Origin of the sequence: Lentibacillus sp., from assembly GCF_035301675.1 — a bacterium.
GTDB lineage: Bacteria > Bacillota > Bacilli > Bacillales > Amphibacillaceae > Lentibacillus.
Genome location: NZ_DATGTT010000010.1, coordinates 1 through 57671, shown reverse-complemented (window position 1 = coordinate 57671; position 57671 = coordinate 1). Strand labels below are relative to the sequence as shown.

The following is a 57671-nucleotide window of genomic DNA, read 5'->3' as shown; positions in this document are numbered from 1 at the left end:
TGTTTAATGCCAACCCAAAGCAGCTCAGGTATATCATTTATTAATCGCTGCTGAATATCACTTGGTGAATCTAAAGAGAATGCCCATGTCCCCTGGTGTATTCCATATTCCTCCAATTTATCACTGATTTTCTCCTCAATATCCTTTGGGACGCCAGTTATCTTGACTTCCCAAATAATATTGGATAAGAAAAAAATGAGCAATATACTTAGCAAAAGACCAATAAGCAGCTCTTTTTTCCGGGAAAAATGCTTGATCAAAAATGGGACACCGCGTTTATTTGTAAAGGTCAACTTATAATCAGTCCCGCGCCTCGCTTGCTTTAACGCGGTAAGATCCCTTAATTTTATATTTCCGGCACAAGACGTTTCAGACTTTTTTTCCACGTTCCAAACGACAATATCCCGTTCAATACATTTCTGGAAGAACAGCTCCGGATCTTTGCCCTCAACCAGGACTGTTATAAACCCCGTCATTGAAGAACCTTGTATATGTTTCATTTCCTCCTCCTAAAATCGATTTACTAAGATATAAAGTGAAACTTCATGCAGTGGGGCGCTTTTCCCCACCTGAATGTTAGTTGAACAGAATCGGACATGTACGGGCAGCTGGCCTACCATTGATTACTCCTGATTTCCTTGGCAAATTGAAGTGGGGGGTCTGGCTCCCCGTTAAGGGGGGATAAATTTCACTTCTTCTATGGTACCTTCAAGTAAAATCTCTTCAGGCAGCATCATTTTCAATACAAATTGACTTCCGGTTATTTGTATATAGCCTTTATGCGACTTAAGTCTCAATTCCGTATCAGAATAAACGGTTAGCCCCTTATGATTTTCAATATAGATATGAAGCTGGCCAATCATTGTAATCCTGGGCAGCTCCATCATGACATCTGAAGGAAGTGAAAAATATTTTGATAGCCATGGCCTGATCTTCTGTTGCCATTTCTTCACTGATGAGGCCCCCCTCTCACCATATGTTTATGAATTGAACGGCCGGATAAGAACAAAAAAGAACCAATACCGGACAGTTTTTCAGCCTGTCTGATATTGGTTCTTATTGGTTCTATTGGGTTTTCCTTACTTTTTCCGTTGAGCAACAATACTCCGATACGGTTTCACTGCTCTTGGCTGTCCCAAAACCTCCGACATGATAACACCATTGATTAAACCTGTACGCGTTAAGTTGTTATTCATGGTTTTCCTTAGTTTTTGGTGTTCATTTGATAAATCAGTATCCGGTGTCCGGCTTTTATCGCTGATTATCGCATGATGTTCTCGTTCTGTATCCTGGTGTTCTTTTGTGCTCATCCGATCAGCCAATTGCTTGCGCTGTTCATTCTGCTGCTCTTCAATTGAAGGAGCAGAAACAGTCGTCTGTGTCCCGGTTTCATTCTCCGTGCTGCTGTGGCTTTGTCCACCGCCAGAGGGAGCAGGTGCAGGGCCTGGCGGGTTGTTTTTTCGCTTCGGAATCGGTGTATCTGTATCTGCTTTATCCTTGAATAAACCCGAAGCTGTTGCAATAATTGCAAGGATGATCAGAATGACTTCCATCTTAACCCTCCTTGTGCTTGAGCAGTGAAATTACTCGTTATGATTGTCATCATTTTCCTCATTATCCTGAGTTAATTTCCCGATTGTACCACGCATATCGGTATCAGCATCAATGTTCTTATAATTCATATAATCCATGACGCCCATATTTCCGGAACGTAATGCTTCTGCAAGTGCACGTGGCACATCTGCTTCTGCTTCAACAACTTTTGCACGCATTTCTTCAATCCGGGCCACCATTTCCTGTTCTTGTGCGACAGCCATAGCGCGTCTTTCTTCCGCTTTTGCCTGGGCAATATTTTTGTCAGCTTCAGCCTGATCTGTCTGAAGAATCGCACCGATATTTTTCCCAATATCCACGTCGGCGATGTCAATCGACAGAATTTCAAATGCTGTACCTGCATCCAATCCTCTGCCTAAAATATTATGCGAGATGGCATCTGGATTTTCCAGTACCTTTGTATGTGCCTCTGAACTGCCAATGGTACTTACAACACCTTCACCGACACGAGCAATTACTGTATCTTCCCCGGCACCACCGACAAGCCGGTCAATATTCGCCCGAACAGTGATACGTGCTTTTGCTTTGACTTCGATGCCATCAATTGCAATACCGGCAATAAAAGGTGTTTCGATAACTTTCGGGTTAACACTCATCTGCACGGCATCCAATACATCACGGCCCGCCAGATCAATAGCTGCCGCTCGCTCAAATGACAATTGGATATTGGCACGATGCGCGGCGATAAGAGCATTTACCACACGATCAACGTTCCCGCCAGCCAAATAGTGGCTTTCCAGCTGATTCGTCGAAACATCAAGTCCCGCTTTATGTGATTTGATCAGCGGGTTAATGACCCTTGACGGTACAACCCGGCGCAAACGCATCCCGATAAGTGTAAAAATACCTACTTTTACCCCTGCAGCCAAAGCACTGATCCAGAGCATAACTGGAATAAAAGTAAACAGCACTGCCAGAGCAATTATAATGATCGCGATGACAATAATTGGCATCAGTTGTTCAATACTCATGCAAATTCCTCCTGTTTTTCTATGTTTTTACCTCACGTACTACAACTCGAACGCCTTCCACTTTAACAACTTTGACCATCTGTTCTTTTTCAATAAATCCTCCCTCTGTCACGACATCCAATCGTTCGTCTCCAAACAGGGCAGTCCCTGATGGGCGAAGCTGCGTTAAAGTTATGCCCTCCAGACCAATTAATTCAAGACGGTTCTCAGAAGATACATAACCCAGTTCTGTTGATGTCTGATCGGTTAATATCATACGACGGAAGAATCCTTTATTTCCTCCCATCGTTTTAAATAAGATAATGGAAGCAATAATCGTAACAATAAAAGCAATACTGATACTCATCGCCATATGTCCTATATCCTGACCTGACATGATGAGTGAGGCGATAATCGCTCCAATACCAATCAAACCAGCAATTCCTCCCGGCAAAAATAACTCTGCGACAACTAAACCAACACCCAGAATCAATAATACCAGCGCTTCCATGCCGGCCAAACCCGCAACCATATGTCCGTAAAAAAATAGGATTAATGCCAGTGCCCCCATGATACCGGGGATTCCAAACCCGGGGGAAAACAATTCTGCTACCAGACCAAGACTGGCAATTGACAGCAGAATTGGCACTACAACAGGATTTGTGATAAACCGTGCTATCTGTTCAGATATGGTCATCTCTTGTTCAGCAACAGTCGCATTACTAAGACCTAATGCTTCAAGAAGCTCTGTGCGATCTTCAACGGTACCATTTGAATAGCCGACTTCTGCAGCTGATTCGGGACCGAGTGTCAGGTATTTGCCTTCTTCAGCAGCATACTCCGGAAGATCAATGCTTGGATCCGCCATAGCTGCAGCGTAAAGCGGATCGCGGCCTTTCGACTCTGCTGCACTCTTCATGGCTGAGAGCCACGCCGATTGGGCTTTTTTATCTGCAGCTGTTCCATCCTGGTTGATGACGCCGCTTGCTCCCATAGTGGCATGAGGCTTCATGTAAATATTATCCGTATTTAATGCAATATAAGAGCCTGCAGATAATGCCCTGTTTACAATAAAAGATGTTGTTTCAAGCTCCAAATTTTGCATTAGTTCACCGATTTGTTCAGCAGCCGCGACAGCGCCACCCGGGGTATCAATTTCAAAAATAATATGATCGGCACCTTCTTGTTCAGCATCTTCCGTTGCCCGTGTCAGGAACGCTTCAAGTCCTTTCTCAACTTCATTTTCTATCGGGATAACATAAACCAGTTTCCCGCCGCCCTTGTCCTCAGCATGGGAAACTGAAAACAAACCTAACGCGGAACATACTACAATAAGTATAAGTGTAAGCACTTTAAGCGATCTGCGTCTGCCATCATACAAACTACCCCCCCTCTCTATTGAGCCCCGCAAAAATTCCTACGTTTTGCATGTGTAAATGGTTTCAATTATGTATATTACATAAATAGTAACATAACCACAGGTCAAGTTGATAGTTCTCTGTTAAAAAGTTGATGCCATAAAAAGCCTCAACATGGGAAAAGGTCTTGCCATTTATGACAAGACCTTTGGACATTCAATTTAAATGTTTTTGAACAAGTCTATTAATCTGTGCACCATCTGCCTGACCTTTGACTTTAGGCATGATAGCACTCATTACTTTACCCATGTCTTTCTTGGAAGCAGCATTAACTTCCTTAATCGTGGCTTTCACTATCTCCTCCAGCTCTTCTTCTGTCAGCTGCTGGGGCATGTATGCCTGGATTACATCAATTTCAGCTTCAAGTTTGTCAACAAGGTCATCGCGTCCAGCTGATTTAAATTCTTGGAGGGAATCCTTCCTTTGCTTCAGCTCTCTTGAAAGTACTGTCAGTTCCTCGCCTTCGGAAAGATTTTTATTACCAAGTTTAATTGACTCATTTTGCAATGAGGCTTTTAACATGCGTATGACCGCAAGTCTGTCTTTTTCCTTGCTTTTCATCGCCTGTTTCATATCCTGGTTCAGCTGTTCAGCTAATGTCATGGGCCCTGCACCTTCTTTACTATCTGCGTTTTCTGGCAGCTTCAGACTTTTTCTTGCGTCGTTCGCTTGGTTTTTCATAATGTTCACGCTTACGATATTCCTGCAATGTACCGCTTTTGGATACGTTGCGTTTAAAGCGACGAAGAGCATCTTCAAGAGACTCGTTTTTACGAACGCGAGTGTGATTTGACATGCTTATTTCCCTCCCTCCGAAGCACAAAACAAAAATAAAAGCAAAAACATGTATAATATTTCACATGTCTTCGTTTATTATAATATAATAGAACAGCTCAGGTCAACTTAAATATTGTTGAATAACAACATTCAAACATCAACTAATAGTCAGTTGAACCTGTTTCACCAGCTGTGATTTCAACACCCGCACTTGCGCCAATACGTGTTGCACCGGCATCAATCATGGCTTTTGTTGTCTTCAGGTCACGGACGCCTCCTGAAGCCTTAACCCCCATTTCACTGCCGACTGTTTCACGCATTAACTTAACATCTTCTACAGTGGCCCCGCCGCCGGAAAAACCTGTCGATGTTTTAACAAAGTTTGCGCCTGCTTCTTTTGCAGCCTCACATGCACGCACCTTCTCATCATCTGTGAGCAGGGATGTTTCTATGATCACTTTGGTTAAGGCACTCCCTTTTGCTGCGTCAACAACAACCTCGATATCCCGCTGTACGGCTTCATCATTTTTTGACTTCAATTCGCCGATATTAATGACCATATCTACTTCTTCAGCGCCTTCCTGAATAGCTTGCTTTGTCTCAAACTCTTTGGCAGCTGTTGATGTGGCACCTAGCGGAAATCCTATGACAGTGCACACTTTCACGTCAGTGTCTTTCAGATTATCATAGCAGAATGGCACCCAATATGGATTGACACAAACAGAGGCAAAACCATGTTCACGCGCTTCTTTAACAATTTGATCAATCTTTTCTTTCGTTGTATCAGGTTTTAACTGTGTATGATCAATGTATTTGGCAAGGTTTTTATTCATATATTGCTTCCTCCCAGCATTAGTTGTTCGTACCACTTATTCTATCATAGCAGGCTAACGGCAAAATTTCATTGAAAAAATAAGATGAACTTCATACAGCGGGATGTTGTTCCCGCAGAATGTTTGTTGAAGAGAAACAGATCTTTACGGGCAGTTGAGCCCCTCCTAATATTTTTCCGTTCCGTGAAATCTTGAAGTGGTAATCTTAAGGCCGTTAATGCAGGGAAAAATTCCGGGCAGTTCCCGAGAATTAAGAGGATATCTCTGCCCTTCCATTTTGAGCATTATCCATAACCCTTACAAATGTACCTTTATTGTAAGGATAACCTGACTGTGTGATTTTCACACGTACAATTCGTCCGATTAAATCCTTTGTTCCGTTAAATCGGACTTTCATATAATTGTCGGTGTAACCTTCAAGCATACTTCCTTCAGTTTCATTCACGTGTTCTTCCGGAATGACCTCAAGCACTTCGTCTTCATAACAAGATGCGTATTCTTTTGCAAGTTGATTCGATAGTTCAATCATTCGATTAACCCGCTCATTTTTGACATCAGCATCAACCTGATCATTCATACGGGCAGCGGGCGTACCTGTTCTTCTTGAGAATGGAAAAACATGCAGTTCCGAGTATCCGATTTCTTTAACAAAATTATACGTCTCCAAAAATTCTTCTTCTGTCTCACCTGGAAAGCCGACAATTACGTCAGATGTAATTGCCAGTCCCGGCAGAGCCTTCCGGATTTTATCCACTTTCTGCTTATAATATCCGGTTGAATATTTTCTCCGCATACGATGCAGCACCGTGTCAGATCCTGCCTGCAGCGGAATATGCAAATGACGGACAATTTTTTCTGATTTATCCAAGACATCGATGACTTCATCCGTAATCTGGCTTGCTTCAATGGAGGAAATACGGATTCGTTTAAGGCCTTTAACTTCTGATTCAAGTTCTTGAAGCAGTTTGGCGAAATTGTAATCATTCATGTCTTCACCATAGCCCGCAGTATGGATTCCGGTCAGTACGATCTCTTTATATCCTGCATCAACGAGACTTTGCGCCTGTTGAATGACATTTTCAGGTTCCCGTGACCGCAGCAGACCTCTTGACCATGGAATAATACAAAAAGTACAGAAGTTATTGCACCCTTCCTGAATCTTTAGCGATGCACGTGTTCTATCAGTAAAGTCAGGCACGTCCATTTCTTCAAAAACACGATTTTTCATGATATTTGTAACACCATTTACCGGTTCGCGTGTTTGTTGGTGTTCTTCAATATAGTCAATCATTTTCTTTCTGTTCTGCGTTCCGACAATCACATCGACGCCGGGAATCTCCATAATTTCGCCGGGAGATGTCTGTGCATAACATCCTGTCACACATATGACAGCATCCGGATTTTTGCGCACTGCCCGTCTGATGACTTGTCTGCTTTTCTTATCGCCGGTATTTGTTACGGTACATGTGTTAATAACATACACATCCGACTGACGGTCAAAGTCAACGCGTTCGTAGCCGCTGTCTTTAAACATATTCCAGATACCTTCAGTTTCATAATGGTTCACTTTACACCCTAATGTATGAAAAGCTACTGTTGGCATTATGTCCACCTCAATTCTTCAAAATGATATGAAATACTTGCCAATGCATATAAAGCTGCTGTTTCAGTACGTAAAATACGCGGACCTAACCTGACTGGAATGAATTCATTTTGTTTCAGCACATCCGCTTCCCGACTGGAAAAGCCGCCTTCCGGACCAATAACGAGCAGGACCCGGTCACCCGGACTCATTTTGCTTACGGCTCTGCCAAAGGATTGAAACACTTCAATCTTTGCTTCTTCCTCATAGGCGAATAATTTTACCTGATAGTCATTGCTGTTCATTGCCAAATCAGTTGTCGACGTTACCGTTCCAATCGAGGGGATTTTATTGCGATGACTTTGCTCACTTGCCTCTTTTATAATTTTTGAGTAACGCTGCAATTTTTTTTCAGCCTTTTTCTGATCCCAGACAGACACTGACCGGTCAGCCTGGACTGGAATAAACGAAGCGGCGCCCAGCTCAGTTCCTTTCTGAAGCACAAATTCCAATTTATCGCTTTTGGGCAATCCTTGTGCAATCGTCATCTCAATGGGTGATTCAGCTGACTCCTCAAGCCATTCGCTGACTATTGCATACACCATGTTTTTTACAATGTCTGTAATCCGGCAGACCGCAGCTTTTCCATCAGGGTGGCTGCAGATGATTTCATCCCCTGTACGGGACCGCATCACACGTATGATGTGGTGTGCGTCATCGTCAGTAATAGTGACCTTGTTATCTTTCCAATTTTCCGTTGGTATAAAATAACGCTGCAAATCAGGCACCACTCTTCTTTTAAAATGTGTGTTCAGGGCTAAGAAGTTCTGGGCGGGGTCGTTTTGAGCATCGGATATTCGATGTGTCATTTTCACCGGACTCTTTAAACAACATTTTCTGTCTTTTTAGCGACAATCACTGCCCAGTCCTCCATTTCATTTAGCATGACAATGTCGAATCCTGCTTTTTCCAGTTCATCCTTTACCATTTGTTTTTTTGCCTGAATAATACCGGAAGTTATGAACAGTCCATTCGGTTTCAGATTATTCCATGCATCCGCAGCGAACCTTACAATGATTTCAGCAAGAATATTCGAAACAATGATATCCGACTGCATGTCAACATGGTCCAGCAGGTTATTCTGTTTCAGCGTAACTTTGCTTTCCATTTTATTCAATTCAGTATTGACTTTTGTACTTTTAACGGCAACGTCATCAAGGTCAAAAGCATAAACTTCTTTTGCCCCGAGCAAGGCAGAAGCAATGCTCAAAACACCGGAACCGCATCCTACATCAATGACAACATCATTTTTGTTTATGTATTGCTCAATAGCTTGGATGCTCAGCACTGTTGTCGGGTGCGCTCCCGTCCCAAATGCCATACCCGGGTCAAGTTCGATAATCACTTCATCAGTGGATACGGGCTCATAGTTTTCCCACGTCGGAATGATGGTAATCTTTTCGGAGATTTTAAGGGGCTTATAATATTTTTTCCACGCTGTGGCCCATTCTTCTTCATCTATTTCACTTAAGGTTATCTCATTTCGCCCCAAATCAATATCATAAAGCATCAGGTTATTAATCGCCCGCTTTATTCTGTCAACCGTTTCTCCCAGAAAGCTGTTCACAGGCAAATAAGCCTTGATGTAAACACCTTCTTCGGGATATTCATCAGGGTTTAATTCATAAACTTCGCCAAAGAACGTATCGCGTTCTTTAACCAAATCGGCAGGATCTTCAATGACAACACCACTTGCACCTGTTTCATGCATAATGTTGGTAATTGGTTCAACTGCCTCATTTGTTGTATGAACACGTATTTCAGACCAGTTCACATTAACCCACCCGTTTCCTGAAAAAATGATCAGATTGTTTTATGTAAAAGGTGCCGGGGACAGCACCTTGTTTAGCTTTTGAATGCATTTTTAAAACGCTGGAACAATGAACCCTGTTCGTCAGTTGCCTCATTTCCGCCAATTTCGTTAAATTCGCGTAGCAATTCTTTTTGCCGTTCCGAAAGACTGCTTGGTGTTACAACTCTTATTTGGACATGCTGATCCCCATGACCGTAGCCGCGAACATTCGGAGCACCCTTTCCTTTCAGCCGGAAAATCTTCCCGGTTTGAGTACTTGCAGGTATTGTCAGCATAACTTTTCCATGCACTGTTGGGACTTCCACTTCGTCACCAAGAGCAGCCTGGACAAATGTTACTGGCAGCTCACAATAGATATGGTCTCCTTCACGTTCGAAAAATTCGTGTGAACGCACTTGAATAACGACAAATAAGTCGCCTGGCGGGCCACCGTTTACACCGGGCTCACCCTTGCCTGCAACCCTGATTTGCTGTCCTTCATCAATACCTTTAGGGATTGAGATGTGAATGTTCCTATGCTTTTTCACTTTGCCTAAACCACCGCAGGTATTGCATTTCTCCGGAATGATTTTACCGGTTCCGTTACAATGATGGCACACACGGCGATTAACAACTCGGCCAAATGGTGTGTTTTGCTCCATATTTAATTGACCAGAACCTTGACAGTGCGAACATGTTTCGGTTTTCGTGCCTGGTTTTGCACCGGAGCCGCTGCACGTGTCACATTCCTCTTCTTTTGGAATATTGATATCTGCTTCTTTTCCAAAAATGGCCTCTTCAAAGTCCAGCGTCATGGTATATTGTAAATCAGCACCTTGCTGCGGGGCGTTTGGATCACGACGGCGGCCGCCGCCAAAGAACATATCGAATATATCGCCAAAACCGCCGAAGTCACCAAAGTCCTGTGCACCGCCGAATCCGCCTTGACCTTGTGCACCTGCATGGCCAAACTGATCATATTGGGCTCGTTTTTGCTCGTCGCTCAATACTTCATAGGCTTCTTTTGCTTCTTTAAATTTGTCAGCTGCATTTTCCTCTTCGCTGACGTCCGGATGGTATTTTCTTGCCAGTTTACGATAAGCTTTCTTTATTTCATCTTTAGAAGCGCCTTCTTCAACGCCAAGCACTTCATAATAGTCGCGCTTACTCACTTGTGAATCACTCTCCCGACACTATTGCATACAGTTTATCATATCATCATTTATATTATGATAGCAAACAAGAAACTGACTCCACTAAACCTTTGTAGAGGAAGTACAAAGCTTAACATTGTTTTTCATATACCGTTTACCGCAATTTATACTTCCTGAGGCCAGAAAAAAAGTCAAAGTCAAGAGGGTCCTGACTTTGACTTTTTTGTTTGGTGACATAATAATTATTTTTTGTCTTCTTCGTCGTCTACTTCTTTGTAATCAGCGTCTACAACATCTTCTTCTTCTGAACCTTGGCCTTCTTCCTGCCCTTCCTGATTAGCCTGTTGTTCTTGTGCCATTTGTTCGTACATTTTAACGGAAAGCTGCTGTACTTGTTCCTGCAGCGCATCTTTCTTTTCCCTGATTTGATCAAGGTCATCAGATTCGATGGCTTTTTGCAGTTCTTCTTTTGCTTCTTCCGCTTTTTGTTTCTCTTCATCAGTTATATTATCACCGAGATCTTTAATGGTCTTATCTGTTGTGAATACAAGCTGATCAGCCTCGTTGCGCAGATCTGCTTCTTCACGGCGTTTTTGATCTTCTTCGGCGTTTTCTTCAGCTTCTTTGACCATTTGATCTACTTCTTCATCTGACAGGCCGGAAGAAGATTTAATGGTAATTGACTGTTCTTTATTCGTGCCCTTATCTTTTGCACTAACGTTAACGATACCGTTGGCGTCAATATCAAATGTCACTTCAATTTGCGGTATGCCACGCGGTGCTGGCGGAATGTCCGTCAGCTGGAAACGTCCAAGTGTTTTGTTATCTGCGGCCATTTCACGTTCACCCTGCAGAACATGAATATCAACTGCTGTCTGATTGTCTGCTGCGGTTGAGAACACTTGTGAATGACTTGTCGGGATTGTTGTATTTCGCTCAATCAATTTAGTTGTCACACTTCCCATTGTTTCGATACCCAAAGAAAGTGGTGTAACGTCCAGTAATACAACATCTTTTACGTCGCCTTGCAATACGCCGCCTTGGATAGCTGCGCCCAGAGCAACTACTTCATCAGGGTTAACGCCTTTTGAAGGATCTTTGCCTGTTTCACGTTTGATGGCTTCCTGTACAGCAGGAATGCGTGTTGATCCGCCGACCAGAATAACTTTATGAATATCTTTCGCAGAGAATCCAGCATCTTTCAATGCTTTGCGGGTTGGCTCCATCGTGCGCTCAACCAGATCCGATGAAAGTTCCTCAAATTTAGCACGTGTCAGATTCATTTCCAAATGCAATGGTCCGCTTTCACCAGCTGTAATAAATGGCAGTGAAATTTGCGTTTGCGTTACACCTGAAAGATCTTTCTTGGCTTTTTCAGCTGCATCTTTTAACCGTTGCTTAGCCATTTTATCCTGGGAAAGATCGATGCCGTATTCTTTTTTGAATTCCTGAACCATGTGGTCCATGATGACCTCATCGAAATCGTCACCGCCAAGACGGTTATCACCGGCTGTTGAAACAACTTCAAATGTGCCGTCACCGATATCAAGGATCGATACGTCAAATGTACCGCCACCCAAGTCGTATACGAGAATCGTCTGATCCTGGTCATCTTTATCGATACCATATGCCAATGATGCTGCAGTTGGTTCGTTGATGATACGCTCAACTTCCAGACCGGCAATTTTTCCGGCATCCTTGGTAGCTTGACGTTCGGCGTCATTGAAGTAAGCCGGAACTGTGATAACCGCTTTTTCTACAGTATCACCCAAGTAATCTTCAGCATACGATTTTAGATACTGCAGAATTATCGCAGAGATTTCCTGGGGTGTATATTCCTTATCATCGATTTTAACTTTGTAGTCTGTACCCATATGACGTTTTATTGATTGAACTGTGTTCGGGTTGGTGATTGCCTGACGTTTTGCCACTTCACCCACTTGGCGTTCACCATTTTTAAACGCTACAACAGATGGTGCTGTCCGGTTCCCTTCCGGATTGGGAATGACAACCGATTCGCCACCTTCCATTACGGCCACACATGAATTTGTCGTACCTAAGTCAATTCCGATTATTTTGCCCATAATCAATTCCTCCTTCACTGCTCTTACAATTACTTATTAACTTTAACCATTGCTGGTCGAATAACGCGGTCTTTAAGAATATAGCCTTTCTGCAATTCTTCCACAATTGTGTCTGATTCGGCTTCTTCATCCTCTACTTGCATCACGGCATGATGAACGTTTGGATCAAATGGTTTTCCGACAGATTCAATCTCTTCAACACCCTGTGATTTAAGTGCTTCCTTAATTTGGTTGTAAACCATTGAAACACCATCAGCAAAGCCCTTTGTTTCCTCAGTAACTTCAACTTGCATTGCCCGTTCAAAATTATCGATTGCCGGCAATAATTCTTTTGCCAGATCTTCTGACTTGTACTTACTGACGGCTTCCTTTTCTTTTTGGGAACGCTTCTTGAAATTATCAAATTCTGCCTGATTGCGCAACAAGCGCTGCTGCAGGTCATCATTCTCCTGTTTCAGCTGACTGAGTTCAGCCTGAAGCGAATCTGCTTCTTTATCAGATGACTCTGTTTGTTCTGTGTCTTGTTCATCTGCATCGATGACTTCTGTGAAGACTTCTTCCTTTTCATGATCTTTTTGATCCTGTTCCTCATCTTTTGAGTCATTTTTGTTCATCGTTTCTTGATGTTGTTCAGTCATTCCCGCCACCTCCTAACTATGAAATTGCCACGATAGAATATAACATGATAAGCGCATGAAATAAAGTGAAACTTCATTCAGTGGAGTGTTTTTTCGCCACTGAATGTTAGTTGAACAGAATCGGGCATTTAGGGAAAGTTGACCTTTGTATCTTGGCGGGTTACTGTCCACTACCTGCCGGATAAACATTTACACATTAGAAAACTTGGCTCGTGCCAAGTCCGGATTGCACTTATGCAGACAGGAAAATTTCACCTTCCCCGCCTGTCAAAAAAGGACTGGAATCAGCCCCGCCATTCCGATATACCCTATAGGGACCTCATTTATTCATTATCTTGATACCACTTATACAGAACTTCTGACATTTCAGTTGATAGAGTGTCCAAAAGCTTAATCACTTTTTTATATTCCATTCGTGTCGGACCGAGCAATGCAATTGTACCCATCTGTTCTTCATTCAATTCATAAGTGGCTGTGATAAGACTGCAATCTTTTATTGCATCAACTTTATTCTCATGTCCGATTGTAACTTTTACGCCATCAGATGCACCTTTAAGCAAATTGGCGATTTCATCCTCTTCCTCAATCATGGAATAAAATGACCGGACCTTATCAATGTCATTGAATTCAGGCTGCATTAACAGATTTGTTTTGCCGCCGAAGTATAACTTCACCGGGTTTTCGCTGAAAAACACAGCTTTCAGATAATCATAGGATGTCTCAAAATCCGTCACATATTTATTCATCAGATTCATAATCTCAGTATTGAGTTTATCATGCAGCTTAAAAATCGGCACCCCATATAATCGATCATTTAAGATGTTTACCATTTTTTCCAAATCTGATGCATTAATGGCTTCAGGGACGGAAAATGACCGATGTTCCACATGGCCAGTGTTCGTAACCAAAATAGCAACGGATGTATTCTCTGACAGTGAGATGATTTGCAGCTGTTTTAATTTCGTCTCAAAAACTTCCGGACCCAGGATAATGGATGTATAGTTTGTTATCCGGGACAGTATTTCCGCAGAACTTTGGACGATTTGTTCAAACTCGAACAGACCATCCTGCATAATGTTATGGATGATTTGAACATTGCCTGCTGTTTGTTCAGGCGAAACCAGATGATCGACATAATACCGGTACCCTCTCTCTGAAGGTATTCGGCCGGAAGAAGAGTGTGTCTTCTCAAGGTAACCCATATCCTCCAAATCAGCCATTTCATTTCGTATGGTAGCCGAACTGTAATTAACGTCACCTTTCTTGGCAATCGAACGAGAGCCCACCGGTTGTGCCGTTTCGATGAAATCATCAACAATGACTTGCAGAATCAGCAATTGTCGTTCTGTTAACATGATGACCACCTCTGTTAGCACTCCTGGTTACCGAGTGCTAATGCTAAATATAAATTATCAAATCCTATTTTTTTTGTCAACGAACAACACTCAGGTCATCTTCCTCCAACAAAAATTGCGCAAATACTTCGTTTCCGAACAGGATTCCCTGATCGGTCAAACGCAGGTATTCGCCATCTGTCATAACCCAGCCCTTATCCTTTAAATAGGAAATTGCATCTTTATATAACAGTTCATATGGAATACCAAACTTCTCAATAAATTGCTGATTGCTGATGCCTTCCATCTTTCGTAAACCAAGGAACATCTCTTCTTCAATCATTTCCTTCATGCTGATTTCTTCTGTATTCAGAACCGGATAGCCATTTTCCAGAGCTTGTTTGATGTAAGCCGGCAGCGGCCGTATATTGCCGGTACGCTTTCCTGGTAAATAGCCATGTGCCCCGGCGCCAAATCCGTAATAATGTTCATTTTTCCAATAAACAAGATTATGAAGACTTTCATAACCGGGTTTTGCAAAATTGCTGATTTCATACTGCTGCAGTCCATTGTTCTTCATCGATTCTTTTAAAATGTCATACATACGAACTTCCTCTTCCTGAGGCGGACGGTGCAATTTACCTTTATGATAACGCTGGTAAAAAACCGTTTTCGGTTCAATCTGCAAAGCATATGCAGAATAATGCGGCAGATTAAAAGAAAGTGCTTCATCCAATGTTTGCCTAAAATGCTCAACTGTCTGATTCGGCAGTGCATAAATCATGTCAAGACTGACATTATCAAAGCCGTTTTGCTGCAATAATGCAACTGTACTGTAAACATCTTTTATTTTATGCAAGCGGCCGAGTTCTTCAAGCATTGCGTCATCAAACACTTGCACACCTAATGAAACCCGATTCACGCCAAAGCTTTTGAGTAATTTTGCTTTTTCTTCATCGAAATCACCGGGGTTTGCTTCAATACTGAATTCAGAAGCGCCGGCTACATCAAATTTAGCATCAATCAATTGCATAAGGGAGCGCAATTGTTCCAGATTCAATGCTGTCGGAGTGCCGCCGCCGATAAAAATAGTATTGACTTGGTTCTTTGTACCGTCAATTTGTGTATTAATTTCATTCGAAAGTGCTTCAATGTATTCCGTTGCCAGTTTTTCATTATAAAAAAACTTGGTGAAATCACAGTAATGACAAATTTGCTGGCAGAATGGGATATGGATATATACAGATTGTGCTTTCATAAGTTTCTCTCCTAAACGCAGAAAAGGGATAACTTCTGTCAGCCGGCAAAAGTTTTCCCTGCTCCATCAAAATTAGTTAATCTTCATTCATTTCCAGTACAGCCATAAACGCTTCCTGAGGGACCTCGACAGACCCTACCATTTTCATGCGCTTTTTACCTTCTTTTTGTTTCTCCAGAAGTTTACGCTTGCGGGAAATATCGCCGCCGTAACATTTGGATAAAACATTCTTTTTCATGGCCTTAATTGTCGATCGTGCAATGATTTTATTCCCGATCGCTGCCTGAACAGGCACCTCGAATTGCTGTCTTGGAATAAGATCCTTAAGCTTATCAACAATATGTTTCCCGCGTTCGAATGCAAAATCGCGGTGGACAATAAATGACAGTGCATCAATCGTATCACCGTTCAGCAAAATGTCCATTTTAACGAGATTTGACGGCCTGTAGCCGATTAGATCATAATCAAATGATGCATACCCTTTCGTTTGTGACTTCAGTTGATTAAAGAAATCATAAACAATTTCAGACAGAGGAATATGATAGACAATGTTGACGCGGATTTCGTCGAGATACTTCATATCAACAAATTGACCGCGTTTTTTCTGGGCGATTTCCATCACCGGTCCGACATAATCATTCGGCACCATAATGGTTGCTTCAACAAAAGGTTCCCGTACTTCATTAACAAGTTGGGAATCCGGCATAGTAGAAGGATTATCCACTTCAACGATTTCACCGTCTGTTTTCTCCACTTCATAAATGACAGAAGGTGCTGTTGTAATCAAATTAATATTGAATTCCCGCTCGATTCGTTCCTGGATAATTTCCATGTGCAATAAGCCCAAAAATCCGCAGCGGAAACCAAAGCCCAATGCCTGCGAACTTTCAGCCTCATATTGCAGGGAAGAATCGTTAAGTTCCAGACGTTCCAGCGCTTCACGAAGGTCATTATATTGGTTGGAATCAACCGGGAACAACCCGCAAAAAACCATCGGGTTCAGCCGTCTGTAACCGGGCAATGCTGTTTCTGCCGGTTGATTGGAAAGGGTAATCGTATCGCCAACCCTGGTATCGCCGACATTTTTGATTGAAGCCGTCAGAAAACCGACATCACCGACAGACAATTCTTGTTTTGGTACGGGATTTGGTCTGAAGACACCAATCTCAGTAACCTCAAATTCTTTTCCGTTTGCCATTAATTTGATTTTATCCCCGACTTTGACAGAACCTTCTTTAATACAAATATAAGTAATGACGCCGCGATAAGGATCATACACTGAATCAAAAATAAGTGCTTTCAGCGGCTTTTCAGGTTCACCGGATGGTGCAGGAATATCAGATACAATGCGCTCCATAATCTCATCAACGCCGATATCATCTTTTGCCGATGCTAAAATGACTTCATCTTTATCAATCCCGATGATATCTTCCAGCTCCCGGGCCACACGGTCAGGATCAGCATTCGGCAAATCGATTTTGTTGATGACAGGGATGAGTTCAAGATCGTTGTCCAACGCAAGATAAACATTGGCAAGTGTCTGTGCCTCAATACCCTGGGCAGCATCCACTATTAGAACAGCACCCTCGCATGCCGCAAGACTTCTGGATACCTCATATGTAAAATCGACATGTCCGGGCGTATCAATTAAATGAAATAAATACTCTTCCTCATTCTTGTTTTTATAATTTAACTGTACAGCATTCAGCTTGATGGTAATCCCGCGCTCGCGCTCGAGCTCCATCCCATCAAGAAATTGCTCTTTCATTTCACGCTGTGTCAATGCTTTTGTCTTTTCAAGTATACGATCTGCAAGCGTTGATTTCCCGTGATCGATATGAGCAATGATGGAAAAATTTCGTACATTCTCTTGTTTGATCATAAATGCAGTCCACTCCTACTTTGTCTCTCGCCATTTTTTACAGCCAAAGGCAAGGCTTAACTAGGATTGATTATAGCAATTGCACTGCATACATTCAAGAATAGCAGCAGATGCAGCGGCACTCGCTGTCAGCTGCTGCGTCAGAAAAATACTTGAACAAGCTGGTATGCCGCACCGACAACAAGCTCGTAAAATCCTTTAACACTCGATTCCAAAAATGATGCAGCCTTATATGTGAAATGCTCGGAGTTTTTCGTGCTCTCCAGCATTTTGTCGGACGAATCACTCTCGGTAACATTCCTTTCCACTATAATCTTTTCTTGATCCTGCACAACGGCCTCATTAATATCCTTAGAGCCACCACTCTCCTGATGAGTTCGATCCATTCCGATGGTCAGTCCTGTCAGAAAAAACACGACCAATGATAAAAGTATGACAAGTGAACGCATGATTTCCCCCTCCTATTGGCTGGCATTTACTTTTTCGGCATCCCAGTAATATTCACTGAACACGTCTGCAACGGCATCTGCAGTCCGAAATAATTCATCAAGGTTATTACCGACTCCCCCAAACTCTATTAACATGGCATTCGGTGATAAATCCTGGTTATAAATTCCATTACTGCCTGCTCCTTTTTTGGTAATAACGCCCCGGCTGAGACCTGGATATTTCTTCTCGATCAAATTGTGCAGGTTATTGGCAATTTCCAGATTTTTATCATAGCCATCATATTTTGCACCAACCACAAACATGACCCGGGCGTAATCTTTGCCGTTAATTTCTGTTGTTGTTTCATTTTTTGGACTTCCATCACGATGTAAGTCAAACGCATATTGTAAATCATCATTATCGGCAAATGCATCCTGGACGACATTTCTTGAGGCTTGGTACGATTGGTGATATTCCCAGTTTTTCTCATTTAAAATATTCATAATATCAGTGTGATCAACTTTTGAGCCAATCCCATTTGTTTCAAGTGCTTTGGCAAATCTTTCACTGACTTTTCCGATATTTACCTCCCCGTGCTGTGCTTCATCCGGGTTATCTGTATTCGGCAAATGCGGTAAAAATGACTCCCGGCTATGGGTGTTATAAATGAATACAACATCACGTTCCCCCGTACTCGGCTGCACTTCATTCCCCTGTTCATTTTTGCCATCCTCCTGTTGCTCCGGCTCGTCAATGACCGCTTCCCTGTCTTCCAAAATATCTTCAAGCGGAGGTGCTGATTCGACTGGAAGATTCGTGTAATCGGTTCCTTCACCTGCTATAATTATTTCATTCTGAAACGTTAGGAATCCCGGCAGTTCCTGTCCCAGCAAGCTTCTCGTGTCACTGGGTCTTACACTGGTAGTCATCTCAAATAACAGATTGCTTATATCAGGCAGCTCTCTGTCGTCCGGATAAGCTTCCCGGAAAGCCCGGTTTTCCATCGCCATCAGATACAAAAAAGTTGAACTGTTCAAGTCACTTGTCCAATTTGTAATCGTATTGGATGAAACCCGGTAAGCCGGGGACACTGCTGTCAAAAATCCTGCCAGAATGATTATGGCAGCGGCACAGATGATATAAATGGTGCTTCTGCTGTGAAAATGTCTTAAAAGCTTATTTTTTTTTGGTCTGCGATGACCTTTAAGGCACATGGTTCCACTCCCCTGAACTATTTCCGGATACTAAAATCTATGAAATAGTTTTAGAAGATAGAACCAACTCTTTTAAATCATTAAGACATGATAGAACATCTCTGTTGATGTTTTAAGAGGCTATACAAAAAGGTCCGGTTATTCTCCTTTTTGAACACGCACTTTAACGGGTGTATGATGTGAAGTTTTCAACTGTTACTTTATCGTGCAGGGCAGCATTTAAACCATTTGCAATCACTGTGGCCATATCCTTCATGAAGCCATCAACTTCTTTTGGGGTTACCATTAAGTTATGACCAATCGGTGTCAGGACTTCCTGAATCAATGATTTTTTCTCTTCCTCCGATAAATTTCCGACGATTCCGAGGAAAGTTTTGCGCTTCTCTTCATCCGGCAGATCTTCTTCCGTAAATGCTTTATCACCAAAAGACAGCCCGGCAGGTGTTAAGGATTTGGACGGTTTATCCTTTTCACGCATCTCCCGCCCAAAATGTTTCAGCATGAAATCGATCGTATCGCTTGTGATCGTCACAGCATCAACAACCGTGGGACATCCGACAGCGAATACAGGCACTCCAATTGTCTCTTCGCTCAGTTCCTTCCGTTTATTCCCCACACCGGAGCCCGGATGAATCCCCGCGTCCGAAATCTGGATGGTTTCATTGACACGTTCGACCGATCTGGATGCAAGTGCATCAATGGCAATCACGAAATCAGGATTGAACTTTTCTACTATCCCAAAAATAATATTGCTCGTTTCCATCCCGGTGACACCCATGACACCCGGCGAGACTGCCGCTACCGGACGATATCCTTCTGACACGGATTCATGTTCCAGCTGAAATAGATGGCTTGTCACAAGCACTTTCTCTACGGACAACGGTCCCAGCGCATCCGGGGTGACATTCCAATTACCAAGCCCGACAATTAGCCCAGTGCCGCCAGAAGGAACATTATTTTTCCCCAATAATTGTTCCAATTCCTTTCCAAATACCCTAGCAGCATTCTCTTGCTTGCCTGTATCCTGTTCTTTGACCCCATCAGCATAAATCGTGATATATGAGCCCTGTTTTTTTCCCAGACGTTGTTCGCCTTCATTATCTATATCAACATAGGTTACTGCTATATCTCCCTCGTTTTTTTCTTTGATTGTGACACCTTTTATGTCTTTCGTTTGCTCTTCTTCTTTCTCAACGTACATATCCCTGGCTTCGACGGCCAAATCTGTTCTGACGTTATAGCGATGTTCGTTTTCCTCCATTGCTGACCCTCTCTTTCATACTCTTACTTGATATCATTAATATGTTTAACGATTTTCATTCAAATCATACAGGCCCGGTGTTAAGCTGTTGAAAAGCACGCTTTCGTTTGGTAAAATGTCCTTTGCTGGACTAGAAACAATAGAAATAATGTTTTATCCATTGCGAATATTCTCAGGAGGTGACATCATTGGCAAATATTAAACAAGCAAAAAAGCGTGTTAAAATGAATGAAAAGAAGTACGCGCATAACATCGAATTCAAATCAGAGATGCGCACGCATATTAAACGGCTGGAGAAAATGATTGCACAAAAGGATGCGGAAGGGGCAAAAGCTGCTCTACCTATCACATTCAGAAAGATTGACAAGGCAATTCAACATGGAAACATCCATAAGAATAGGGGCAACCGTCAAAAATCACGCTTAACGAAAAAGGTAAATGAATTAAGCGCGTAAGAACAAAGGCTCGGGGCGCCCGTTTAGCGACGTACGGACTGCGCTCAGCGCTGCAGCTGGGTCGGCGTTGCCGCGCATCGCGGCGGTTTTAGCCGATCTGCCCCACTGGCCGCAGGAGATAAAGGAAACATGCCCCCTCATAGGGGGTATGCCGACGTTGGGCGCAAGGCCCGGGTTTAGTCGGCCTTCCTTGGACTTCTGGAATCGCTGTTGACTTATCGGACGGAGGTGAAGGAAGTCACGCTACAGCTTTAGCGCTGGAGCCGGACGTGGCTATTTTTGATAAAGCATTCGTAGAGCCAAAAATTTATACTTTCTTATGTAATTAAAAAACGATCCTGCAGAAGGATCGTTTTTTACATTAGCTGCTATTTTGTTAATTCGTGCAATAAAAGTTCAAAAGCCAGTTCTTTCTCCATTTTCCCCTGTTTTATCGCTGTGTCGGTCTGCGTTAATTTATCTATGATGCTTTCCAGACGTTGAGTCGAGAACTTTCTTTCCCTTTGACTTGCCATTTTAATAACGTACGGATGTGCACCGATTCTTTTCTGCATCTGAGATTGACTGTATCCTTTCTGATTGAGCAGCTTCACATGCAAAATCATGCGAAACTGAAACGCTAGTAAAGCAATCAGTCCAATCGGGTCCTCTCTCATTTTCTCCAGATCTTTATAAATTGAAATGGCTTTATGCAGATTACGGTCTATGACAGCATCAACAAGTCTTAGTGATGAATTTGTTTCGGTGTGGGAAATCAGGTTTTCTGCAATGTTTTTTGTAACCACACCGTTTTGACCAACGTGTAAAGCCAGCTTTGTCAGCTCATTTTTCACCTGATACAAATTGGTTGAAAGTTCCGATTCAAGCATATCATAAGCATCGTTTTCAATTGTTATCTGCATGCTGCCGGCAAGGTTTTTAATCCAATTCTTCAATTCATAGTCCCCGATTGGATTACATTCCGCGACAGCGCTGTGCTGTTTTAAGGTTTTGGTTATCTTTTTCCGTTCGTCAATCTTTTCATATGGTGCCGTGAAAACAATTACAGAATAGTCAACAGGCTGACTGAGGTATTGGATGACACTTTCCAAATCATGCTCGAACGGCAATTTATCAGGCTTTGCTTTTAAAAACGATGGATTATTGGCATAAACCAGTTTTTTGCCGCCGAAAAAAGGATATGTTTCAGCATCTGTGATCACTTCCTGGACGGGGGTTTCTTCCAAGTCATATACAGATAAATTCTCATTTTCACCATCCAGAACCGCTTCACTCAGATGTTTTGTGATATTTCGAATAAAATATGATTCCGTTCCATATAATAAATATACTGGTGCAATCTGTTTTTGCTTTACTTGCTGCAATACTTGCTTATATGACATACGATTCACTCCAATTATGCGATATAATTAAGCGTAAAGCGTATGCAGCGGATTCGCAAGTAATTTTAAAGATCATATATGGAAGCAGAGGGAAATGGGTTTTCCCCTTCCCCTCTGTCATCTATATAAACGTTTAAAACCCAGCCCTAGGAACTGACTTTTAAACGATATTTGTAGTTATAGCTTAACCCCTGCAGCCAAAAGTATAGCTGTTAACTCTTTCTAATAATGGTAGTCATTCATTAAAAACTTTTTACACATAAGTGGATTTTTTTATGTATTTATTTTATACTTGTGATTGTATAGGAGGGGTAAACGTGAACGATTTTGAAAAGGAAGTACAGTCAAAAAATAATGATGTAGTCGATTCCATTAAAGGATTTACAGGTGCTTTTGTATTCTTTGTACTGATTTTTGCAATTGGTGCCGTTTTTAATTTCGTTGGATCCTGATTTTAATCACCATACTTATACTTAAAAAGAGACTGCTGCATTGAATGCCTCAGTCTCTTTTTACATGTCAATACAGCTTATGGGAGATACGTTAAAAATGTTCCTTCCGATCCGTAAAAATAAAACTGAATTGCCCCGTTTTGGTCCGTTCTGATGATACGGATATTTTCTTTTTTGAGCTTATCAAGAACAGCTTTGTGCGGATGGCCGTACATATTATTTTCACCGGCAGAAATCAGTCCATACTCCGGCTGAACGTTTTCAAGAAATTCGGGATCGGTCGAAGTGCTGCTGCCATGATGTGCAACCTTTAGGACATCAGCCTGCAATTCGGGGTATGCGTTTATGAGCTCTCGTTCCGTCCCACTTCCAATGTCCCCTGTAAACAGCCATGTTTTCCCGCCCATTGCGGTATATAAAACAAGTGAATTTTCATTAGTGGACGCTTTATCCCGGGAAGGTGCCAATACATGGAATGTCTGATCTGCGATTGTTATTGCCTCCTCTGGAGAAACACGGACAATAGCGGTGCCATTATCCGATAAAGTCGCAGTCATTTGTTCAGAAAATGAATAATACTCACTCACAACAACAGCATTAACCATTTTATTTTCAATGATATACTGCAAACTTCCCATATGATCTGTATCTTCATGTGAAATAAAAGCTGCATCAACTTCGCTTATACCTCTGGAGTACAGATAAGGCCGAATAATCTGCTTAAAAGCAGCATCACTGACCGTGTCATTTTCAAACGACATTTTCGCGCCTGCATCAATTAAGATGACTCCTTGCCGGTAAGGGAGTTCAATGACTATCGCGTCACCCTGCCCGATATCTAGCATTGTTACGGTGCCGGCCGGCGAAAGATACGGTCTGCAGGTAATGATTATAAGCAAAGCCGTCAGACAGCATCCGTACAGAAAAGCCCGATTTTGCCGCTCAGTCTCCAATTTACCCATTAAGATTAAAAGCACAGCATAATACACGAAGGTACCTGCCAGCGGAAATGACCCAATCACCCACGGGAAATACAACATCTGATCAATCGCTTGGATCATCAGCATAAACAGTTCATGAATATGGACGAATAATCTGTCAATATACGAAATCAGAAAACCTGCCAGCGGGGCGCTAAGCAACATGAAGAACATCAGCGGTATGACAAACAGCGTAAAATAAGGAACAACGATGAGGTTTAATAAAATGGAAAGCGGCTGAAATGTGAAGAAGTATTCAACCTGAAGCGGTAAAATAATCATTTGCGAGACGAAGCTGATTTTAAGGACAGCGAAAAACGAATCATTTGATTGTGACAGCCATTTTTTTGATAGAAGCAACCCCAGCGTGACCGCAAACGACAATTGAAACCCGATATGGTACACAATATAAGGATCCCATAGGATAAGTGTTATAAATACAATGCTAAGTACATCCGTAATACTGAATTTCCAATTCATTTTATTTGCTATCATAAACAAAAAGACCATAGCGCTTGCTCTGATAACAGATGGTTCCCCACCGGCAATCAGCGCGTAAAGCGGTAAAATGAAAATAACAGCCCACTGCGCCTTTTCTTTCGTAAGAACATTCATTTTGACAAGTAAAAAATAGAATAACCCGACAAGCAGGCCGACATGCAGTCCGGAAATAGCTAATATGTGTGACAAATTCCAGCGCTGAAAAAGCTCGGTTGTTTCTTCACTAATTTGAGTATCATCCCCTAATACCAGGGCATTCAGCCAACCAGCTGTTTCGGGGCTGATTTCATTCTGAACAAACTGTATCAGGTCGGTTCTGAGCTGATAAACATTGCTCAGAAATGATGACCCGCTGCACTCAAGATTTTCCAATGAACCAATGACAATCTGATAAGTGATTCCCCGCCCCAGCAAAAACTTCTGATAATCAAACTGTCCCGGATTTCTGGCGGCATCCGGCAATACTGGCTTGCCATAAACGGTGCATGATGCGCCGTATTTTAAATTATGATGACCTGTTGGGCGATTTTTGAAATAAACAATCAGATATTTATGGCCGGATGCCTGATCATTAAATTCAAAGGCAATCCTTGATTCTGATTCGCCTATCGGGCTTGTAATCCGTCCCGTGAAAGCTGATTTGTCAGATGTGAAATTTTCATCTTCCGGAGGTCGATCCAATACTGGTATATAACTGTAGGTGAATATGGAGAGGGTTAAGGAAATGAGGACCGTTATCTTCCCTAACCTTTGATGATAAAACAGTAACAGAATCCAGAAGAAAAACAGGGCTATAAACCATTTGCTCTCTAACAGAATTGCAAGGAAACTTAACGCAATGCCTAAAGCGGGGATGTGCCAATATCCTTTCATGACAGCATCCTACAATTTAAACAAAGATTCAGCCTTAGCTTTTAAGGCAGCATATTTTTCAGGATCATCTGTCTGTGATTCAAGTTCTTCCAGAAGCTGACGAATATAAGCTTCTTTTTCCCGGTAATGATAATCGACTGCAAGATCAGTTAATGCTACTTTCTTAGTCTCAATGCCCGCATCTGCAAACAGTTCTTCAGCATATGGATGGTTTTTATAATCCTCAGCATAATAAAGTGTTTTAATCCCGGCCTGGATAACCTGCTTGCAGCATTGGAGACAAGGGAAATGAGTCACGTAAATTTCGGAACCTTCTGTTGGGACACCGAATTTAGCGCATTGCAAAAGAGCGTTTGCTTCTGCATGAATGGTCCGGACACAATGCCCATCAATCACATAGCAGCCCTCATCGATACAGTGGACGCCTCCGGAAACACTGCCGTTGTATCCGCCGGCAATAATTCGTTTATCGCGGACAATTGTCGCTCCGACCATTAGCCTCGTACACGTGCTGCGAAGTGCCAGTAAATGACTTTGTGCCATAAAATATTGGTTCCATGAGATTCTTTCCATAATTGTATTCCCACCTTTACATATCTGTTTTAAAGTTTACCTTCAGCTTATGAAATTCGTCAATAACATTAAGGAACCTGTATATCATCCTTCAGCGATTCGAGCGTTTTCTCGCCGATACCTGATACATCGAGCAGGTCATCTGCTGTTTCAAAAAAGCCGTTTTCATCGCGGTACTGAATGATTGCCGCTGCTTTGGACGGACCGATGCCGTTAAGACTTTCAATTTCCTCCTGAGCTGCATAGTTAAGCCGCACCTTGTCATTACCGCTCGTCCCCGGGCCAGAGGCAGCCTCACCCGTCTTCGGGATCATAACAACCATTTCATCCTGCACTTTTTGTGCCAGATTAACCATTGACTGATCAGCATCTTTCGTGAAACCACCGGCCATTTGAATGACATCATTCACCCGTGATTCGGTTTCAATTTCATACACACCCGGACGGGCTATCTCACCTTTCACATCAACCATCACTGTTGCAGGCGACTGTTTCTCTGCATCCGTTACAGCTGATGTTTCCTCAGGAATCGGATTTGACTGGCTGGTAATTTTATCGGTGTCGTCGTTACTAAAAATTAGAAAAGCACCAATAACAAAAGCTATCGCAATCGGGAAAACATATTTTTTGAGGGAATCAAGCAATTTGAAGTCACATCCTTTAGGAGAAAATAGAGGGCAGAAAATAAATGATAGTGGACTATACTTAGTTATTCGACAAATGTTTTCAAAACCCTTTTTAAAAACAAAAACGGTCGAAAAAAATTATTCCGACCGTTTAACAGCAGTTATAAATATCCGTTCAGCCAATTCATCAATTTTATCATTTTCCAGCGAAAAGTCACCGGATATAAGCTGAATATCAAACCCGGCGTCATTTAATAAATCTTTAAACAAATTCACGGAAAATGTCCGCTGATGATGCCATTCATCAAAACGGGCATACTGACCTTCATTCTCAACGAAAAATGTCAGATCATGATACATCTCACCCTGATTCTCACCTTCCAGACAAAACCATATGCAGGAAACAGCATCACTCACTTCAGCAAATGTCTGATTGACCAGATGATTCTCAACATGATTAAGTGAATGGATATCAAATACAAACAGGCCTCCCGGTTTTAATGAATCGGCAGCATTTTCGAGCACCGCAGGCAGCTCGTCCGGTTCCGTTATATAGTTCAGCACATCACAGTAACTGACTGCCATATCCTGATTTTCAATCCCCGTTAACGTACGAAGATCCTGATGCACCCATTGTACTGTCAAATTTTCAGCACGCGCACGCTGGTCTGCAATGCTCAGCATGTCAGCGGAACTGTCTGCTCCAATCATCCGATAGCCGGCTCGGGCGAGTCTTGTCGTTATTTGCCCTGTTCCGCAACCCAGATCGACAATTGATTCAATCTTTTTGCCGGACTGATGAATAATTTGTTCAGTGAATGATATCCATTTGTCATATGGCGCGTCTTCCATCAGCAAATCATAGTAATGTGCCATCTGGTGATAAGCCATATACATTACCTGCTGTTCCCGGCAATCTGGAGCTCAACTTTTGTTGCATCCCCCCATAAACGTTCCAGGTTATAATAATTCCGCTCATCCTGATGGAAAATGTGACAGACAACATCGTCCAAATCCACTAAGATCCAGCGAGCCTGTTCAAATCCTTCCATTCGTTTAACATCAATGTCAACCTCATCCATCGATTCTTTGATGGCTCTTGCAACTGCCTGGACCTGACGCTCGTTGCTGCCGTGGCAAATCAGAAAATAATCAGCCATTAATGAAACATCTTGCATATCAAGGGCAACAATGTCCCCTGCCCGTTTATCTTCACAGGCTTTCGCAATCACTTCAATAAGTTCCTTGCTTTCCATGAATTCAATTACCTCCATTCAAATGTATCGTTAAATCATTATATGCATAAAACGTATCAGGATAAACGGTTCCATGTTTGCTGATTAGAAACTGGATGGTATTCCGTAAAGCCATCCAAGCAGCACGATACAAATCCGAATTTGCTGCTTCCCTTACTTCTTCCACCCCTGGAAAAGATCTTCCAGGCTCAATATAATCAGCAACAAACAGAATCGTTTCAAATTGACTCATCCCGCCTCTTCCGGTTGTATGATACCGGATGGCATTTTTGATATCTTCATCCGCTATCCCATATTCTTGTTCCATAATGACAGACGCAACAGGCCCGTGCCAAAGCTCATGATGATATAAAAGCAGGTCTTTGGGCAATTCACTCTCATTGATAACCCGTCTCATGTCTTCCAGTGGAAAATACTTGGCAAAATCATGCAAAATAGATGCCAGTTCCACTTTCCCGGCGGGTTCATTGTTTTTTTCGGCTAATGCAACAGCCGTTTCCGCAACTCTTAATGTGTGTTGAAATCTTGCCTGTTTAAGATGCGGTCTGACAAGATCGATTGCTTCATCTGTTTTCATATAAACTTTTCTCCTTTAAGTAAGCTTCCACACTGGATGTCACCATATATTTGACCGATTTGCGTTCAAGGACGCGCTGTCTTATGTCAGTTGATGACAATTCAATCAAAGGAACATCCACTTCAAGGATCGGATAATCAGTCTTAAGCTCATATCCTTTCCGCTTAACTCCGACAAACGTTACCAAATCAAGCAGATCGTCAATATGCTTCCAATGCGGCAAGTACTCGACCATATCCGCTCCGATGATAAAATAAAATTCAGCATCCGGATTCTCATCATTCAACGCCTTCATTGTATCAAATGTATAGGACTTCCCTAAACGATTCACTTCAATAGTATTGATTCGAAAACGCGCGTTTCCGGAAATCGCTCTTTCCACCATTTCAACTCGGGCTTTGGAGTCAACGCGTGCTTTTTGTTTGTGCGGCGGTTTGTAAGAGGGGATGAACCATATTCCATCAAGGTCCAGAACCTCGCACACTTCCTCAGCCACTATTAAATGTCCCATATGTGGCGGATCAAACGTTCCGCCTAATATTCCGATTCGTTTCATGCATCAATTACTCCTTTATCCCGCTTGCAACGAGCAGCAATCTCCCCCAAATAACCGGTCGAACTGCTCATAATGCCCGATTCTGTTAAACTGACATTGAGTGGGGAAAAGCCCCCATTGAATGACGATTTATGGAAGCTCAATCTGTTTGTTTTCTTTCGACTCTTTATAAAGGATGATATTTTTGCCAATAATCTGGACGATTTCTGCTCCGGTAGCGACAGCCAGTTTTTCCGCAGCGGTATTTTTATCTTCAGGGCTGTTCTGCAAAATACTAACTTTCATCAGTTCACGTTTTTCCAGTGCTTCTCCTATTTGTTCGGTCATATTATCATTGACCCCTGTTTTACCGACCTGAAAAATCGGCTTTAAATGATGTGCTTCAGATCGCAAATGACGTTTTTGTTTACCAGTTAACATTTTTACCTTCCTTCCAGTTTATGTTTTAACAGCTCTTCCATATCATCAGCCGGTATTTTTTTTGATGTCCAAAGTTCAAAAGCATATTGTGCCTGATATAACAGCATTGTATGGCCATAATGAATGGACGCACCTTGTTGACTTGCTTGATGTAAAAATTCGGTTTTAATCGGCTGATAAACAATATCACTGACAATACTGTTTTCATGCAGCTGATCCAGCGAAATAATCGTATCGCTGACATTGGGTTTCATCCCGATGTTCGTTGTCTGGATAATTAAATCATAGGTTCCAAGACGTTTTTCCGCGCTTTCCAGCGCCATGATCGACGTTTGGGTAGTTGTATCGCCCAATTCGGCTATGGCTTCGGCACTTGATTGTGTCCGGTTGGCGATATCTATCCGGATAAAACCTTCTTTCAGCAAACCATAATAAATACCGCGCGCAGCACCGCCAGCACCTACGAGTAATATACTGCTCATCTTATTTTGAAAAATAGACGGGTAATGACGCTTCAAACTGGTGATATAGCCGATCCAATCTGTATTATGTCCGGTCCATTCCCCATCTCTGTGCACGACTGTGTTAACAGCTCCGATTGTTTGAGCATCTTCATCCATTTGATCAAGGTGATTGATTATTCGTTTTTTATATGGAACTGTCACGTTAAACCCATCGAACTGGCTGCTTTTTATCTTTTCGATTTCTTCCCCGAACGATTCATCCGGATTTATCTCCTGCATAGAATAATTACCTTCCAACCCGGCCTTTATAAGAAATTGCTGATGAATCCATGGGGACAGCGATTGTTTAATAGGATAGCCAATAAGTCCCAATTCATATTTCATAGAACCCCTCCTATATAAAAGACCTTCTTAACGATATCCTGACATTTTCAGGACTGTGCACTGAGACCGTTATATCTCCCTTTGGAACCGTCACCCAGCCTAATCCGGGAAAAACAATATCTGTTTTTTCCTGCTCAATTCGATGCGTATGGGCAGTCAGTTCAGGTATCATTTTAAGTGTTTCAAGGTCTGGAGGTGACAAGAGTCCGCCGCTGTGTTCGTTCAGCAAATTATCGGCATTTTTCAATTTGGTCCGGTGAATGGATAATTGATTTGAAAAATAACATATAAATGACTGCCTTTCGCCTTTAATGAAATCAAGGCGGGCAAGACCGCCAAAGTAAAGCGTCTGCTGATTGTTCAGCTGGTAAACCCTCGGCTTAACCTCTTTTTTTGGTGTAATGATTTTCAGATCATTGTCAGATATATAATGTGCTACTTGATGCCGGTTAACGATTCCCGGCGTGTCTATTAATGATGTATCTTCATCCAGGGGTATTTCAATAAAACCCAAAGTTGTCCCGGGAAAGTACGACGTCGTAATCACGTCTGTTGTCCCGGTAGTTTTTTGGATCAATTTATTTATGAAGGTGGATTTGCCGACATTGGCAGTTCCGACGATGTAAACATTCTGATGATTTCGTTTCATTTCGATTGCTTCTGACAAATCAGGCAGGCCATGGCCTTTTGCCGAAGAAATCAGATAAACACCTTCCACCGAAATCCCTGCCTTATTCGCCATTGTCCGCAGCCATTTAATCAGCTTATTGCGGTTTGTCGACTTTGGCAGCAAATCCATTTTATTTGCTGCCAGAATAACGGGCTTATCCCCGACAATGCGTGAAAGACCTTCAATTATCGTTCCGTCAACATTGAAAATATCAACCAAATGGACCACTAGACCTTTTTTGTCCCGGATTTGACTGACCATCGCCAGAAAGTCATCATCAGTCATGGAAACATCCTGTATATCATTATAGTGTTTTAAACGAAAGCACCGTTTGCAAAGGATGATGTCCCGATCCAGTGCGGATTCGGGTGTGTAGCCGGCTTCATCAGGGTTGGATGTTTGGATGAAGGCGCCGCAGCCCTGGCATTTTATCTCTTCCATTCTTATTCCTCCCAGCTTATCTTGCCCTTTTTTCGCATATAACTTAAGATCCGCCGTTCAATTTTCCGGTTAATCCGTGTGACCTTTCCGTCAGTTTGAACGATCGGCACAACCAGTATCGTATAAAAACCTGCCATATTGCCGCCAAGCACATCCGTCAGAACCTGATCTCCAATGACGACAATTTCGTTCTTTTGTAATTTCATTTCCTTTGCCGCTTTTTTAAATGCCTGGCTCAAGGGCTTTCGGGCACTGAACAGGAACGGGGTGTCAAGCGGCTCAGAGAAGATTTTCACCCGTTCCCACTTATTATTTGAAATAATCGTTACTTTTATATTATGATCCTTCATCTGTTGGAACCATTTGGTAATTTCCGGCGTTGCATTTGCAACGTCCCATGCAACTAGTGTGTTATCCAAATCCGTAATAATTCCTTTAATTCCTTTTTCTTTTAATGCTTCAGGACTGATATCAAAAATGCTTTTGACATGTTCATTTGGCAAAAAGAGATTCAGCAACCGTTACACCTCTTAAACTTATTTAGCTATTGTCGGGTTTTTTCCTATGTAATACACATCACTATGATTAAAACAATCGTATAACAGATACTTATTATAACTCAACCCTATACCACCTTTCCATCATCGAAAATAAATAACGCAAAGAAATACAGGAAAATATGCCAAGAAACGTTCGACAATTTCTTTCATTTTTCGCGCTGTGGATAACTTTATACACAAAATCCACACCGCAACATCAACAATTTTCGCCTTATTTCATTATTTGTTCACAAGTTATCTACAAGCACTTGTAGATAATATCAATCTTGTTATGCTTATTATTTCATGATAACTTATTAACTATCACTTGATATACAATTGGTTGTTTTAAGTTTAGGAGGGCTGTATTCATGGAGTATTTATCTGATGAGCTGTTGCTGGAATCATATTTTAAAGCGAATGAATTGAACTTAAGCCCCGACTTTATACATTTAATTGAAAAAGAAATTTGCAAACGAGATCTAATGCATAAAGTAAAACTATATAATTGAGTATCGCCTGTAAGTCCCCTGACTATTTAAAATAGCCAGGGGTTTTTCATTTCCACTGCAATCATGATTATGATAAGCTAACGTTGGTAACATTACATATAAAGTCATATGACCATTCGTTTAACCATATTCCTCAAGCTGTCAAAAGCAGTCATATCCATTAAGAGGAGGACAACATTTCAGATGATTTTCACAGTATTAATTCCACTACTGCTTGCTTGTTTTATTCCATTTATTAGTAAATTCAAACATAAAGTACATACAGGAATTTTTGTACTGCTTATTCCCTTGATTATTTTCATTTATTTTATCCAATTCGCTGGTTCAGGGTTCGAGCCGGTACGACATACATATAACTGGATTCCATCACTTGACATAAATTTCGACTTTCATCTTGACGGGCTTAGCCTTCTGTTTGCTTTATTAATCAGCGGGATCGGGGCCCTGGTGGTTTTATATTCCATCTACTATCTTGACCGGAGCGAACCACTCGGGCATTTTTATGTCTATTTGATGATGTTCATGTCAGCAATGCTCGGAATCGTATTGTCGGATAACGTATTTGTTCTTTATACATTCTGGGAACTCACGTCCATTTCATCATTTTTGCTGATTGGCTATTGGCATTTTAATGAACGGTCGAGATATGGTGCATTGAAATCAATGATGATTACCATTTTCGGCGGACTGAGCATGTTTGGCGGTTTTGCCCTGTTATCAGTTATTACAGGGACAACAAGCATTCAGGCAATGATAGCGAAAACGGATGCTATTCTTGCGAGCCCATATATGCCGCTCGCTCTGGGCTTTCTTCTATTGGGGGCATTTTCAAAATCAGCCCAATTCCCGTTTCATATCTGGCTGCCGGATGCCATGGAAGCACCGACCCCGGTCAGCGCCTACCTCCATTCGGCAACGATGGTAAAAGCAGGGTTGTATCTAGTGGCACGGTTTTCCCCGGTGTTCGGGAATTTCGAATGGTTTTTTATCATTGTCAGCATCGCAGGAATTGTCACACTTTGCTGGGGATCCTATATGGCGGTGCACCAGACAGACTTGAAAGCTATTTTAGCGTATTCTACCATCAGTCAGCTCGGTATGATTATGGCAATGCTCGGTTTCGGAACAAAAGCGGCCATCTTCGCAGCTGTTTTTCATATTCTGAACCATGCCACCTTTAAAGGCAGCCTATTTATGGTGGCCGGAACTGTCGACCATGAAACAGGCACCCGTGATATCCGCAAGCTGGGCGGGCTGCTGACATTTATGCCGATTACGGCAACATTTGCGCTTTTCGGCACATTTTCCATGGCCGGAATTCCTTTGCCGTTCTTAAACGGTTTTTACAGCAAAGAATTATTCTTTAAATCAACAATTAAATTGCAGGACGGGATGAGCGCGACTGCAAGTATTCTTGTGGATATAATCCCATACCTGGCTGTATTGGGAAGTATTTTTACATTTGTTTATTCACTGTATTTTCTTTTTGGTACATTCGGCGGAAAAACTCAGCTTGACAAGCTTTCGAAAAAACCGCATGAAGCACCGCCCGGCATGCTTGTATCACCAGGAATTCTCGTGCTCGGGGTCATTTTAATCGGCCTGTTCCCAAGTGTTGTCAATGGTACATTTATTGCCCATGCGGCTGAAGCTGTGTACGGGGAGCAAGTTGTAAAAGATATCTACTTCTGGCATGGGTGGGATGCACCAGCGTTCCGGATGTCACTCGTTGTTGTAGGACTCGGTGCAGTACTGACGGCAACCAGAACGAGATGGAACGGAATTTATCAAGTACTCCCTGGCAAATTGAGTGCCAATAAAGTTTACGATACCATCATGGGAAAATTGGATAGTTATTCAAGAAAGATCACAACGTTTTATATGACCGGTTCATTAAGGACCTATATAGCGATTATTTTAAGCACTATTGTGGTCGTCACTTTCGGGTTTATGCTGGCTACCGGCGGCTTTACGATTGACTTCAGCAATCTGGCGCCTGTCACCGTTATTGAAGTGGCTGTCGCATTGATGATTACGGCCGCGGCTGTTGGTACCATATATGCAAAAAAGAATCTGGCGGCCGTTTTAATTGTCGGTGTGGCCGGATATGGCGTAGCACTTCTGTTTGTCATTTACCGGGCACCGGATCTGGCCCTGACGCAATTAGTGGTTGAGACAGTTTCGGTAGCTCTGTTCCTGCTCTGCTTCTATCACTTGCCGGAACTTAGAAAGCAAAGTGAACCATTAGGTAAAAAGACAATTAATGCTATCGTATCTGTTAGTTTTGGTGCGATGGTGACGATGATTGGAATCTCTGCACACAGCAGCGACTGGTTTGGAACCATTTCCGATTATTTCCTTGAAACGTCACACTCACTCGGCGGCGGAGACAATGTGGTCAACGTTATTCTTGTTGACATGCGCGGTCTTGATACATTATTTGAAATAACCGTTCTGGGTATAGCAGCTCTTGCCATTTACACCCTCATAAAATTAAAGACAAATAAAGGAGGGAAATAAGTGGAGTTTATTATTTCAATCCTTGCAGGAGTATTGTTCGCTACTGCCATTTATAATTTATTGCAAAAACAGTTTCTGAGGCTGGTTATAGGCTCTGTTCTGCTCTCCCATGGGGCACACTTATTCCTTTTGACAATGGGAGAGTTGAAAAGAGGCAACCCGCCAATCCTGACAGAAGGGGTCAGTGATTATGCAGATCCTTTACCGCAGGCGCTGATATTAACATCTATTGTAATCAGTTTTGGAATCACCAGCTTATTGTTGGTTCTTGCATACCGTACCGCTGAAGAAAACAACACAGATAATATGGAGCAATTAAGGGGTAACGAAAATGAGTAATCTGGCAGTTTTACCAATCATCATTCCATTAATAGCGGGAATCATTCTCGCTTTTTTTCCAAAATGGCTGACACTTGTCCGTATACTTTCGAAAATCTTTATCATCGGAAATCTTGCTGTTGTGAGTTTTGCAGCGTGGCTTGTGTTTAATCAGGGATCCATCATACTTGAAACCGGTGACTGGGCCGCACCATATGGTATCATTATTGTTGCCGATCAGCTGTCTATCCTTCTGGTTCTGACAACGAACGTTGTTGCAGCAGCTTGTGCTTTTTACGCCCCGCACTCCCTGTCAGACCGAAAAGAGAAGTATTACTTTTACACGTTCTTTTTCATGTTGATATCAGGGGTTTCGGGTGCCTTTTTGACCGGTGATATCTTTAACATGTTTGTTTTCTTTGAAGTGCTTCTGATGGCTTCTTATGGCCTGATTGTGCTGGGCGGGGATAAAGTGCAGCTTCGTGAATCCATGAAGTATGTATTCATCAACCTTTTCTCGTCCATGCTGTTCGTAACAGCCGTCGGGTTTTTATACGGGGCGGTCGGTACGGTGAATATGGCGCAGATTGCACAGCGCGTACAGGAAGTAGATCAGCAGGGAATCCTGACAACTGTCGGCATTCTTTTATTCTTTGTATTTGCTGTAAAAGCGGCGCTGTTTCCCCTGTATTACTGGATGCCAAAGTCATATGCTGTACCGAACCCGGTCATTTCAGCTCTGTTTGGAGCATTACTGACAAAGGTTGGAATCTATGCGATCATCAGGATCTTTTCTCTAATCTTTGTACATAAGATCGAGCTGACACATGAAGCATTTATTTGGATCTCTGGTTTATCGATGATTTTTGGTGTGTTGGGTGCCTTGTCCACCAATAATATAAAATTAATCATCGCTTATAATATTATTCCGGCAATCGGTTTTATTTTGATGGGAATTGCTGTATTCAACCAAGATGGTGTCAGCGGATCCATCTATTATTTGATTCATGACATGCTGATAAAAGCAAGTCTGTTCCTGCTCGCAGGAACGATTGCATATGCCGCGGGAAGTTCCGATTTACGCAAGTTCAGCGGGTTGATTCATTATTATCCGTTTCTCGGATGGATGCTGTTTGTATCGGGATTTGTACTCGCAGGCATTCCCCCTTTCAGCGGCTTTATCGGAAAAGTTCTGCTGCTGCGGGGAGCGTTGGCAGCTGAAGAAATTGCCATCGTAATCATTGCATTATTGTCCAGTCTATTGATTCTTTATTCGATAATGAAAATATTCATCAGAGGGTTCTGGGGAGAAAAAGATGAATCATTCCAGCCAAAATCGATAAAAGGCAGGACAGTTCCGGTTGTCGTGTTATTAGCTTTATCCGTATTTCTGGGCATAGGAGCTGAATTTATATACCCGTCAATTGAGTCGATTTCCAAGTATTTGCTTAATCCGGCAGAATACATCAATGCTGTGATGGAAGGATGATATAGAATGGCGTTTCAAATTGTTGTTAATCTGATCATAGCGGTCATGTGGATGCTCCTCAGTGAAACCTACACCGTATCCAGCTTTATCTCAGGCTACTTGTTGGGTATCTTGTTACTGCTTCTTCTGAATCGTTTTATACCGGATACTTTTTACATGAAACGTGCTTTTAAAATCGCCGGATTGATTATCCTGTTCATAAAAGAACTAATCTTATCCAACATCGATATCGTCAAACTTGCTTACGCTCGCAAACCTGTATTTGAACCAGGTATTTTCGCTTTACCAACTGAATTGACCAGCAACTGGGAAATCACACTTCTTGCAAACCTGATTTCGTTGACACCGGGTACGCTTTCAGTCGCAGTTTCGCGTGATAATACCCACTTGTATATCCACGCGATGCATATCGATGACATTGATGATGAAATAAAATCCATTAAGAACACGTTTGAAAAAGCCATCATGGAGGTGACACGATGAATAATCTTTTGTCCGCTACTGAAGCAATTGTTCAAATCTCGACCATCATTTGCCTCGTAGCGATTTCTGTCTCGCTGATTCTGCTTCTCTACCGGATCATTAACGGACCAACTAATGCGGACCGTGCAGTCGCCCTTGATTCAGTGGGCATGAATATGATGGGGTTAACGGCATTGATGGCAGTACTACTTCCGTCGACAAAATTAAATGATGTCATTTTGCTGATTGGCATTCTTCTATTCATCGGTACACTGGCCATTGCGAAATATCTGGAGAAGGGTGTTATCATTGATAGAAAACTGGATTGAAATTATTGCAAACATTATTATAGCCCTATTGCTTCTGTCCGGTTCCTTTTTCCTGTTGTCCAGCTCAATTGGGGTTATCCGCTTTCCAGATGTCTATACAAGGCTTCATGCTACTACAAAAGGGGCGACACTGGGCATATCAGGTTTGTTGATCGGCGCTTTTTTATTTCTTTACATACAGCATGACATCATCAGTGGAAAGCTATTGCTGGCGATTGCGTTTACGCTATTGACTTCCCCTGTTGCGGCACATATGATTTCCAGAGCAGCTCATAAAGCAGGCGTCAAACCAGTAACAAATAACAGAACGGATGAATATGAAAAAGCCATTCAAAAACAGAAGCAGCAGCAGAAGTGACTCCGAGGGGGTCGCTTTTTTTTATTCTCAAAATAACAGCTTCCCAATGTCAGATACAGGGGTCTTTTCTGTTCGGACAGACACAAAACCGGCATCTCCTTCATACAGATGATATATAGGCAATAACCCAGCCATAATCCAGGGAGGTGCATTATATTTGTCAGGCATTTTGAGTTTTCTTGGCCTGCTAATTAAAGAAGCGCTTTTTTTTGTCTCCTATGTTAAAAACCACGCTTTTCCACAGCCCTTGTCACCGGAAGATGAAATGAAATACATCAGAAAAATGCAGGAAGGTGATGAGGACGCCCGAAACAAGCTGATTGAACACAATTTACGGCTGGTTGCTCACATCGTCAAAAAATTTGAGAACACTGGAGAGGATATGGAAGATCTGATTTCGATTGGGACCATCGGATTAATTAAAGGTATCGAAAGCTATTCTTCCGATAAAGGAACTAAATTGGCAACCTACGCGGCAAGATGTATTGAAAATGAAATATTAATGCACCTGCGTGCATTAAAAAAAGTGAAAAAGGATGTTTCACTGCATGATCCGATCGGTCAGGATAAAGAAGGAAACGAGATTAGCCTGATCGATATTCTGGAAGCTGAAAATCAAAATATCATCGAATACATTCAATTAAATATGGAAATTGAAAAGATGAATGATTACTTATCCATTCTTGACAACAGAGAAAGGGAAGTGATTCTGTATCGCTACGGATTGAATAATTATAAAGAAATGACACAACGGGAAATTGCCAGTATGCTGGATATATCCCGAAGTTATGTATCACGGATAGAAAAGCGGGCACTGATGAAGGTTTTTCATGAGTATTATCGAAAAGAGTATAGTCAGAAATAGATTGCGGGGGTTATCTCCCCCGCAATCTATTTCTGCAGTTTTCCACCTAAGCGGCGTGTTCGGAAGCTAAACCAGCCTGCGATGGCAGCTGAGGCAAATGACAATAAGGTCAATGCTTTTCCATCAGCAGAATAGTTGATATGCGTATTAATAACGGCTCCCATATATAGATAGGAGGCCAATATCAGTAATGTTACAGTAAATCGGCGGTAGTCCGCCAGTTTTGTCTCTTTTTTCTGTTTCTGATGTCTCATATGATCTCTCCTCTCCATATGGAAATCATAACATATGGTATGATTCTGAACGGGAGGTAAATCATGGATGGAATGGCAGTTTTTGAACCATTTTCATAATCAGATTTGCTGCATTTTTGGCTGCAGTATCCAGGAATGCATCAAATGAGATGGATGATCGTTTTCCGGCAATATCCGATAGAGCCCTAATCACAACAAAAGGTGTTTCATACTGATAACAGACTTGTGCGATAGCTGCAGCTTCCATTTCCGCTGCAATCATCGCAGGGAACTTTTCTCTGACAGCCTCTACTTGCGCCGTATCTTCCATAAATGAATCACTTGTTGCAATAATACCTTCCTGGTAATCGATGCCTAACTGTTTGACAGCTTGCCCTGCCTGTGCAGCTAAATCAGCATCAGCCGTATACATAGCAGGCATTTTTGGAACTTGGCCATATGCATAACCGAATGCAGTGACATCCACATCATGGTGCACAACCTCTGTTGAAATGACAATATCCCCGACATTCAGTTCAGCCGCAAATCCGCCGGCAGATCCTGTATTGATGACCAGGGAAGGATTGAACCGTTCATGCAAAATGGCCGTCGCCATGGCAGCATTCACTTTGCCGATTCCGGATTTCATCAAAATAGCATTGCGTCCGAACAGCTTGCCCCTGATAAATAAACAATTGGCAGCTGCAGTTTCTTCTTTTTCCGTCATATTATCCTGTAACAAGGCAATTTCTTCATCCATTGCACCAATAATTCCTACAGTCATGTTATTTCCTCCACAATCTTCTCCGTTTACTCAAAACGCCATTTCTGATCGTTTTCTTTCAATTCTTCTACTTTTGTCGGCTGCCAGCCTTCATTTGGCGCCCACTGATTGTAAACACGGTATATTTCGGTTTCATCAGGATCGGAAACAGTATTAATCACTTTTCCGTCGCCATTGCGTTCAATCCACCACATGGTTAAATTATTCTTATCGAGTCCGGTCGCTTCTGCTGCTGCTTTCCGCATTTCTTCTCTATCCTGAGATCCTTCATTATAATTTATCGTATGCGGTTCAGACTGCTCTGTACCCACAGGCTGCCAGTCACCCGTATAGGCCTCTGTTACATTGTCATCAGATGGTTCAACCTGTTCGGTCTCCGATTCTTCGTTATTTTCTTCGTCGGTATCAGAATCATCGGTGGAGCCGGACTCATCATCAGAACCATCTGTTTCAGAATCAGTATTATTTTCAGCTGACTCATTCTGTTCTTCCTGTGATGACGATTCATTTGTCTGATTGTTTTCTGACTCACCAGCTTCATCATTGCCGCCGAATATAAGCAGCCATAATAACACAATAGCTAAAATACTCCCCAGAATAATTAACATTGATAAAAGTTTCGTGTTTTTTCTTCGTTTTTCATACTTATTAACACGTGAGGTCGACACGAGTTAATCCCTCCCCTCCACTGTCACCTTTTATGGTATCATATTTTTTATAACTTACTATATGTCATTTTGCCGATTTTTTTAAAATGAAACTATGCTGGTCTCCATGGTTGATTTCAATTTCCGGACGTTTGGTTTCTACGGGCTCGTGTCAAGCCTCTGTCATGTCTTATTTTTCGCTTCTTGTGAATATTTATGACCCGTAATCAGGCCTTTAATAATGCCATAAAAAAAGGAGCTATATATTTTCTATAGCATCCTTTTACTTCAATATGGTGATTTTACAAGTGTTTAATATATTAAAGTGATTATTCAACCTTTTCAATTCTTACCATGATATCCCCGGCAGGTGTTGTTACAGATACTTCAGCACCGGCTTCCTGACCGATCAGGCTTTTAGCCATTGGTGAGTCATTTGATATTTTGCCTTCAAACGGGTCTGACTCAGCACTGCCGACGATTGTGTATGTCTCTTCATCCCCATCAGGCAATTCTTTAAACGTAACAGATCTGCCCAGTGAAACGATATCCGGGTTTTCATTATCATTTTCAATGATGACAGCATTGCGGATCATTGTCTCCACCTGTGATATGCGTGACTCGACAAATGCTTGTTCATCCTTTGCAGCATCATACTCAGAATTCTCGGACAGGTCGCCAAAACTGCGTGCAATCTTAATACGCTCCACAACTTCCTGTCTTTTTTCCGTTTTTAAATGCTGCAATTCCTCCTCCAGCTTATCTTTCCCCTCTTCAGTCATGTAATAACTTTTTTCTGTAACCATGAACATTTACACTCCTTTTATCTTCAGTACAGCATAAACCGTATTGATATAAACTATTACTAGCAACTACTATGGCAGATTCAATTTAAATTTTCAATACTTTTCACTTTGAATTTTACCTGGTTCTGGACAAAATCTTTTCAATTTTTGTAGCCATGATATCGATGGCTACGTGATTTTGACCGCCTTCCGGAATAATGATGTCTGCATAACGCTTTGTCGGTTCAACAAATTGAAGGTGCATTGGCCGGACATTGCTTTCATATTGGTCAATAACAGAGTCCAATGTTCTGCCCCGCTCCTTAATATCCCTTAACAGCCTGCGAATAATACGGACATCGGCATCGGTATCAACAAACACCTTAATGTCCATTAAATCCACCAGGCGCTGATCCTCCAATATAAGTATACCCTCCAGAATGATTACCTCTTTTGGTTCTACGGTAACCACCTCATTTGACCGTGTATGCATTTTATAGTCATAAACCGGCTTTTGAATAGGCTGATGGTTAATCAGATCATGGATTTGGCTGATTAACAGGTCATTGTCAAATGCCAGTGGATGATCATAATTGGTGTTCAACCGTTCTTCGAATGGTAAATGACTTTGATCCTTATAGTAATAATCCTGTTCAATGACAAGAATTGTTTTATCCTGGAAGCGCTGGCAGATAGAACGGGTTACAGAAGTCTTGCCACTTCCGGTTCCGCCGGCAACACCAATAACAACTGGTTTATCAGGCATGGGATGAAAGCCCCTTTCCTTCTTTGTCTTTACTGATTGCAATGCCGTCGCCAACAGGCACGATAGTCGTTGTGAAACCCGGATGGTTGATGAGCCAATCATTATATGCACGGATTTTTTGGGCGATTTTCTCATATCTTGGGTGTTGTTTTTCACTGTCTGCTACATACCCTTTAAACAAAACATTATCAGTTAATACAACCCCATCGTTTGCTAAAAGTGGAGCAGAAAGTTCAAAAAACCGCCGGTACTGCCCTTTCGCAGCATCAATCAGTATCAGATCGAACGGACCTTCAGTCATACCCTGCAGCTCATCAATCGCATCGCCATGAATGGTGCGAATATGATCTTGTTCACCTCTCTCACTTATATTCCGTTTAGCCTGATTGTAACGCTCTTCGTCTTTTTCAATGGTTACAATCTTAGCCTCCGGATTTGCCTGCAGCATTCTTAATGCCGAATACCCGATGGCTGATCCAATTTCCAAAATTCGTTTGGGCTTTGTCAGCCGAATCAGTTGCATGACAAACTGCATACTCACCGGATCCATGATGGGAACACCCTCATTATGGGCTGATTGTTCAAGTTCAGAAACCCAGTTGTCTTCATCCGGCAATGTTTGCATTAAATAGTCCGTTAACGTCTTATCCATTCAATCACCCTCTTAATATTACACGGTTTCATTGAACTCATATCATAACTTAATCTGTAATTAACAGTCATTTATCGCGATTGATTAAAAAACAGGAAATGCGGGATTAAGTTTGCACCGCACTTCCACTTTTTAGTCGATATACTTCTCTTTTAATTTATTATGCTCTTTATTCGTTTTGGAAAAGTGAATATTGCCTTCATCATCATGAAGGAAATATAAATAATCCGATTCCTCGGGGTTGATGGTTGCTTTCAGCGACGATTCGGCAAAATTCGAAATCGGTCCGACAGGCAGTGAATTTACGTGGTACGTATTATATGGTGATTCCACTTCCAAATCCTCATGCGATACTTTATCTTTATGTTTCCCAAGGGCATACAACACTGTCGGATCTGTCTGCAGTGCTATTCCTTCTTCAAGCCTGTTATAAAATAACCCGGCAATCTTTTTCCGCTGTTTATCAGAGCTCGCCTCATTTTCAACAATGGATGCCATTGTCAGAGCCTCATGAACTGATAAATCCTGAGCGGAGATTTCATCCAGATAAGGTGTGACAACATTGACTGTTTTTTCAAGCATACGGTTTACCACCGCTTCGACAGACGGTTTCTCTTTATAAAATTTATATGTGGCAGCAAATAAATACCCTTCCAGTGGTGTTCTGATCTCTGGACTTAAAATATCATTTGTTAAAATATCAGGGTATGTATCGATTAATGTCTCAATATAGCCCCTATCATTTACTTTATTAAGAAAGTCCTTTTTGCTGAATGGCAATTTATTAGCATAAATCTCTGCTATTTCGTCCATTGATTTTCCTTCAGGTATCGTTATTTTATATAGTGGCGCTTCCATGACTTTCCCTTTTTGCAGTGCATCGATTATTTCATCAATTTCCATGGAAGGGGAAAAAGTGTATTCACCTGCCTGGAATTCAGTCACATTATTCATTTTCGTATAAATACGGAAGACAGTGCCGTCTTTTATTATATTATTTTCTTCAAGGGTTGCTGCTATATCAGATGTCGACGAACCTAATGGAATTTCAATGTCAACATCCTTATCACTGTCAGGGTCAACAGGCTGCAATGCGGATTTAATATAAAAATATGCCGATATGCTGCCCACAATGAAAATCAGCAGCAGCGAAATGATGATGATTGCCGCTATTTTCCGGACCATTTTAGCATCGTCATTGCGCTTCAGCAAATTTTCCCTGTAACTCCCTGACATTTTCTTTTTGGACATAAGTCTCCCCCTTTCATCCGTTATATTTTACTAAAAAAAATAAAAACAATCTATCGAGAAATATTTAGATAAACTCAAGTCTAACTTTATCTTTCAGCGGGTGCCTAAGATTTTCATATAACTACTTTTTTTAAATCTTTGATGTTGCAAAAGAAAAACTGATATCAATCAAGATATCAGTTCATATCAACCGATTCTTTCTTCACTCGCCATTCTCTTCATCGATCAATGTATGAAGCATTTCTTCGACCATTTCCCATTCCTCGTCAGATTCAATTGGAAAAAGTGAAAGATCATCCTCATCTTTTTCCTGTTCTTCATACCGGAAAGCATACACTTCAACTTCTTCATTTTCTTTTTGATCAGCAGGAACGACAGCTAAATAAGAGTTCCCGGTCTGGTCGACATCAAATGTGAATAATACTTCAAAAAGATGTTCTTCTCCATTTTCATCAGGTATGATAATACGTTCATTTTCTTCCAGTGCCATTAGTACACTCCTTTTTACGGTTTCCGATCCAGATAACTTTGCAGAATCATAACCGCTGCCATTTTATCAATCACTTTTTTCCTTTTTTTCCTGCTCATATCGGCTTCGAGTAAAACACGTTCGGCTGCAGCGGTTGATAAACGTTCATCCCAAAGCACCGCCGATATCCTGTGGATTGCCTCGACGTGTTCCGCATATTTTTCGGATGCTTCACCACGCTCACCAATCGTTCCATTCATATGTTTGGGCAGTCCAATAACAGCCTTCCCAATTGATTGTTCTGCTATAATTTTTTTTAGTTCCTCATCAGCGGAAGTGATATTCTGTTCATCCCATTTAATCGTCGTAAGACCCTGAGCCGTCAAACCTAAGGGGTCACTAACAGCAACCCCAATCGTCTTAGAGCCAACATCCAGTCCGATAATTTTCATTTAACTTTCCTTTTGCTGCTCTTTAAGGTAAAACTTCACAACTTCCTCAATGACCTCATCACGTTCTACCTTACGAATCAAATTCCGTGCATCATTATATCTCGGTATATATGCAGGGTCACCGGATAATAAATAGCCAACTATTTGATTGATTGGATTGTAGCCTTTTTCCTTAAGCGCACCATGTACGGTAAGCAAGATTTCTTTAATGTCCTGATCAAAAGGCTCCTCCGAAAAGTTGAATTTCATTGTTTTATCAATAGAGCTCATAGTGACACCTCATTCCACATGTTTTACCTTTGTTCTCTATTCTAACATGTTTATCGATTATATTATATCTTTTTTACCAGATAGGATACAGGTTTTCTACTCATTTAAATGTTTTGTGACATATTGTTTAGCACTATCAAGAGCGTCATTAATTTTATCTGGGTTTTTTCCGCCTGCCTGAGCCATATCGGGACGACCGCCGCCGCCACCGCCGCAAATTTCTGCAGCCTGCTTGATCAGATTGCCGGCGTGAAGACCTTTCGTTGTTAATTCTTTGGTCACACCCGCAGCCAATTGGACTTTCTGGTCGTTTTCCGCTGCCAGCAGGATCACCCCTGATTCAAGTTTTTGTTTCAGATTGTCTACCATATTCCGGAGTTGATTCATATCTTTCACGCTGACCCTCTGAGCAAGTATTGTGACACCATCAACATCTTCACTGTTTTCAATGATGGAAGAAGCTTCCTGGTTTGACAATTTTGCGTTCAGCGATTCATTTTCCTTTTGCAAAGATTTGATTTCGTCATATAAACCTTCAAGACGCTCAATGACATTGTCGTCATTCGCTTTTAAAAGATCGGCAGCTCCCTGCAGTATGCCCAGCTTTTCATTCATATAATCAAAGGCCTGCTTACTTGATACAGCTTCAATTCTTCGTGTGCCGGCACCAATCCCTGTTTCAGAGATGATTTTGAATAAACCGATTTCGTCAGTATTTCCGACATGACAGCCGCCGCACAATTCAATACTGTAATCGCCGATTTGTACAACCCTGACGATGTCGCCATATTTTTCACCAAATAAAGCCATCGCACCCATTTCTTTAGCTTCTTCAAGCTTCTTGTGATCAATGACAACCGGAATCGAAGCCCATATCTTCTCATTTACTTTTTGCTCAATTTGATTTAGCTGTTCCTGACTCACCGAGCTGAAATGCGAGAAATCAAACCTTAGCCGATCCGGTGCTACAAGAGATCCTGACTGATTAACATGATCGCCGAGTACATCCTTCAGTGCCTGATGCAGCAAGTGCGTTACAGTATGATTTTTAATAATCCCAGAACGAAAAGCTGTTTCCACGGCCGCTTTCACAATTTCTCCTGTTCGGATTTCTCCCTCTTTGACACGAACCCTGTGAACATGCTGACCTTTGGGTGCTTTTTGTACATCCTCAACATAGGCAGATGCATTATCCGTGTATATCCAGCCATTATCAGCGATTTGTCCACCGCTTTCGGCATAGAATGGGGTTTCTTTCAGGAAGACGAACGCCTCATCACCTGCCGCCGCTGTATCAACGATTTCTTTTTCTTTAACAATCACATCGGTTGTTGTTTCCACTCCCAGTTTATCATATCCGACAAAAGTGCTGTCCGCCTCGACTTCACTCAGAACACTGTCCTGAATCTGCATTGAATCAACTTTATGCCGGGCGCTTCTGGCTCGCTCACGCTGCTTCTCCATTTGCTGTTCGAACCCTTGTTCATCGATGGTAAATCCATGTTCGGCAACGTACTCTTCAGTCAATTCTTTCGGAAAACCGTACGTGTCATATAATCTGAACACTTCCACTCCGGGAAAGACAGTACTTCCTTTTTGCTCTTCTTTTTGTATAATGCCATTTAATATCGCCAGACCATCGTTGAGCGTTTCATGGAATCGTTCCTCTTCTGTTTTGATCACGTTTTCGATATAGGACTGCTGTTTAAGTACTTCCGGATAAAAGTCTGCCATTATTTCTCCAACGGTCGGAACCAATTTATACATAAATGGTTCATCAATTCCAAGTTGTTTAGCAAAACGGACAGCCCGGCGCAGTAGCCTGCGCAGCACATAACCTCTTCCTTCGTTGGACGGCAGCGCCTTGTCACCTACTGCGAATGCTACGGTCCGGATGTGATCGGCAATGACTTTAAATGCAGTATCATCCTCTTCTTTTTGCCCGTAAGTTTTGCCGGAGATTGCTTCCGTCTGGCGGATAAGCGGTATAAACAAATCTGTATCAAAGTTTGTCGGTGCGTCCTGAATAACCGATACAATCCGTTCAAGGCCCATTCCGGTATCAATATTTTGCTTTGGCAGCAATGTATACGTGTGGTCCGGATTATGGTTGAACTGGGAAAAGACCAGATTCCAAATTTCAAGATAACGCTCGTTTTCGCCTCCTGGATAAAGCTCAGAATCAGTTGTATCATTTCCATAACGCTCACCGCGATCATAAAAAATTTCCGAGTTAGGGCCGCTTGGTCCCTCACCAATATCCCAGAAATTTTCTTCAAGTCTAATTATTCGTTCTTCCGGGACCTGTATATTGTGAAGCCAAAGTTCATATGCTTCATCATCTTCAGGATGAACGGTCACAGATAAGAGTTCAGGATCAAATCCAATCCATTTGTCACTTGTTAAAAATTCCCACGCAAACTCAATGGCTTCTTTTTTAAAATAGTCGCCTATCGAGAAGTTCCCGAGCATTTCAAAAAATGTATGATGTCTTGCCGTAAACCCGACGTTTTCAATATCATTTGTGCGAATTGATTTCTGTGCATTCACAATCCGTGGATTTTCCGGAATGATACGTCCATCAAAGTATTTCTTTAACGTTGATACACCGCTGTTTATCCACAGCAATGTCGGATCTTCTTTTGGAACGAGTGATGCACTCGGTTCCACCTGGTGTTTTTTTTCTTGAAAATAATCCAGAAACATTTGCCTGACTTGAGCTGATGTTAACTGTTTCATCATTTAACCTCCACCATTAATATTCTCAATAAAAAAATCCCCTCTCTATTTACTTTAGAGACGAGATTGTTCGCGGTACCACCCTAATTATGAATGAGTTCTTCATTCATCACTCTGCATGTTAACGGTATGAAACCGACGGGTATTAACCGTACTCAGGTTCAGCTTCCATGACTCGACGTTCAGGATTCTTCCAGCCCATTGAAATCCCTCTCTGGAGAGCTCAGAATAACAGTGCAGAATCACCCGCTTCGTTTATAAGCGGTGCTCATCCTATACACCGTTTCCAGACTCTTTTGAATGGAGGCACATGTACTCGTAACCTTCAGCGTATTCTCACGTTTGATTTGCTGATAGTATAGACAACAATTTTGTAAATGTCAATTATTCGTTCTGACGGATATAACATGTGACATGACAACATTTATAACAGCTAGTACCGGTACAGCCAGAATCATTCCAATCACGCCGCTTAATTGACCGCCCAATAACAGGGCGAATATAATGGCAATCGGATGAATATTAATACTTTTGCCGACAATGTAAGGTGAAAGCAGGTTGCCATCAATCACTTGAATAGCAAAAACACCCGCCAGCACAATCAGAACAAGTTTGCCGGAAAGAGGTGCGGTAATGGCAACTGCCGGAATTGCTCCGATAATCGGGCCGAAATATGGGATAATGTTCGTCAGCCCCATAATAAGAGCCAGCAATAATGCATAAGGGACATTCAAAAGTTTAAATAACGTAAAAGCAGCCACTCCGACAAACATGCAAACAATGAGCTGTCCACGTATGTAACTTCCCAGCCCTTCATCAATGGATTGACATAGTAACCGGGTTCGTGCGTGATATCTCCCAGGAATCCAGTTTTTGAAATATTTTTTTATTATGTTGAAATCCTTTAGAAAATAGAAAACAAGAACCGGTATGACAGTAATGATAATAATCATATCGAAAATTTTGGTGAAACTCCGAACCAGATTCGTCAGCAGATTTTCGATGTATGTTTCCGCTTCGGATATCAGTCCATCCATCCTATCGTGCACCGTTTCCGGCAAAAATGATGTATATTCATAAAGACTGTAAATAAAATCCCGATACATTTCAATCAATTGCGGTAATTGCTCCTGCAAATCCCTGGTTTGCTCTATGACAACCGGATAGATTCGATAGCCCAAATAGCCTGCCCCGCCAAAAAAAAGCATATATATCAATAAAATAGCCAGGCTTTTCGGCAGACCGTGCTTGTGCATTTTTTGAATAACCGGGTACAATAGATATGCAATCAGAACAGAAATCAGAAATGGGAGCAACAGATGCCAGAGGAACGAAAAAACAGCATCATACACAGGGAAAAGTTTAACAAGTAAATAGATAAATAAAAATGAAAATATTCCGGTTATGATCCAAAAAAGAAAATTCAATGGTTTATTATCCCGGAACATGTCCTGCACCCCCTGAAAAAGAGAAGATTTCCAGCGATATGAAGATTACCATTGAATTTTCCGTTCATCTTCTGTGAACAAGTCATCAAGAGAACTCAAAGAACCATCTGCTTCAACCTGATGCACCGCAAGTTTTTCATCAAATACAGTCAGTTCAATAAAGCAATTCCAGCAATAAAACTGCTGCGTGCCGATTTTCCCTATATCCTTGCCACGGCAATTCGGACATACCAACATAGAAGAGAACTCCTTTTCATCCCGCCTTAACGGGCAGTAAGACCCTCGCTTAAAAACTCCAAAGAAACCAATAAGCTTAGTGGGGCCAGCTGCCCGTAAAGACCCGACTCTGTTTAACTGACATTCTGCTGGGAAAACGTCCCTCTGAATGAAGTCTCTTTTTTTCTATGTTTGCCCGAATCCAAAAAAATATACATGTTATTCACATAAAATCGTATGGTGTAATTTCTTTATCTTCTGCTTCCCGATCCAGAGATACATCAAAATCCTGCATACGTTCACGGAGCTGCTCTCTAAGCGATGTAAATCGCTTATTGGAATCCAATGTTTTGACACCCCGTAAAAATGCGTGTTTATCCCCGCAGATGATCAATGACTTCTTGCTTCTGGTGATCGCCGTATAGAGCAAATTCTTCTTAAGCATACGATGATAAGCGGGAACTACCGGCATGATAACAATTGGGAATTCACTGCCTTGCGATTTATGAATTGAAATACAGTAAGCATGCATAATATTCACATAATCTTTTCGTTCATAGACAACTTCTTTCCCGTCAAAATCCACGACTAATTGTTCCACATGATCAACATTCTCATCTTCTTCAAATATAGCAACCACTTGACCGATATCGCCATTATAAACAGCATCTTCAGGCTGATTGACAAGTTGCAATACTTTATCACCAACACGGAAAACAGCTTCTTTAGCTTTGATTTCCCGTTTTTCATCTGAAAAAGGGTTTATAAGGGACTGCAAATGACGATTGATTTCTGTTATGCCCGTCTGAGAGCGGTACATTGGCGCTAAAACCTGAATATTTTTCAGGTCGATTCCTTTCATTTTTGCACGCTGAAACACAGCAGTCACAACATCGATCAGCTGTTGTCCGCTGCAGGAAATAAAGCTGAAGTCCCTGGCTTTCTGCAAGTCACTCTGATCACAGTTGTCTTGTTTAATCAAATGTGCCAGCTCAATTATTTTCGATCCTTCTTTTTGCCGGTAGACTTCATGAAGGCTCACATACGGGATCAGTTCACTCCAGAGCAAATCTGCCAAAACTTGTCCGGGGCCGACTGACGGCAGCTGATCCTCATCCCCTACAAGTAATACTTGCATATCATCCGGAATGGCTTTGAACAGACTGTTGGCCAGCCAAATGTCGACCATGGAAAACTCGTCAACGATTAAATATTTCCCTGACAGCTGTTCATGCTCATCTTTCTCAAAGCCGCTTTGTCCGTCCCAGCCCAATAAGCGGTGGATGGTTACCGCCGGGAGACCGGTTGATTCGGACAGCCGCTTGGCAGCTCTGCCTGTTGGTGCTGTCAAAACAAACGGAAAATCTGCGTCAGATTCATAGGCATCCGTATCGGACGATATGCCGTGAATCTCTGCATAGGCATTAAGAATTCCCTTGATAACGGTCGTTTTGCCAGTTCCCGGTCCTCCGGTGACAATCATTAATTTTGAACGGAGCGCCTGCTGGATTGCATCAAATTGTTCCTTGCCATAACTGAGCACTTCCTGTTCCTCGATATCGCCGGTAATCTTCATCAGTTCTGCTAAAGGGGTATCATGTTCAACAGGATTGGAGATCAGCCGCTTAACATTGGCGGCAAACCCGTCTTCGGCATAATAAAGTGATGGCAAGTACACATTTCCGCCGCTTATAATCACTGTTTTTTCCTGATTTAATTCCTCAAGACGGTCGGTGACCATATCATCTGTCAGAGAGTCATCGGGGTTGACCAGTAAATCGATAACCTGCCGGACACACGTTTCAACAGGCAAAAATACGTGCCCATCCTGGACATTTTTTTGCAGTACATAAATACACCCCGCACCGATGCGGCTTGGATGTGTTAATGATAAACCGTTCCCGCGGGCGATCTGATCGGCCGTCTGAAATCCAAAACCTTCAATATCGAACACATACTGATACGGATCTTCATTTAGTACATTGATGGCTTCGTCCTTATATTCCTTATAAATTTTTTGCGCCATCTTAAGACCGATTCCATATTTGGACAAATAAACCGCAATATGCTCAAAGCCCTGGTTTTCTGCTAATGTTTCAGCAAGGCGGTCTGCTTTCTCTTTTTTTAATCCTGGAACATCAGCCAGCACCTTCGAGTCATTCAAAATCCTCGAAATCACATTTTCTCCCAGTGCCGCTACAATTTTTTCGGCCGTTTTTTTACCGATTCCATGAAACATATCACTGGAAAGATATGCAATGAGACCATCTTTTGTATCCGGAATAAATGTCTGGTACGCGGTCACTTTGTATTGCAGGCCGAATTTAGCATGCCGTTCAAATTCTCCATAAAAATAATAGGCAGCTGTTTCCTCCAGACCTGAGAAATAGCCTTTGATCACAATATCTTTTTCCCGGTAAACCTCATTCGTATCAAGAATTTTTATTTTGGCGATGGAGAAGTTTTCCTGATCATTATGAAATATCGTATGCAGCAGTTCCCCTTTTATAAACCCCCGCTCCTGATGAGACTGTTTATCCGTTGTCATACGAATAACCTCGCTAACTTACATTTCGGTATTATTCCATACCTCCATGATCTGTTTTTTAGCATTTGCTGCCAGGATATGCTCAGGCTGAATCGCCAGCGCCTGATTGAATTGATCCAGCGCATGCGACAGGTTTTCTTCATACAGGGCAATGACTCCCAGATTGTAACGTGCATCGCTATGCGTGTCGTCCAGCTTCAGTACTTTTTGAAAGACTGGTTTGGCTTCATCAATATGCTCACTTTGTGCCAGTGACAACCCGTATTGAAACAAATACTCTGTATCTTCCGGGCTCAATTCCGCTGCACGCATTAAATATGGAAGAGCCAGTTTGTATTGCTCCTGATGAAAGAAGGTCATGCCAAGCGGATAATATGCATCAGCCTCTTCCAGCCCGATTTCAATCGCCTTTAACAAGTTTTGCTGCGCTTTTGCAAAATCGGATTCTTCATAGTAGAGACTCCCCAGCCCGTAATAGGCGGTTGCCGCATCTTCATCCAGTTCGATCGCTCGTTCAAAGAAACGAAGAGCACGATCTTTATCATTTATATGCAACAATAAATTACCGAAGTTAATGTAGCCGACCGGATCCTTAGGATTTTCTTCAATAAAATCATTAAACAGCCCCGCAGCTTCCTCATACTTCTCTTCTTTCATAAGCTCAATCGCCCGCTCATTATTGTCCATCATCTCACCTCATCCTTGGCATGCGTTTTTTCATTCATCCGACATATTCCAGATAATGTTCATCTTTGATGATGTCATCGATCGTTCCGCCGCCTAAACAAACATCGCCATCATAAAACACTACTGCCTGCCCAGGTGTTACTGCACGCCGTTTTTCGGCAAAATCAACATGCACCTTCCCATTTTCCATTTTGGTAACTGTAACAGCACTATCCTTCTGACGGTACCGGAATATTGCTGTACATGAAAATGATTCATCTGGTATATCATTGATCCAATTGACATCAGATGCAATCAGGCTATCCGAATAAAGCTTCTCATTGTCAAAGCCCTGACCAACGTATAATATATTTTCCTCAAGGTTTTTGCCGACAACAAACCATGGTTCACCTGATCCGCCGATGCCCAATCCCTGACGCTGGCCGATCGTATAATACATAAGCCCATCGTGATGACCTTTTTCAACGCCGTCCAAAGTTTTCATCAGACCAGGCTGTGCCGGCAGATATTCACTCAAGAAATCCTTGAAATTTCGTTCACCTATAAAACAAATACCGGTACTGTCTTTTTTCGAAGCGGTCACTAAATCATGTTCCTTAGCGATCTCCCGCACGTCTTTCTTGTTTAGATGACCCAGCGGAAACATAACCTTCTCAAGCACATCTTCTGTAAGCTGGTTCAAAAAGTACGTTTGATCCTTATTGCTATCAGCACCTCGCAGCATTTCATATTTACCGTCATTTTCCCTCACTTGTGCGTAATGGCCTGTTGCCAGATAATCCGCTCCAAGTGTCATGGCGTGCTCGAGAAATGCTTTAAATTTTATTTCTTTATTGCACATGACGTCCGGATTCGGTGTTCGTCCTGCTTTATATTCATCAAGGAAATAGGTGAAAACTTTATCCCAGTATTGTTTTTCAAAGTTGACTGCAAAGTAGGGGATATCCAGCTGATTGCAAACTCTGACAACATCATCATAGTCCTCTGTTGCAGTACATACGCCATTTTCATCAGTATCATCCCAATTTTTCATGAAAATGCCGACAACGTCATAACCTTCTTGTTTCAGAAGCAAAGCCGCTACAGAAGAATCAACACCCCCGCTCATACCAACAACTACTCGCGTATCCTGTTTGTTTTTCATCGTTTTCACCACCTTTTAATTCGTTATCCTTTTAATGATTTTCGCAACACGATTGGCTGCCTCGGTCACATTTTCTGGCGTATTAGAAGATCCAAAACTGAACCGGATTGAATTCGTTGTCCGATCGTTATTTTCACCATACATGGCCGAAAGTACATGGGAAGGTTCTACTGATCCAGCGGTACATGCACTTCCGCTCGATGCAGCCATTCTGTCCAAATCAAAATTGGTCAGCAACGACTCCACGTTGGTACCCGGAAAACTGAGGTTGACGATCGTTGCCACTCCCTGTTCCGGTCTACCGTTCACTTTATACGCTATCCCGTTCTCAGATAGCTGCCTCATAAATTGTTCTTTATAATCTCTGTACGTTTGTTGTCGTTCTTCTTTTTCTGCCATGGTCAGTTCAACAGCCTTCTGAAAACCTGCTATGGCTGCAACGTTTTCTGTTCCCGGCCTGCGTTTTCGTTCCTGTTCTCCCCCAAACTGCAATGCTTCGATCTTTACATCATTTGAAACATATAAAAACCCGATACCTTTTGGGCCATTTATTTTGTGGGAAGAAACAGTCAGCAGATCAATCCCGGATTCCTTAACATTAATATCCAATAATCCAAAAGCCTGGACAGCATCGGTATGAAAATACGCCTGATGGTTCTTAAGCAGATTACCAATCGCTTCAATTGGCTGAATCATGCCGGTTTCGTTGTTAACATACATGATCGACACGAAAATGGTTTCATCTGTCAAGGCATCTTCCAGTTCATCAACGCTAACCCGACCCGTTTCATCAACGGGAAGATAGGTCACATCAAATCCCTGCTTCTCCAAAAATTCAGCTGTATGGAGCGCGGCATGATGTTCCTGGACCGTCGTAATGATATGGTTTCCCTTTTCTTTATTAGCCATAGCGGTACCGAGCATTGCCAAGTTGTCTGCTTCAGTTCCACCGCTTGTGAAAACAATTTCTTTTTCATTGGCCTGAATGCTTCCGGCCATCGTCCGTCGTGCCTCATCAAGATACTGTCTGGCTTTGCGTCCAAATGAATGAACGCTGGACGGGTTGCCGAAAACCTCCGTCATTACCGGAGTCATTGCTTCAATCACCCGCCGATCCATAGGGGCTGTTGCCGCATGATCCAAATAAATATTTTCCATCTTTATGACCCTTTCCAGATATACTTACTCAATCTCCTTGTAACATTTCTCGGCAAAACGCCATGTACAACATCATACATTTAAACAGCTTAAATATAAAACATATACGCATCCTGCAGCTTATCATTTTCATGATGTTTCAAGTCTTCCAGTGTGGTTGTATCCAGCACTTCTTTAACAGCATCTCTGATGCGTATCCATAATGCCTGTTTTGCCGGTTCTTCATCCTCTATCCCCTCGACTGGAGAAATTGGACCTTCGAGCACACGGATTATATCGCCTGTTTTTATGTCACGCGGATCCTTTGCGAGTTCATAACCGCCATATGCACCGCGGACACTTTTTATCAGCCCGGCATTCCTAAGCGGAGACGCCAGCTGCTCCAGATAATGCTCGGATAATTCTTTTTCCCGTGCGATTGCTTTCAGGGATAATGGTCCCTTGCCATATTTTCTGGCCAGTTCCAGCATAATGGTCAAGCCGTAACGGCCTTTTGTTGAAATTTTCATTGATTACACCTCTCGAATGCTTCAACGTTCATAATCATTATTCACAATACAAGATATTATAGCATGAATAGCCTGTTTCTTGCATTTTAACACAATCAGAATTACGCTTTTAAATATGCATCTTACTAATTTATAAAAATGTGTGTTGAAAAAAACTCTAAAAAGGACGATTACATTGAAACAAAAACCACTTGCATTTCGTATGCGCCCTGAACACATAGATGACATTATCGGCCAGGATCATCTGGTAGGCGACGGAAAGATACTTTCACGGATGATTCAAGCCGAGCGCCTGGCATCGATGATTTTGTTCGGACCGCCCGGGACCGGAAAAACCTCCATGGCTTTTGCACTTGCCAAGAGTCTTCAGCTGCCGGTCAGAATGCTCAATGCGGTTGTTGACAAGAAAAAAGATATGGAAATTGTCGTCGAAGAAGCAAAAATGAGCGGCCAGGTCGTATTGGTGCTTGATGAAGTTCACAGGCTTGATAAGGCAAAACAGGATTTTTTGCTTCCACATATTGAAAGCAACCTTGTAACATTGATTGGCTGCACAACCAGCAACCCTTATCATTCTATTAATCCTGCAATCCGCAGCAGATGTCATTTATTTGAGGTTCATCCATTAACAATGGCCGACATTAAAACGGCGATTAAACGGGCATCAGAAGATGAACAAAACGGGTTAGGCTCCCAACCCTTAGAATTGACAGAAGACGCATTGGAACATTTTGCGATGGCAGCAAATGGCGACATGCGAGCAGCATTGAACGGAATTGAGCTCGCTGTATCTTCAACACCGAAAGATGCCGAAGGTGAAATAATCATCACACTTGATGTCGCCGAAGAATGCATGCAAAAGAAAAGCTTTTCCCATGATAAAGACGGGGATGCTCATTATGATGTCTTATCAGCGTTTCAAAAATCAATCCGCGGCAGTGATGCCAACGCCGCGCTCCATTATCTGGGCCGGCTGATTGAAGCAGGTGATCTTGATAGTATCGCACGCCGCATGATCGTCTGCGCCTATGAAGATATCGGTCTGGCCAACCCGCAGGCCGGACCGCGTGCTGTGTCTGCCGTACAGGCAGCCGAACGTCTTGGTTTCCCTGAAGCACGTATACCACTTGCTGCAGCAATCGTAGAACTGGCTTTGTCACCTAAATCAAATGCAGCTTATAAAGCACTGGATGAAGCCCTCTCCGATATTCGCAGCGGGAAAAGCGGGGACGTACCGGCACACTTGAAGGACTCACATTACCAGGGTGCACAAAAGATGGGCCGGGGAATTGACTATAAATACCCGCATAATTATGAAAACGGCTGGGTCAATCAGCAATATTTGCCAGATACAATCAAAAATAAAAATTATTACAAGCCAAAAGACAGCGGTAAATTTGAACAACAGCTAAAACAGGTACACGAAAAAATTCAAGCAGAAAAAAATAATACTAGATTATAGAGGTATAATTCTTTTTTCAGACGGTCAAACTAGACAATAAAGGTAAATACCCCGTTTGACTGTTATTGAAAAAGGAGTTGAAAGTAATGGCTAAAGTAAGACAAGATGCATGGTCACACGAAGATGATCTGCTTCTGGCAGAAACGGTATTGCGGCATATAAGAGAAGAAAGTACACAATTGCATGCATTTGAGGAAGTTGGCGACAAATTAAACCGCACCTCAGCTGCCTGTGGCTTTCGCTGGAATGCCGAAGTAAGAAATAAATATAATGATGCAATCGAACTTGCTAAACGACAGCGAAAAGAGAAAAAACGTGCGAATGCCAAAAAAGCAAAACAACCCGTAATCACGGTACCGCAGAATGAGCAGAATACTCATTTGGAATCAAGCAAAACGGAGGAAGTGCAAGAACAACAGTCTATAACAATGGATTCTGTTATCCAATTTTTAAAGCAGCTGAAAAAAGACTATCAGGCTTCCAATCAATCAAAACGGTCATTGGAGCAAGTACAGGAAGAAAATGAAACATTAAGAAACCAGATAAGTGAAATGGAAAGTAAATTGACACGTACGGCAAAGCAGCTCGAAACCGTACAGGAAGACTACCAGGTATTTATGCAGATTATGGACAGAGCTCGTAAAATGACTGTCTTTGAGGACCAGGACTCATTAAAATCCCCTTCGTTTAGGATGGATAAAAACGGCAATCTGCAGCAGGTTGCCGATAGCCCAAATCAATAAGACGAGATACTGCAAAAACTTGAACAAAGGTGCAAACGCCCGGTTTAGCGACGTACGGGACTGCACTTGCGCGTCGCAGGTAGATTGTCATTGCCGCGCATCGCGGCGGTTTAGCCGATTTGCCCCACTAGCCGCAGAAGTAAAGGAAACACGGCGACCATAGGGAGCTGATGTTGACTTATCGTACGAAGGTGAGGAAAGTCGCGCTAGTCACTGGGTGCTGGAGCCGGACACGGCTTATCTTGCCAATAAAAGTTGCATCGCAAAATTTCATACTTTACTTATCAATCGAGTAGGAGACTAACCATTATTTGGTTAGTCGTCCTCTCACACCACCGTACGTACGGTTCCGTATACGGCGGTTCAATAGTTTAAGTACGCACGCTTGTATAAATGGTTCAGGTCTTTAAGACCCCACTTCACAAG

62 protein-coding genes (1 of these 62 running past the window's edge) are annotated in these 57671 nt (G+C 42.1%); 12 read left to right on the top strand and 50 right to left on the bottom strand.

Annotated elements, in window-relative coordinates:
* The 20 genes from yqfD to gpr all read right to left on the bottom strand — a co-directional run.
* Positions 1-500, bottom strand: partial view of a sporulation protein YqfD gene (gene yqfD, locus VK097_RS01660; protein WP_324210057.1) — the 5' portion only. It extends 727 nt beyond the left edge of the window; the window shows 500 of its 1227 coding nt (coding positions 1-500); it begins with the start codon at positions 498-500; its stop codon lies off the left edge, out of view.
* A gap of 171 nt (positions 501-671) precedes the next feature.
* A complete protein-coding gene (gene yqfC / locus VK097_RS01655) occupies positions 672-953 on the bottom strand; it encodes a sporulation protein YqfC (protein ID WP_324210056.1) in 282 nt (93 codons plus the stop codon).
* 126 nt (positions 954-1079) lie between these two features.
* Complete coding sequence (locus tag VK097_RS01650) at positions 1080-1553, bottom strand: YqfB family membrane protein (protein WP_324210055.1); 474 nt, start codon at positions 1551-1553, stop codon at positions 1080-1082.
* 30 nt (positions 1554-1583) lie between these two features.
* A complete protein-coding gene (floA, locus tag VK097_RS01645; RefSeq protein WP_324210054.1) occupies positions 1584-2585 on the bottom strand; it encodes a flotillin-like protein FloA in 1002 nt (333 codons plus the stop codon).
* Positions 2586-2604: 19 nt separating this feature from the next.
* The gene (locus VK097_RS01640; RefSeq protein WP_324210053.1) at positions 2605-3945 is read right to left on the bottom strand and encodes an NfeD family protein; all 1341 of its coding nucleotides are present in this window, start codon (positions 3943-3945) and stop codon (positions 2605-2607) included.
* A gap of 193 nt (positions 3946-4138) precedes the next feature.
* Entirely contained in the window at positions 4139-4585 is a 447-nt protein-coding gene (locus VK097_RS01635; RefSeq protein ID WP_324210052.1) for a GatB/YqeY domain-containing protein, read from the bottom strand.
* 19 nt (positions 4586-4604) lie between these two features.
* Positions 4605-4778, bottom strand: a complete 174-nt coding sequence (gene rpsU / locus VK097_RS01630) for a 30S ribosomal protein S21 (RefSeq protein ID WP_324210051.1) — start codon at positions 4776-4778, stop codon at positions 4605-4607.
* Positions 4779-4920: 142 nt separating this feature from the next.
* Complete coding sequence (gene deoC, locus VK097_RS01625) at positions 4921-5592, bottom strand: deoxyribose-phosphate aldolase (protein ID WP_324210050.1); 672 nt, start codon at positions 5590-5592, stop codon at positions 4921-4923.
* 250 nt (positions 5593-5842) lie between these two features.
* Complete coding sequence (gene mtaB / locus VK097_RS01620) at positions 5843-7195, bottom strand: tRNA (N(6)-L-threonylcarbamoyladenosine(37)-C(2))-methylthiotransferase MtaB (protein ID WP_324210049.1); 1353 nt, start codon at positions 7193-7195, stop codon at positions 5843-5845.
* On the bottom strand, positions 7195-7953 hold the full coding sequence (locus VK097_RS01615; protein WP_324210081.1) for a 16S rRNA (uracil(1498)-N(3))-methyltransferase: 759 nt from the start codon (positions 7951-7953) through the stop codon (positions 7195-7197). Before VK097_RS01615 ends, mtaB begins: the two co-directional genes overlap by 1 nt.
* Positions 7954-8057: 104 nt before the next feature.
* Positions 8058-9008: a 50S ribosomal protein L11 methyltransferase gene (gene prmA, locus VK097_RS01610; RefSeq protein ID WP_324210048.1), complete on the bottom strand. Its 951-nt coding sequence runs from the start codon at positions 9006-9008 to the stop codon at positions 8058-8060.
* Positions 9009-9079: 71 nt separating this feature from the next.
* Positions 9080-10198 (bottom strand): molecular chaperone DnaJ, encoded by a 1119-nt coding sequence (gene dnaJ, locus VK097_RS01605; protein WP_324210047.1) that lies wholly within the window; start codon positions 10196-10198, stop codon positions 9080-9082.
* A 224-nt stretch (positions 10199-10422) separates the two neighbouring features.
* Positions 10423-12264: a molecular chaperone DnaK gene (dnaK, locus tag VK097_RS01600; protein ID WP_324210046.1), complete on the bottom strand. Its 1842-nt coding sequence runs from the start codon at positions 12262-12264 to the stop codon at positions 10423-10425.
* 29 nt (positions 12265-12293) lie between these two features.
* Positions 12294-12902 (bottom strand): nucleotide exchange factor GrpE, encoded by a 609-nt coding sequence (gene grpE / locus VK097_RS01595; RefSeq protein ID WP_324210045.1) that lies wholly within the window; start codon positions 12900-12902, stop codon positions 12294-12296.
* 323 nt (positions 12903-13225) lie between these two features.
* Positions 13226-14257 (bottom strand): heat-inducible transcriptional repressor HrcA, encoded by a 1032-nt coding sequence (gene hrcA / locus VK097_RS01590; RefSeq protein ID WP_324210044.1) that lies wholly within the window; start codon positions 14255-14257, stop codon positions 13226-13228.
* 76 nt (positions 14258-14333) lie between these two features.
* Positions 14334-15494: a radical SAM family heme chaperone HemW gene (gene hemW, locus VK097_RS01585; protein WP_324210043.1), complete on the bottom strand. Its 1161-nt coding sequence runs from the start codon at positions 15492-15494 to the stop codon at positions 14334-14336.
* A gap of 76 nt (positions 15495-15570) precedes the next feature.
* Entirely contained in the window at positions 15571-17376 is a 1806-nt protein-coding gene (lepA, locus tag VK097_RS01580) for a translation elongation factor 4 (protein WP_324210042.1), read from the bottom strand.
* 140 nt (positions 17377-17516) lie between these two features.
* Complete coding sequence (locus VK097_RS01575) at positions 17517-17825, bottom strand: hypothetical protein (RefSeq protein ID WP_324210041.1); 309 nt, start codon at positions 17823-17825, stop codon at positions 17517-17519.
* A 12-nt stretch (positions 17826-17837) separates the two neighbouring features.
* A complete protein-coding gene (gene spoIIP / locus VK097_RS01570; protein WP_324210040.1) occupies positions 17838-19019 on the bottom strand; it encodes a stage II sporulation protein P in 1182 nt (393 codons plus the stop codon).
* Positions 19020-19182: 163 nt separating this feature from the next.
* The gene (gene gpr / locus VK097_RS01565) at positions 19183-20280 is read right to left on the bottom strand and encodes a GPR endopeptidase (RefSeq protein WP_324210039.1); all 1098 of its coding nucleotides are present in this window, start codon (positions 20278-20280) and stop codon (positions 19183-19185) included.
* 188 nt (positions 20281-20468) lie between these two features.
* Between gpr and rpsT the strand changes: the two genes are divergently transcribed.
* Positions 20469-20735, top strand: a complete 267-nt coding sequence (gene rpsT, locus VK097_RS01560; protein WP_324210038.1) for a 30S ribosomal protein S20 — start codon at positions 20469-20471, stop codon at positions 20733-20735.
* Between the two features lie 368 nt (positions 20736-21103).
* On the opposite strand, the gene holA is transcribed toward rpsT, so the two are convergent.
* Entirely contained in the window at positions 21104-22117 is a 1014-nt protein-coding gene (holA, locus tag VK097_RS01555; protein WP_324210037.1) for a DNA polymerase III subunit delta, read from the bottom strand.
* A gap of 317 nt (positions 22118-22434) precedes the next feature.
* On the opposite strand from holA, the gene VK097_RS01550 reads away from it, so the two are divergent.
* Positions 22435-22569 (top strand): YqzM family protein, encoded by a 135-nt coding sequence (locus VK097_RS01550; RefSeq protein WP_324210036.1) that lies wholly within the window; start codon positions 22435-22437, stop codon positions 22567-22569.
* A 77-nt stretch (positions 22570-22646) separates the two neighbouring features.
* On the opposite strand, the gene VK097_RS01545 is transcribed toward VK097_RS01550, so the two are convergent.
* The 11 genes from VK097_RS01545 to VK097_RS01495 form a co-directional block, all read right to left on the bottom strand.
* The gene (locus VK097_RS01545; protein ID WP_324210035.1) at positions 22647-24923 is read right to left on the bottom strand and encodes a DNA internalization-related competence protein ComEC/Rec2; all 2277 of its coding nucleotides are present in this window, start codon (positions 24921-24923) and stop codon (positions 22647-22649) included.
* A 9-nt stretch (positions 24924-24932) separates the two neighbouring features.
* Positions 24933-25496, bottom strand: a complete 564-nt coding sequence (locus tag VK097_RS01540) for a ComE operon protein 2 (protein WP_324210034.1) — start codon at positions 25494-25496, stop codon at positions 24933-24935.
* A gap of 68 nt (positions 25497-25564) precedes the next feature.
* Positions 25565-26140: a helix-hairpin-helix domain-containing protein gene (locus tag VK097_RS01535; RefSeq protein WP_324210033.1), complete on the bottom strand. Its 576-nt coding sequence runs from the start codon at positions 26138-26140 to the stop codon at positions 25565-25567.
* 120 nt (positions 26141-26260) lie between these two features.
* Positions 26261-27013 (bottom strand): class I SAM-dependent DNA methyltransferase, encoded by a 753-nt coding sequence (locus tag VK097_RS01530; protein WP_324210032.1) that lies wholly within the window; start codon positions 27011-27013, stop codon positions 26261-26263.
* Positions 27014-27018: 5 nt separating this feature from the next.
* Positions 27019-27378, bottom strand: coding sequence for a ribosome silencing factor (gene rsfS / locus VK097_RS01525; RefSeq protein WP_324210031.1), 360 nt, complete (start codon positions 27376-27378; stop codon positions 27019-27021).
* Positions 27379-27382: 4 nt separating this feature from the next.
* The gene (yqeK, locus tag VK097_RS01520) at positions 27383-27955 is read right to left on the bottom strand and encodes a bis(5'-nucleosyl)-tetraphosphatase (symmetrical) YqeK (protein WP_324210030.1); all 573 of its coding nucleotides are present in this window, start codon (positions 27953-27955) and stop codon (positions 27383-27385) included.
* Positions 27942-28511: a nicotinate-nucleotide adenylyltransferase gene (locus VK097_RS01515; RefSeq protein ID WP_324210029.1), complete on the bottom strand. Its 570-nt coding sequence runs from the start codon at positions 28509-28511 to the stop codon at positions 27942-27944. The genes yqeK and VK097_RS01515 overlap by 14 nt, the downstream gene beginning before the upstream one ends.
* A gap of 129 nt (positions 28512-28640) precedes the next feature.
* Positions 28641-28931, bottom strand: coding sequence for a ribosome assembly RNA-binding protein YhbY (gene yhbY, locus VK097_RS01510; RefSeq protein WP_324210028.1), 291 nt, complete (start codon positions 28929-28931; stop codon positions 28641-28643).
* Between the two features lie 2 nt (positions 28932-28933).
* The gene (aroE, locus tag VK097_RS01505) at positions 28934-29779 is read right to left on the bottom strand and encodes a shikimate dehydrogenase (protein ID WP_324210027.1); all 846 of its coding nucleotides are present in this window, start codon (positions 29777-29779) and stop codon (positions 28934-28936) included.
* A 10-nt stretch (positions 29780-29789) separates the two neighbouring features.
* Positions 29790-30890, bottom strand: a complete 1101-nt coding sequence (gene yqeH / locus VK097_RS01500; protein ID WP_324210026.1) for a ribosome biogenesis GTPase YqeH — start codon at positions 30888-30890, stop codon at positions 29790-29792.
* A gap of 2 nt (positions 30891-30892) precedes the next feature.
* A complete protein-coding gene (locus tag VK097_RS01495; RefSeq protein WP_324210025.1) occupies positions 30893-31408 on the bottom strand; it encodes a YqeG family HAD IIIA-type phosphatase in 516 nt (171 codons plus the stop codon).
* Positions 31409-31800: 392 nt separating this feature from the next.
* Here VK097_RS01495 and VK097_RS01490 point away from each other — a divergent pair, with 392 nt between their 5' ends.
* From VK097_RS01490 to sigK, 8 genes are all read left to right on the top strand, one after another.
* Entirely contained in the window at positions 31801-31941 is a 141-nt protein-coding gene (locus VK097_RS01490) for a sporulation histidine kinase inhibitor Sda (protein ID WP_324210024.1), read from the top strand.
* 183 nt (positions 31942-32124) lie between these two features.
* On the top strand, positions 32125-34461 hold the full coding sequence (locus tag VK097_RS01485; protein WP_324210023.1) for a Na+/H+ antiporter subunit A: 2337 nt from the start codon (positions 32125-32127) through the stop codon (positions 34459-34461).
* Positions 34462-34800 carry a Na(+)/H(+) antiporter subunit C gene (locus tag VK097_RS01480; protein ID WP_324210022.1) on the top strand — a complete coding sequence of 113 codons (339 nt, stop codon included), beginning with the start codon at positions 34462-34464 and terminating at the stop codon, positions 34798-34800.
* Positions 34793-36268, top strand: coding sequence for a Na+/H+ antiporter subunit D (locus VK097_RS01475; RefSeq protein WP_324210021.1), 1476 nt, complete (start codon positions 34793-34795; stop codon positions 36266-36268). The genes VK097_RS01480 and VK097_RS01475 overlap by 8 nt, the downstream gene beginning before the upstream one ends.
* A gap of 6 nt (positions 36269-36274) precedes the next feature.
* The gene (locus VK097_RS01470) at positions 36275-36751 is read left to right on the top strand and encodes a Na+/H+ antiporter subunit E (RefSeq protein WP_324210020.1); all 477 of its coding nucleotides are present in this window, start codon (positions 36275-36277) and stop codon (positions 36749-36751) included.
* Positions 36748-37059: a Na(+)/H(+) antiporter subunit F1 gene (locus tag VK097_RS01465; RefSeq protein ID WP_324210019.1), complete on the top strand. Its 312-nt coding sequence runs from the start codon at positions 36748-36750 to the stop codon at positions 37057-37059. Before VK097_RS01470 ends, VK097_RS01465 begins: the two co-directional genes overlap by 4 nt.
* Positions 37040-37417 (top strand): monovalent cation/H(+) antiporter subunit G, encoded by a 378-nt coding sequence (mnhG, locus tag VK097_RS01460; RefSeq protein ID WP_324210018.1) that lies wholly within the window; start codon positions 37040-37042, stop codon positions 37415-37417. The genes VK097_RS01465 and mnhG overlap by 20 nt, the downstream gene beginning before the upstream one ends.
* A gap of 157 nt (positions 37418-37574) precedes the next feature.
* Positions 37575-38282 (top strand): RNA polymerase sporulation sigma factor SigK, encoded by a 708-nt coding sequence (sigK, locus tag VK097_RS01455; RefSeq protein ID WP_324210017.1) that lies wholly within the window; start codon positions 37575-37577, stop codon positions 38280-38282.
* A gap of 26 nt (positions 38283-38308) precedes the next feature.
* Here sigK and VK097_RS01450 read toward each other — a convergent pair whose 3' ends face one another.
* The 18 genes from VK097_RS01450 to cymR all read right to left on the bottom strand — a co-directional run bounded on the left by VK097_RS01450 (position 38309) and on the right by cymR (position 55040).
* Entirely contained in the window at positions 38309-38536 is a 228-nt protein-coding gene (locus tag VK097_RS01450) for a YrhC family protein (RefSeq protein WP_324210016.1), read from the bottom strand.
* A 61-nt stretch (positions 38537-38597) separates the two neighbouring features.
* Positions 38598-39299: a 5'-methylthioadenosine/S-adenosylhomocysteine nucleosidase gene (mtnN, locus tag VK097_RS01445; RefSeq protein WP_324210015.1), complete on the bottom strand. Its 702-nt coding sequence runs from the start codon at positions 39297-39299 to the stop codon at positions 38598-38600.
* A gap of 26 nt (positions 39300-39325) precedes the next feature.
* Positions 39326-39967 carry a YrrS family protein gene (locus VK097_RS01440; protein ID WP_324210014.1) on the bottom strand — a complete coding sequence of 214 codons (642 nt, stop codon included), beginning with the start codon at positions 39965-39967 and terminating at the stop codon, positions 39326-39328.
* A gap of 308 nt (positions 39968-40275) precedes the next feature.
* Positions 40276-40752, bottom strand: coding sequence for a transcription elongation factor GreA (gene greA / locus VK097_RS01435; RefSeq protein WP_324210013.1), 477 nt, complete (start codon positions 40750-40752; stop codon positions 40276-40278).
* Positions 40753-40867: 115 nt separating this feature from the next.
* On the bottom strand, positions 40868-41497 hold the full coding sequence (gene udk / locus VK097_RS01430) for a uridine kinase (RefSeq protein WP_324210012.1): 630 nt from the start codon (positions 41495-41497) through the stop codon (positions 40868-40870).
* Positions 41490-42149 carry an O-methyltransferase gene (locus VK097_RS01425; RefSeq protein WP_324210011.1) on the bottom strand — a complete coding sequence of 220 codons (660 nt, stop codon included), beginning with the start codon at positions 42147-42149 and terminating at the stop codon, positions 41490-41492. Before VK097_RS01425 ends, udk begins: the two co-directional genes overlap by 8 nt.
* A 132-nt stretch (positions 42150-42281) precedes the next feature.
* Positions 42282-43400, bottom strand: a complete 1119-nt coding sequence (gene mltG / locus VK097_RS01420) for an endolytic transglycosylase MltG (protein ID WP_324210010.1) — start codon at positions 43398-43400, stop codon at positions 42282-42284.
* Between the two features lie 202 nt (positions 43401-43602).
* Positions 43603-43890, bottom strand: coding sequence for a DUF1292 domain-containing protein (locus VK097_RS01415; protein WP_324210009.1), 288 nt, complete (start codon positions 43888-43890; stop codon positions 43603-43605).
* A gap of 14 nt (positions 43891-43904) precedes the next feature.
* Positions 43905-44321, bottom strand: a complete 417-nt coding sequence (gene ruvX, locus VK097_RS01410) for a Holliday junction resolvase RuvX (RefSeq protein ID WP_324210008.1) — start codon at positions 44319-44321, stop codon at positions 43905-43907.
* Positions 44322-44591, bottom strand: a complete 270-nt coding sequence (locus VK097_RS01405) for an IreB family regulatory phosphoprotein (protein WP_324210007.1) — start codon at positions 44589-44591, stop codon at positions 44322-44324. It lies immediately after the preceding gene.
* A gap of 96 nt (positions 44592-44687) precedes the next feature.
* A complete protein-coding gene (gene alaS, locus VK097_RS01400) occupies positions 44688-47330 on the bottom strand; it encodes an alanine--tRNA ligase (RefSeq protein ID WP_324210006.1) in 2643 nt (880 codons plus the stop codon).
* Between the two features lie 380 nt (positions 47331-47710).
* On the bottom strand, positions 47711-48778 hold the full coding sequence (locus tag VK097_RS01395) for an AI-2E family transporter (protein WP_324210005.1): 1068 nt from the start codon (positions 48776-48778) through the stop codon (positions 47711-47713).
* Between the two features lie 45 nt (positions 48779-48823).
* Complete coding sequence (locus VK097_RS01390) at positions 48824-49015, bottom strand: YrzR-like zinc ribbon domain (protein ID WP_324210004.1); 192 nt, start codon at positions 49013-49015, stop codon at positions 48824-48826.
* 202 nt (positions 49016-49217) lie between these two features.
* Entirely contained in the window at positions 49218-51542 is a 2325-nt protein-coding gene (gene recD2 / locus VK097_RS01385) for an SF1B family DNA helicase RecD2 (protein ID WP_324210003.1), read from the bottom strand.
* 18 nt (positions 51543-51560) lie between these two features.
* Positions 51561-52229 carry a tetratricopeptide repeat protein gene (locus VK097_RS01380; protein WP_324210080.1) on the bottom strand — a complete coding sequence of 223 codons (669 nt, stop codon included), beginning with the start codon at positions 52227-52229 and terminating at the stop codon, positions 51561-51563.
* A gap of 34 nt (positions 52230-52263) precedes the next feature.
* Positions 52264-53373, bottom strand: coding sequence for a tRNA 2-thiouridine(34) synthase MnmA (mnmA, locus tag VK097_RS01375; protein WP_324210002.1), 1110 nt, complete (start codon positions 53371-53373; stop codon positions 52264-52266).
* A gap of 15 nt (positions 53374-53388) precedes the next feature.
* Complete coding sequence (locus VK097_RS01370) at positions 53389-54531, bottom strand: cysteine desulfurase family protein (RefSeq protein WP_324210001.1); 1143 nt, start codon at positions 54529-54531, stop codon at positions 53389-53391.
* An 89-nt stretch (positions 54532-54620) separates the two neighbouring features.
* Complete coding sequence (gene cymR, locus VK097_RS01365) at positions 54621-55040, bottom strand: cysteine metabolism transcriptional regulator CymR (RefSeq protein ID WP_324210000.1); 420 nt, start codon at positions 55038-55040, stop codon at positions 54621-54623.
* 175 nt (positions 55041-55215) lie between these two features.
* Between cymR and VK097_RS01360 the strand changes: the two genes are divergently transcribed.
* Together VK097_RS01360 and VK097_RS01355 are read left to right on the top strand one after the other, a co-directional pair.
* On the top strand, positions 55216-56502 hold the full coding sequence (locus VK097_RS01360; protein WP_324209999.1) for a replication-associated recombination protein A: 1287 nt from the start codon (positions 55216-55218) through the stop codon (positions 56500-56502).
* An 86-nt stretch (positions 56503-56588) separates the two neighbouring features.
* Entirely contained in the window at positions 56589-57245 is a 657-nt protein-coding gene (locus VK097_RS01355) for an RsfA family transcriptional regulator (protein WP_324209998.1), read from the top strand.
* Positions 57246-57671: the final 426 nt, after the last annotated feature.

Excerpts from the sequence above, each read along its gene's own strand:
- floA (WP_324210054.1), bottom strand. The coding sequence starts at position 2,585 with ATGAGTATTGAACAACTGATGCCAATTATTGTCATCGCGATCATTATA.
- recD2 (WP_324210003.1), bottom strand. The coding sequence starts at position 51,542 with ATGACAACGGATAAACAGTCTCATCAGGAGCGGGGGTTTATAAAAGGG.
- mtaB (WP_324210049.1), bottom strand. The coding sequence starts at position 7,195 with ATGCCAACAGTAGCTTTTCATACATTAGGGTGTAAAGTGAACCATTAT.
- VK097_RS01450 (WP_324210016.1), bottom strand. The coding sequence starts at position 38,536 with ATGAGACATCAGAAACAGAAAAAAGAGACAAAACTGGCGGACTACCGC.
- VK097_RS01540 (WP_324210034.1), bottom strand. The coding sequence starts at position 25,496 with ATGGAAAGAATCTCATGGAACCAATATTTTATGGCACAAAGTCATTTA.
- VK097_RS01465 (WP_324210019.1), top strand. The coding sequence starts at position 36,748 with ATGAATAATCTTTTGTCCGCTACTGAAGCAATTGTTCAAATCTCGACC.
- deoC (WP_324210050.1), bottom strand. The coding sequence starts at position 5,592 with ATGAATAAAAACCTTGCCAAATACATTGATCATACACAGTTAAAACCT.
- yqeK (WP_324210030.1), bottom strand. The coding sequence starts at position 27,955 with ATGAAAACAGATGAAGCAATCGATCTTGTCAGACCGCATCTTAAACAG.
- udk (WP_324210012.1), bottom strand. The coding sequence starts at position 41,497 with ATGCCTGATAAACCAGTTGTTATTGGTGTTGCCGGCGGAACCGGAAGT.
- VK097_RS01515 (WP_324210029.1), bottom strand. The coding sequence starts at position 28,511 with ATGAAACGAATCGGAATATTAGGCGGAACGTTTGATCCGCCACATATG.
- VK097_RS01635 (WP_324210052.1), bottom strand. The coding sequence starts at position 4,585 with ATGACATTAGCTGAACAGCTGAACCAGGATATGAAACAGGCGATGAAA.
- cymR (WP_324210000.1), bottom strand. The coding sequence starts at position 55,040 with ATGAAAATTTCAACAAAAGGCCGTTACGGCTTGACCATTATGCTGGAA.
- VK097_RS01490 (WP_324210024.1), top strand. The coding sequence starts at position 31,801 with ATGGAGTATTTATCTGATGAGCTGTTGCTGGAATCATATTTTAAAGCG.
- gpr (WP_324210039.1), bottom strand. The coding sequence starts at position 20,280 with ATGGAGGAAAACGAACATCGCTATAACGTCAGAACAGATTTGGCCGTC.
- VK097_RS01530 (WP_324210032.1), bottom strand. The coding sequence starts at position 27,013 with ATGGCTTATCACCAGATGGCACATTACTATGATTTGCTGATGGAAGAC.
- greA (WP_324210013.1), bottom strand. The coding sequence starts at position 40,752 with ATGGTTACAGAAAAAAGTTATTACATGACTGAAGAGGGGAAAGATAAG.
- rsfS (WP_324210031.1), bottom strand. The coding sequence starts at position 27,378 with ATGGAAAGCAAGGAACTTATTGAAGTGATTGCGAAAGCCTGTGAAGAT.
- mtnN (WP_324210015.1), bottom strand. The coding sequence starts at position 39,299 with ATGACTGTAGGAATTATTGGTGCAATGGATGAAGAAATTGCCTTGTTA.
- mltG (WP_324210010.1), bottom strand. The coding sequence starts at position 43,400 with ATGTCCAAAAAGAAAATGTCAGGGAGTTACAGGGAAAATTTGCTGAAG.
- alaS (WP_324210006.1), bottom strand. The coding sequence starts at position 47,330 with ATGAAACAGTTAACATCAGCTCAAGTCAGGCAAATGTTTCTGGATTAT.
- VK097_RS01395 (WP_324210005.1), bottom strand. The coding sequence starts at position 48,778 with ATGTTCCGGGATAATAAACCATTGAATTTTCTTTTTTGGATCATAACC.
- VK097_RS01355 (WP_324209998.1), top strand. The coding sequence starts at position 56,589 with ATGGCTAAAGTAAGACAAGATGCATGGTCACACGAAGATGATCTGCTT.
- holA (WP_324210037.1), bottom strand. The coding sequence starts at position 22,117 with ATGTCATATAAGCAAGTATTGCAGCAAGTAAAGCAAAAACAGATTGCA.
- dnaK (WP_324210046.1), bottom strand. The coding sequence starts at position 12,264 with ATGGGCAAAATAATCGGAATTGACTTAGGTACGACAAATTCATGTGTG.
- yhbY (WP_324210028.1), bottom strand. The coding sequence starts at position 28,931 with ATGTTAACTGGTAAACAAAAACGTCATTTGCGATCTGAAGCACATCAT.
- VK097_RS01485 (WP_324210023.1), top strand. The coding sequence starts at position 32,125 with ATGATTTTCACAGTATTAATTCCACTACTGCTTGCTTGTTTTATTCCA.
- mnmA (WP_324210002.1), bottom strand. The coding sequence starts at position 53,373 with ATGAAAAACAAACAGGATACGCGAGTAGTTGTTGGTATGAGCGGGGGT.
- hemW (WP_324210043.1), bottom strand. The coding sequence starts at position 15,494 with ATGAAAGCACAATCTGTATATATCCATATCCCATTCTGCCAGCAAATT.
- lepA (WP_324210042.1), bottom strand. The coding sequence starts at position 17,376 with ATGATCAAACAAGAGAATGTACGAAATTTTTCCATCATTGCTCATATC.
- VK097_RS01370 (WP_324210001.1), bottom strand. The coding sequence starts at position 54,531 with ATGGAAAATATTTATTTGGATCATGCGGCAACAGCCCCTATGGATCGG.
- grpE (WP_324210045.1), bottom strand. The coding sequence starts at position 12,902 with ATGACTGAACAACATCAAGAAACGATGAACAAAAATGACTCAAAAGAT.
- aroE (WP_324210027.1), bottom strand. The coding sequence starts at position 29,779 with ATGAAATATGAATTGGGACTTATTGGCTATCCTATTAAACAATCGCTG.
- VK097_RS01470 (WP_324210020.1), top strand. The coding sequence starts at position 36,275 with ATGGCGTTTCAAATTGTTGTTAATCTGATCATAGCGGTCATGTGGATG.
- VK097_RS01650 (WP_324210055.1), bottom strand. The coding sequence starts at position 1,553 with ATGGAAGTCATTCTGATCATCCTTGCAATTATTGCAACAGCTTCGGGT.
- yqeH (WP_324210026.1), bottom strand. The coding sequence starts at position 30,890 with ATGGAAGAGATAAAATGCCAGGGCTGCGGCGCCTTCATCCAAACATCC.
- ruvX (WP_324210008.1), bottom strand. The coding sequence starts at position 44,321 with ATGAAAATTATCGGACTGGATGTTGGCTCTAAGACGATTGGGGTTGCT.
- rpsU (WP_324210051.1), bottom strand. The coding sequence starts at position 4,778 with ATGTCAAATCACACTCGCGTTCGTAAAAACGAGTCTCTTGAAGATGCT.
- VK097_RS01475 (WP_324210021.1), top strand. The coding sequence starts at position 34,793 with ATGAGTAATCTGGCAGTTTTACCAATCATCATTCCATTAATAGCGGGA.
- VK097_RS01380 (WP_324210080.1), bottom strand. The coding sequence starts at position 52,229 with ATGGACAATAATGAGCGGGCGATTGAGCTTATGAAAGAAGAGAAGTAT.
- VK097_RS01390 (WP_324210004.1), bottom strand. The coding sequence starts at position 49,015 with ATGTTGGTATGTCCGAATTGCCGTGGCAAGGATATAGGGAAAATCGGC.
- VK097_RS01405 (WP_324210007.1), bottom strand. The coding sequence starts at position 44,591 with ATGAGCTCTATTGATAAAACAATGAAATTCAACTTTTCGGAGGAGCCT.
- VK097_RS01575 (WP_324210041.1), bottom strand. The coding sequence starts at position 17,825 with ATGCGTTCACTTGTCATACTTTTATCATTGGTCGTGTTTTTTCTGACA.
- hrcA (WP_324210044.1), bottom strand. The coding sequence starts at position 14,257 with ATGTTAACAGAACGACAATTGCTGATTCTGCAAGTCATTGTTGATGAT.
- spoIIP (WP_324210040.1), bottom strand. The coding sequence starts at position 19,019 with ATGTGCCTTAAAGGTCATCGCAGACCAAAAAAAAATAAGCTTTTAAGA.
- VK097_RS01415 (WP_324210009.1), bottom strand. The coding sequence starts at position 43,890 with ATGGCACTGGAAGAAAATGAACGTATTATCATACCTGATGAAAATGGA.
- VK097_RS01425 (WP_324210011.1), bottom strand. The coding sequence starts at position 42,149 with ATGGATAAGACGTTAACGGACTATTTAATGCAAACATTGCCGGATGAA.
- VK097_RS01545 (WP_324210035.1), bottom strand. The coding sequence starts at position 24,923 with ATGAAAGGATATTGGCACATCCCCGCTTTAGGCATTGCGTTAAGTTTC.